Origin of the sequence: Frateuria terrea (assembly GCF_900115705.1) — a bacterium.
Taxonomy (GTDB): Bacteria; Pseudomonadota; Gammaproteobacteria; order Xanthomonadales; family Rhodanobacteraceae; genus Frateuria_A; species Frateuria_A terrea.
The window spans coordinates 438,705-492,441 of the sequence record NZ_FOXL01000005.1; the positions used below are offsets into that span (position 1 = coordinate 438,705).

48 protein-coding genes (1 of these 48 running past the window's edge) are annotated in these 53,737 nt (G+C 67.1%); 25 read left to right on the forward strand and 23 right to left on the reverse strand.

Annotated elements, in window-relative coordinates:
- From BMZ38_RS11100 to BMZ38_RS11115, 5 genes are all read left to right on the forward strand, one after another.
- Positions 1 to 895, forward strand: partial view of an ABC transporter ATP-binding protein gene (locus tag BMZ38_RS11100; RefSeq protein ID WP_091337354.1) — the 3' portion only. The gene continues 833 nt to the left of window position 1, outside the view; the window shows 895 of its 1,728 coding nt (coding positions 834–1,728); its start codon lies beyond the left edge, outside the window; the stop codon is at positions 893 to 895.
- Positions 896 to 941: 46 nt separating this feature from the next.
- Entirely contained in the window at positions 942 to 2,120 is a 1,179-nt protein-coding gene (locus tag BMZ38_RS17595; RefSeq protein WP_139202446.1) for a hypothetical protein, read from the forward strand.
- Between the two features lie 142 nt (positions 2,121 to 2,262).
- Positions 2,263 to 4,329, forward strand: a complete 2,067-nt coding sequence (locus BMZ38_RS11105; RefSeq protein WP_139202445.1) for an HAD family hydrolase — start codon at positions 2,263 to 2,265, stop codon at positions 4,327 to 4,329.
- The gene (gene glf / locus BMZ38_RS11110; protein WP_091337358.1) at positions 4,326 to 5,414 is read left to right on the forward strand and encodes a UDP-galactopyranose mutase; all 1,089 of its coding nucleotides are present in this window, start codon (positions 4,326 to 4,328) and stop codon (positions 5,412 to 5,414) included. The genes BMZ38_RS11105 and glf overlap by 4 nt, the downstream gene beginning before the upstream one ends.
- A 2-nt stretch (positions 5,415 to 5,416) precedes the next feature.
- Positions 5,417 to 6,562 (forward strand): glycosyltransferase family 4 protein, encoded by a 1,146-nt coding sequence (locus tag BMZ38_RS11115; protein WP_091337360.1) that lies wholly within the window; start codon positions 5,417 to 5,419, stop codon positions 6,560 to 6,562.
- 83 nt (positions 6,563 to 6,645) lie between these two features.
- Here BMZ38_RS11115 and BMZ38_RS11120 read toward each other — a convergent pair whose 3' ends face one another.
- Both BMZ38_RS11120 and BMZ38_RS11125 read right to left on the reverse strand, forming a co-directional pair.
- Positions 6,646 to 7,851, reverse strand: a complete 1,206-nt coding sequence (locus BMZ38_RS11120; protein ID WP_091337362.1) for a glycosyltransferase — start codon at positions 7,849 to 7,851, stop codon at positions 6,646 to 6,648.
- Entirely contained in the window at positions 7,844 to 8,698 is an 855-nt protein-coding gene (locus BMZ38_RS11125; protein ID WP_091337364.1) for a glycosyltransferase family 2 protein, read from the reverse strand. Before BMZ38_RS11125 ends, BMZ38_RS11120 begins: the two co-directional genes overlap by 8 nt.
- 307 nt (positions 8,699 to 9,005) lie before the next feature.
- Here BMZ38_RS11125 and pilB point away from each other — a divergent pair, with 307 nt between their 5' ends.
- The 4 genes from pilB to coaE all read left to right on the forward strand — a co-directional run bounded on the left by pilB (position 9,006) and on the right by coaE (position 13,834).
- On the forward strand, positions 9,006 to 10,730 hold the full coding sequence (gene pilB / locus BMZ38_RS11130; protein WP_091337366.1) for a type IV-A pilus assembly ATPase PilB: 1,725 nt from the start codon (positions 9,006 to 9,008) through the stop codon (positions 10,728 to 10,730).
- A gap of 173 nt (positions 10,731 to 10,903) precedes the next feature.
- The gene (locus BMZ38_RS11135; protein ID WP_091337367.1) at positions 10,904 to 12,172 is read left to right on the forward strand and encodes a type II secretion system F family protein; all 1,269 of its coding nucleotides are present in this window, start codon (positions 10,904 to 10,906) and stop codon (positions 12,170 to 12,172) included.
- A gap of 190 nt (positions 12,173 to 12,362) precedes the next feature.
- Positions 12,363 to 13,220 carry a prepilin peptidase gene (locus BMZ38_RS11140; RefSeq protein ID WP_091337370.1) on the forward strand — a complete coding sequence of 286 codons (858 nt, stop codon included), beginning with the start codon at positions 12,363 to 12,365 and terminating at the stop codon, positions 13,218 to 13,220.
- Complete coding sequence (gene coaE / locus BMZ38_RS11145; protein WP_091337373.1) at positions 13,217 to 13,834, forward strand: dephospho-CoA kinase; 618 nt, start codon at positions 13,217 to 13,219, stop codon at positions 13,832 to 13,834. The genes BMZ38_RS11140 and coaE overlap by 4 nt, the downstream gene beginning before the upstream one ends.
- A gap of 62 nt (positions 13,835 to 13,896) precedes the next feature.
- On the opposite strand, the gene BMZ38_RS11150 is transcribed toward coaE, so the two are convergent.
- The 5 genes from BMZ38_RS11150 to BMZ38_RS11170 form a co-directional block, all read right to left on the reverse strand.
- Entirely contained in the window at positions 13,897 to 14,292 is a 396-nt protein-coding gene (locus BMZ38_RS11150) for a (deoxy)nucleoside triphosphate pyrophosphohydrolase (RefSeq protein WP_245747294.1), read from the reverse strand.
- A 25-nt stretch (positions 14,293 to 14,317) separates the two neighbouring features.
- On the reverse strand, positions 14,318 to 14,806 hold the full coding sequence (locus tag BMZ38_RS11155; protein ID WP_091337377.1) for a dihydrofolate reductase: 489 nt from the start codon (positions 14,804 to 14,806) through the stop codon (positions 14,318 to 14,320).
- 254 nt (positions 14,807 to 15,060) lie between these two features.
- Positions 15,061 to 16,062, reverse strand: a complete 1,002-nt coding sequence (locus tag BMZ38_RS11160; protein ID WP_091337504.1) for an isoaspartyl peptidase/L-asparaginase family protein — start codon at positions 16,060 to 16,062, stop codon at positions 15,061 to 15,063.
- Between the two features lie 147 nt (positions 16,063 to 16,209).
- Entirely contained in the window at positions 16,210 to 17,745 is a 1,536-nt protein-coding gene (locus BMZ38_RS11165; protein WP_091337379.1) for a M56 family metallopeptidase, read from the reverse strand.
- Positions 17,735 to 18,103 (reverse strand): BlaI/MecI/CopY family transcriptional regulator, encoded by a 369-nt coding sequence (locus tag BMZ38_RS11170; protein ID WP_091337381.1) that lies wholly within the window; start codon positions 18,101 to 18,103, stop codon positions 17,735 to 17,737. The genes BMZ38_RS11165 and BMZ38_RS11170 overlap by 11 nt, the downstream gene beginning before the upstream one ends.
- Positions 18,104 to 18,372: 269 nt before the next feature.
- On the opposite strand from BMZ38_RS11170, the gene BMZ38_RS18140 reads away from it, so the two are divergent.
- Positions 18,373 to 19,731: a 3-oxoacid CoA-transferase subunit B gene (locus BMZ38_RS18140; protein ID WP_091337383.1), complete on the forward strand. Its 1,359-nt coding sequence runs from the start codon at positions 18,373 to 18,375 to the stop codon at positions 19,729 to 19,731.
- 70 nt (positions 19,732 to 19,801) lie between these two features.
- Here BMZ38_RS18140 and BMZ38_RS11180 read toward each other — a convergent pair whose 3' ends face one another.
- From BMZ38_RS11180 to BMZ38_RS11190, 3 genes are all read right to left on the reverse strand, one after another.
- Positions 19,802 to 20,773: a sensor histidine kinase gene (locus tag BMZ38_RS11180; RefSeq protein ID WP_091337385.1), complete on the reverse strand. Its 972-nt coding sequence runs from the start codon at positions 20,771 to 20,773 to the stop codon at positions 19,802 to 19,804.
- 30 nt (positions 20,774 to 20,803) lie between these two features.
- Positions 20,804 to 21,529, reverse strand: a complete 726-nt coding sequence (locus tag BMZ38_RS11185; RefSeq protein WP_091337387.1) for a response regulator transcription factor — start codon at positions 21,527 to 21,529, stop codon at positions 20,804 to 20,806.
- A gap of 129 nt (positions 21,530 to 21,658) precedes the next feature.
- Positions 21,659 to 22,276, reverse strand: coding sequence for an arylesterase (locus BMZ38_RS11190; RefSeq protein ID WP_091337389.1), 618 nt, complete (start codon positions 22,274 to 22,276; stop codon positions 21,659 to 21,661).
- Here BMZ38_RS11190 and BMZ38_RS11195 point away from each other — a divergent pair.
- From BMZ38_RS11195 to BMZ38_RS11215, 5 genes are read left to right on the forward strand one after another with little or no spacing between them, the layout of a single operon-like run.
- Positions 22,275 to 22,970 carry an ABC transporter ATP-binding protein gene (locus BMZ38_RS11195; RefSeq protein ID WP_091337391.1) on the forward strand — a complete coding sequence of 232 codons (696 nt, stop codon included), beginning with the start codon at positions 22,275 to 22,277 and terminating at the stop codon, positions 22,968 to 22,970. The genes BMZ38_RS11190 and BMZ38_RS11195 overlap by 2 nt on opposite strands.
- A gap of 28 nt (positions 22,971 to 22,998) precedes the next feature.
- Positions 22,999 to 25,479 (forward strand): ABC transporter permease, encoded by a 2,481-nt coding sequence (locus BMZ38_RS11200; RefSeq protein ID WP_091337393.1) that lies wholly within the window; start codon positions 22,999 to 23,001, stop codon positions 25,477 to 25,479.
- A gap of 40 nt (positions 25,480 to 25,519) precedes the next feature.
- Positions 25,520 to 25,750, forward strand: coding sequence for a hypothetical protein (locus BMZ38_RS17600; RefSeq protein WP_217638759.1), 231 nt, complete (start codon positions 25,520 to 25,522; stop codon positions 25,748 to 25,750).
- Positions 25,751 to 25,778: 28 nt separating this feature from the next.
- Positions 25,779 to 26,399, forward strand: coding sequence for a glutathione S-transferase family protein (locus BMZ38_RS11210; protein WP_091337395.1), 621 nt, complete (start codon positions 25,779 to 25,781; stop codon positions 26,397 to 26,399).
- Positions 26,400 to 26,418: 19 nt separating this feature from the next.
- Positions 26,419 to 27,537 carry an SLC13 family permease gene (locus tag BMZ38_RS11215; protein WP_091337397.1) on the forward strand — a complete coding sequence of 373 codons (1,119 nt, stop codon included), beginning with the start codon at positions 26,419 to 26,421 and terminating at the stop codon, positions 27,535 to 27,537.
- A 96-nt stretch (positions 27,538 to 27,633) separates the two neighbouring features.
- Here BMZ38_RS11215 and BMZ38_RS11220 read toward each other — a convergent pair whose 3' ends face one another.
- Positions 27,634 to 28,401 carry a DUF4097 family beta strand repeat-containing protein gene (locus tag BMZ38_RS11220; RefSeq protein ID WP_091337399.1) on the reverse strand — a complete coding sequence of 256 codons (768 nt, stop codon included), beginning with the start codon at positions 28,399 to 28,401 and terminating at the stop codon, positions 27,634 to 27,636.
- Between the two features lie 116 nt (positions 28,402 to 28,517).
- Between BMZ38_RS11220 and BMZ38_RS11225 the strand changes: the two genes are divergently transcribed.
- Positions 28,518 to 28,982, forward strand: a complete 465-nt coding sequence (locus tag BMZ38_RS11225) for a hypothetical protein (protein ID WP_091337401.1) — start codon at positions 28,518 to 28,520, stop codon at positions 28,980 to 28,982.
- A gap of 95 nt (positions 28,983 to 29,077) precedes the next feature.
- On the opposite strand, the gene mazG is transcribed toward BMZ38_RS11225, so the two are convergent.
- The 5 genes from mazG to BMZ38_RS11250 are packed head-to-tail and all read right to left on the reverse strand — an operon-like array spanning position 29,078 to position 32,827.
- Entirely contained in the window at positions 29,078 to 29,881 is an 804-nt protein-coding gene (gene mazG / locus BMZ38_RS11230) for a nucleoside triphosphate pyrophosphohydrolase (protein WP_091337404.1), read from the reverse strand.
- Positions 29,878 to 30,702 (reverse strand): 3'(2'),5'-bisphosphate nucleotidase CysQ, encoded by an 825-nt coding sequence (gene cysQ, locus BMZ38_RS11235; protein WP_091337406.1) that lies wholly within the window; start codon positions 30,700 to 30,702, stop codon positions 29,878 to 29,880. The genes mazG and cysQ overlap by 4 nt, the downstream gene beginning before the upstream one ends.
- Entirely contained in the window at positions 30,699 to 31,253 is a 555-nt protein-coding gene (gene nudE / locus BMZ38_RS11240) for an ADP compounds hydrolase NudE (protein WP_091337409.1), read from the reverse strand. Before nudE ends, cysQ begins: the two co-directional genes overlap by 4 nt.
- Before the next feature lie 9 nt (positions 31,254 to 31,262).
- The gene (locus BMZ38_RS11245) at positions 31,263 to 32,048 is read right to left on the reverse strand and encodes an inositol monophosphatase family protein (RefSeq protein WP_091337411.1); all 786 of its coding nucleotides are present in this window, start codon (positions 32,046 to 32,048) and stop codon (positions 31,263 to 31,265) included.
- Complete coding sequence (locus BMZ38_RS11250) at positions 32,045 to 32,827, reverse strand: type II secretion system protein N (protein ID WP_175483780.1); 783 nt, start codon at positions 32,825 to 32,827, stop codon at positions 32,045 to 32,047. Before BMZ38_RS11250 ends, BMZ38_RS11245 begins: the two co-directional genes overlap by 4 nt.
- A 49-nt stretch (positions 32,828 to 32,876) precedes the next feature.
- On the opposite strand from BMZ38_RS11250, the gene BMZ38_RS11255 reads away from it, so the two are divergent.
- Together BMZ38_RS11255 and BMZ38_RS11260 are read left to right on the forward strand one after the other, a co-directional pair.
- The gene (locus tag BMZ38_RS11255) at positions 32,877 to 34,256 is read left to right on the forward strand and encodes an adenosylmethionine--8-amino-7-oxononanoate transaminase (protein WP_091337416.1); all 1,380 of its coding nucleotides are present in this window, start codon (positions 32,877 to 32,879) and stop codon (positions 34,254 to 34,256) included.
- An 87-nt stretch (positions 34,257 to 34,343) separates the two neighbouring features.
- Positions 34,344 to 35,081 (forward strand): 16S rRNA (uracil(1498)-N(3))-methyltransferase, encoded by a 738-nt coding sequence (locus BMZ38_RS11260; RefSeq protein WP_091337419.1) that lies wholly within the window; start codon positions 34,344 to 34,346, stop codon positions 35,079 to 35,081.
- 255 nt (positions 35,082 to 35,336) lie between these two features.
- Here the strand turns inward: BMZ38_RS11260 and BMZ38_RS11265 are convergent, their stop codons facing one another.
- The 7 genes from BMZ38_RS11265 to pilG all read right to left on the reverse strand — a co-directional run bounded on the left by BMZ38_RS11265 (position 35,337) and on the right by pilG (position 47,177).
- Positions 35,337 to 35,813: a chemotaxis protein CheW gene (locus BMZ38_RS11265; RefSeq protein WP_091337421.1), complete on the reverse strand. Its 477-nt coding sequence runs from the start codon at positions 35,811 to 35,813 to the stop codon at positions 35,337 to 35,339.
- Positions 35,810 to 37,567: a chemotaxis protein CheB gene (locus BMZ38_RS11270; RefSeq protein WP_091337423.1), complete on the reverse strand. Its 1,758-nt coding sequence runs from the start codon at positions 37,565 to 37,567 to the stop codon at positions 35,810 to 35,812. The genes BMZ38_RS11265 and BMZ38_RS11270 overlap by 4 nt, the downstream gene beginning before the upstream one ends.
- Entirely contained in the window at positions 37,560 to 43,643 is a 6,084-nt protein-coding gene (locus BMZ38_RS11275; RefSeq protein ID WP_091337426.1) for an Hpt domain-containing protein, read from the reverse strand. Before BMZ38_RS11275 ends, BMZ38_RS11270 begins: the two co-directional genes overlap by 8 nt.
- A 77-nt stretch (positions 43,644 to 43,720) precedes the next feature.
- Positions 43,721 to 45,751: a methyl-accepting chemotaxis protein gene (locus BMZ38_RS11280; RefSeq protein ID WP_091337429.1), complete on the reverse strand. Its 2,031-nt coding sequence runs from the start codon at positions 45,749 to 45,751 to the stop codon at positions 43,721 to 43,723.
- 119 nt (positions 45,752 to 45,870) lie between these two features.
- Complete coding sequence (locus BMZ38_RS11285; protein ID WP_091337431.1) at positions 45,871 to 46,416, reverse strand: chemotaxis protein CheW; 546 nt, start codon at positions 46,414 to 46,416, stop codon at positions 45,871 to 45,873.
- Positions 46,413 to 46,784: a response regulator gene (locus BMZ38_RS11290; protein WP_091337433.1), complete on the reverse strand. Its 372-nt coding sequence runs from the start codon at positions 46,782 to 46,784 to the stop codon at positions 46,413 to 46,415. Before BMZ38_RS11290 ends, BMZ38_RS11285 begins: the two co-directional genes overlap by 4 nt.
- A 36-nt stretch (positions 46,785 to 46,820) precedes the next feature.
- A complete protein-coding gene (pilG, locus tag BMZ38_RS11295; RefSeq protein WP_091337506.1) occupies positions 46,821 to 47,177 on the reverse strand; it encodes a twitching motility response regulator PilG in 357 nt (118 codons plus the stop codon).
- Positions 47,178 to 47,554: 377 nt separating this feature from the next.
- Here pilG and gshB point away from each other — a divergent pair, with 377 nt between their 5' ends.
- The 7 genes from gshB to BMZ38_RS11330 all read left to right on the forward strand — a co-directional run.
- Positions 47,555 to 48,517, forward strand: a complete 963-nt coding sequence (gene gshB, locus BMZ38_RS11300) for a glutathione synthase (protein WP_091337435.1) — start codon at positions 47,555 to 47,557, stop codon at positions 48,515 to 48,517.
- Positions 48,514 to 49,377, forward strand: a complete 864-nt coding sequence (locus tag BMZ38_RS11305; protein WP_091337437.1) for an energy transducer TonB — start codon at positions 48,514 to 48,516, stop codon at positions 49,375 to 49,377. Before gshB ends, BMZ38_RS11305 begins: the two co-directional genes overlap by 4 nt.
- A gap of 105 nt (positions 49,378 to 49,482) precedes the next feature.
- Positions 49,483 to 50,055 carry a YqgE/AlgH family protein gene (locus tag BMZ38_RS11310; RefSeq protein WP_091337439.1) on the forward strand — a complete coding sequence of 191 codons (573 nt, stop codon included), beginning with the start codon at positions 49,483 to 49,485 and terminating at the stop codon, positions 50,053 to 50,055.
- A 37-nt stretch (positions 50,056 to 50,092) separates the two neighbouring features.
- On the forward strand, positions 50,093 to 50,533 hold the full coding sequence (gene ruvX / locus BMZ38_RS11315; RefSeq protein WP_091337440.1) for a Holliday junction resolvase RuvX: 441 nt from the start codon (positions 50,093 to 50,095) through the stop codon (positions 50,531 to 50,533).
- Positions 50,534 to 50,573: 40 nt separating this feature from the next.
- Positions 50,574 to 51,500 carry an aspartate carbamoyltransferase catalytic subunit gene (locus BMZ38_RS11320; protein WP_091337508.1) on the forward strand — a complete coding sequence of 309 codons (927 nt, stop codon included), beginning with the start codon at positions 50,574 to 50,576 and terminating at the stop codon, positions 51,498 to 51,500.
- 97 nt (positions 51,501 to 51,597) lie between these two features.
- Positions 51,598 to 53,370: a hypothetical protein gene (locus BMZ38_RS11325; RefSeq protein ID WP_091337442.1), complete on the forward strand. Its 1,773-nt coding sequence runs from the start codon at positions 51,598 to 51,600 to the stop codon at positions 53,368 to 53,370.
- A gap of 128 nt (positions 53,371 to 53,498) precedes the next feature.
- Positions 53,499 to 53,737 (forward strand): transposase family protein (locus tag BMZ38_RS11330; RefSeq protein WP_175484750.1); only part of this gene is annotated, 239 nt, incomplete at its 3' end.

The following is a 53,737-nucleotide window of genomic DNA, read 5'->3' on the forward strand; positions in this document are numbered from 1 at the left end:
CATCGCACTCGTGTTGTTGCTCCGCTCGAACGATGTCGCACATGTACTGCCAGCGCTGGGCTTGTATGGCTTCGCCGCCTACCGCATGCTGCCGGCGGCGCAGGTGATGTATCGCGGCCTGGCCAAATTGAAGTTTTCCTCGTCCGCCCTGGACATGGTGCATCGCGATCTGACCCTGCCACAGGAACAACTGCCAATCGCTGCCGCCACTCTGGCACCACACAAGGAGATCCGCCTGCAGGGCATCCGCTATGCCTATCCATCTACACCCGACAAGCCAATATTCGATCGCTTCGATCTGACGATCCCAGCCCATGCCAGCGTTGGCATCGTCGGCAAGAGCGGCGCAGGCAAGAGCACCCTGATGGATCTATTGCTGGGGCTGCTGCAACCACAGATGGGCTCTCTCAGCGTAGATGGCGTTCCAATCACCATTGACAACGTTTCCGCCTGGCAGCGCGCCATCGGCTATGTTCCGCAACATGTTTATTTAGCAGATACCACGGTGGCGGAAAACATTGCTTTTGGTGCCTCGCGGGAAGGCATTGACATGCGGGCAGTAGAACGGGCGGCACGCGCCGCGCAGATCCACGATTTTGTCGTCGGCGAATTGCCCCTCGGTTACGACACCAGGATCGGCGATCGCGGCACCAGGCTGTCCGGCGGCCAGCGCCAGCGTGTCGGCATTGCCAGGGCGCTGTATCGCGACCCGGCAGTCCTATTCATGGACGAAGCGACCAGCGCGCTGGATGCGCAAACCGAGGAAGCGCTAAACGAGGCGATCCGGAGCTTATCGGGCAGCAAAACGATCATAATCATCGCGCACAAGAAAGCCTCCCTCCGCAACTGCCAGCACCTGGTTTCGGTACCGCCTGATGAGACGGTAACGAGCTGAGCCGACATCTTCTGATTGGCCCCTTCTTCGTCTTACTATTCCTCAAATGAAAATTCTCGTATTGAATTCCCCCGAGGACGCAAGAAGGATCTATGGATCAGCCCTCTTCCATGACGACGTCACCTCGACGTACGTGGATGGCGGTAACATCAACCCCAAAATGCTTCTGGACAAGGAAACACCCGACCTGGTGTTACTTAGCCTGGAGTGGCTGCCATTCCAAAGAGTCGTTTCCGCAGAAGCACGCAGGCGGAATATACCCGTGTTGTATGTCATGGATGGCATACTTGAGTGGTCGTACGTATGGAACAACCATAGCTTCGTTTTCCCGGCAGGGACCGTTCTCCAACCGCTTATCGCAAGCCATATTTCGGTGATAGGAAGGCATCCGGCCCGGATACTGGCGGCAATGGGGCTCGGTGAAAAAATCAGCATCATCGGGTTACCTCGGCTGGACAACTTCGATAGGGCCAGGGTCGTTGCTTCCGGCGCGCCTCCAAGGCTGCTCATCTGTTGCGCACGCACCCCAAGCCACAACAATGAGCATCGCATCAGCGTCATCCAGGCGCTGTCCGACATCAAAGCGATAGCAGAGGAGCTCGGGATAGGTTGTGCTTGGAGGATAACGGACGAGTTGGCGCAGATCTTGGACGTAAAAAAAGCTGCAGAGCCTTTAACCGAGCTACTGTCGACATCGTCTGCCTTGATAACGCTTCCTTCAACTGTCGCGCTCGAGGGCATGCTGTGCGGCTTACCTACGGCGATAATGGAATATCGCCCAGTACCTCTCTATCTCGAAACAGCCTGGCAGATCCGGAGCCGGGAACATATACGCCCCACGATAAACGAACTTCTCTATCCGCCTGCCGAAAAGCTAGCATATCAAGACTATTGCCTAAACGAGGAATTAAACATCGCAGACGCGGGCGACAACCTTCATCGCCTGATTGCAGAAATAACGGCACACACCGGAAAAGTGGTCGAATCCGCGCCGAAGGCACCTTACGGCGCGCTCGACTTCAAGCTCGTTCATTCCCAGATAAGCACGTTTTCTTCATCATCACTCGCCAGCCTTCAATACGAGATCGATGCTTACGCCAGTTATGACAAGCTTCTAAGAACGTGGAAAGCCGACCTGTTCGCCACCTGGCCGATAAAGCTTCTCAGAATGCTCCGAGGGGTTCCGTTGTTCAAAAGGATAAACCGGCTTCTGGAGTCAATTTGAGGGCGATACCCGCCCAATGGGGCCTATGTGCAGCCGGCATTCAAGGTGCTTATTTGATGTGTTTTTATTACTCTCCGCTGCCTCCGGCGACTTGCGCAGGTCACCAACCATCCTTCGTTGAAGCCACTGTCCGCGGTGCCCCGTGAAAAGTCAGGAAAAATCCGACGTGCTGGCCGGTTCTGATTCAGCATGTGTGCCAGCACAATCTGCACACGAGATCGTCTATTCGTTCGACGTTTTCGATACGTGTATCTCCCGCAATTGGGCCCACCCTCGGGACCTGTTCTTTGCTTTGGGTCTCAAGCTAGCGCCGCCTCAGTTTACCGATAATCGAGCGAGGGAGTTCGCCCGCAAATTTCAGGCTAGGCGCATCCGCGCCGAAAAGCGGGCTTATCGGGCTGCCCGACCTGATGAATGTGCCGATATCCATGAGATATATCGGAAGTTCGATTTTTTCCCCGGTCTCGATTCCGGAATCGCTGACCTGATCACCACCGAACTCGAGTTCGAGGAAAAGTCCCTTTACACGATTGCACCCGTCGTCTCACATATCGAGGAATTACGCAAGGCCGGTCACCGCATAATTTTCGTTTCAGACATGTACCTGCCAGCTGACCTGCTCGGACCGCTGTTGCAAAGACTTGGCGTCATGCGCGAAGGAGATGGGCTGTACGTTTCCTGCGACGCGCGCCTGACCAAGCACTCGGGCAACCTGTACCGCCACGTGCTTCAAAGGGAGGGTCTACGTCCGGAGCAGCTCATTCATACCGGTGACAACCCCTGGGCTGACGTGCGCAAAGCGCGGGAAGCCGGCGTGACCGCCCGGCACTTTTCTCACGGTCCGCTAACCTCACACGAGACGGCGATTGCAGGCCATCGCCTGCCACGGTCAACGGGCAGTAGTTTCCTTCCGGCATTGAGCCGCCGCACAAGGTTGGCGTTGCGGCAGCATTCCGAAGAGGACCGCGAGCCGCTTGAGGAGCTCGTCTGCAGCACGATCGCTCCTTTCCTGGTTGCCTACGTCGACTGGGTGCTGGAGGACGCGCGACGCCGGGGAATCGGCAGGCTTTATTTCGTTGCACGCGATGGCGAGGTCCTCTATCGCATCGCCAAGGCATTAGGTTCCGATGACCAGGGGCCCGAAATGCGATATCTCTACGGTTCCCGCAGAGCATGGCTTTCGCCGTCCATCCGGCCGGACGCCCATGGTTGGGAGCGCCTGCTCCTGACCCCTGGGCAGTCGAACAGCCGGCGAGACATCCTCGCCCGCGCCGGCCTGGACGAGAACGCCCAATCCGTGATCGCCAGCATGTTCGGCTGCGATCAGGCACTTTGGGGCAGCCCGCTCGACCTGAACGAGGCGACCGCCTTCTTGCAGCAGGTGTTGGCATCCCCGACGGCGGCCGGAATCATCTATCAGGCGGCGGGGGATCAGAGGGAGATAGCGCTGTCCTATCTCTCGCAGGAGGGCCTACTGGACGGAGCTAAATGGGCGCTGGTGGACGCGGGCTGGTCACTCAACTGCCAAGCAGCGCTACACCGTATTCTGGCGGCCAGGGATCCGTCGCTGGTGCCGCGTGGCTACTACTTGGCGCTCACTCGAGACCATCTGTCTGAGGAGGAGGCGGGACCCGCCCTGGCTTTCATCCCCGAGCCTGGTTCGTTCTTTTCCCGTCGCCGGGTCATCATCGAGCACTGCTTTACTCCTGCATCCCATGCCACCACGCGTGGTTACGCCATGGACGGCACAGCTGCGGTCCCTGTCTTTGGTTCGGAACTTCGGCAGAACAATGAACTTGCCTATGCGCAGCGGCTGCAGAAGGCAGCTAGCGAAATGGCCCGGCTGATCACGAGGGATTCGGCGATGCTCGCCAAGTTCAGGCTACACCGCAGCGACATCCTGGCGAACGCCCAACGATTCCTTCGCGACCCGCGCCGACGCGACGCGCTCGAGATGGCATCGTTCGGGACTGTTGCCGATCTCAGGCACGAGAGTGCCTTTGTGCAGCCCTTGTGCCGCCCACTAGGTCTACGCGACGTTGCGGCCATCGTAGGCATGACGGTTTCCCGCCGCCGCAATTTTCAGACGCCTTCCTACATGTGGCTGGAGGGGTCCTGCGCGCTTTCGCCACCCTATGTCCGTGCCCCGATAAGAGCGATGCTGGCTATCGATTCGCTGCGATCCCGGCTTGGAAACCTTCGACAGTGAAAAACGTACTGGTCGTGGGCGCCGGTTACGCCGGAAGCGTGGTGGCCCGTGAAATGGCCGATGCGGGGCGCCGAGTATTCGTGGTCGATCGACGCCACCACATCGCCGGCAACGCATACGACGAACACGACGCGCATGGCGTGTTGGTGCATCGTTATGGTCCGCACATCTTCCACACCAACGCTGCGCGCATCTTCGAGTACCTCTCTCGCTTTACGGACTGGCGACCTTACGAGCATCGCGTGCGGGGCATCGTCAATGGTCGTGCCTATCCCTTCCCGATCAATCGGGACACGCTGAACCAGCTCTACGACCTGGATCTGGACGAGGAAGGAGCTGCCGGGTTCCTCGAGCAGGCCCGGGAACCGAGGGATCCGGTTCGCACCAGCGAGGACGTGGTGCTCAACAGCGTGGGTCGCGACCTCTACGAAAAGTTCTTCCTTAACTACACGCGCAAGCAGTGGGGGCTGGATCCTTCCGAGCTCAAGGCGGGCGTGGCCGCGCGCATTCCGGTGCGGACCAATACCGATGACCGGTATTTCACCGACACCTTCCAGGCCATGCCTCTGCATGGCTATACACGCATGTTCGAGGCCATGCTCGCCCACCCAAACATCACCGTCGAGCTCGGCGTGCACTTCGAAGACGTACGCGGCGACTTCAAGCGCGATCACACTATCTATACCGGTCCGATCGACGCCTATTTCGGTTATCGGTTCGGCCGCCTGCCCTACCGATCGCTACGCTTCGAACACGAACACCTGCCTGGCGTCCATCGCTATCAGGAGACCGGCACGGTCAACTACCCCAACGACCACGATTACACGCGCATCACCGAGTTCAAGCACCTGACCGGCCAGCAGCATCGGGGAACCTCGATCGTGCGCGAGTATCCACAAGCCGAGGGCGATCCTTACTATCCGGTGCCGCGCGAGGAAAACGAGGCATTGTTCAAGCGCTACGAGGAGCTGGCCAAGGCCGAGCGCGACGTCACCTTCGTCGGTCGGCTCGCCCAGTATCGCTACTACAACATGGACCAAGTGGTCGGCGCGGCGCTCGCCGCGGCCCGCCGCCTGCTGTACTGATCATGCGCATCGCCTTCGTTTGCAAGCGGCGCTATATGGGGAAGGACGTGATCCTCGACCAGTATGCGCGCCTGTATGAAATACCGCGCCAACTGGCTTTGCTCGGGCATACCGTCCTTGCGGTTTGCCTGGACTATCGGCAGGACACCGAAGCCGGGTGTTGGGAGCACGAGGCGGCGCCCGGCCACTTGGTATGGGAAGCCCACTCGCCCGGGTGGCTAGGGCATGCTCTGCCCGCCTACCCGTGGCGCGTGCTCAAGCGGCTGCAGGGGTTCCTACCGGACATCGTCATCGGCGCATCTGATATTCCGCAGCTGGTGCTTGGCGCGTGGTTGGCAAGGCACTTGCGGGTGCCATTCGTTGCCGATCTGTACGACAACTTCGAGGGGTTCGGGCAGGCCCGCATTCCGGGCATGGTGAGCCTGCTGCGGCACGCGGTACGCCGGGCCTCATTGGTGCTGACGACCAGCGAGCCATTGCGATGTTTCGTGGAGGATGTCTACCGGCCGGCGGGCGACGTGATAGCCATGCCCAGTTCCGTGGACAAGCATGTGTTCCATCCACGCGACCGGCTCGCCTGTCGTGAGGCGCTCGGGCTGCCGCTGCATGCAAAGCTCTTCGGCACCGCCGGCGGCTTACACGCAGACAAGGGCGTGACCACCCTCTATGCGGCATGGGAGCGGCTGCGCAACAAGATCCCTGATGCGCACTTGGTGCTCGCCGGGCCGCACGCGGCATCGCTGCCACCGCCGGATGGCCCGCGTGTCCATTATCTCGGCGCGCTCTCCCACGACCGGGTGGCCCATTTGTTCGGCGCACTGGACGTCGGTGCCATCTGCATACTGGACACGGTCTTCGGCCGTTACTGTTTTCCACAGAAAGCGTACGAGATGCTCGCCTGCGGCCTGCCGGTGGTTGCCGCCGACGTCGGCGCCATGGGCGAGTTGCTTGCCCATACACCGGAATGCCTGTATCGGGCAGAAGATGCGGACGATCTAGCAAGGCGGGTCGAGCAGCAGATGGCTTCGCCCGTGGTGCCTAACCTGCCCATCAAGGATTGGCGTGAGCTGATCGGCGACGTGGAACCTCGGCTGCGCTCGCTCGTGCCGGGAGAGGCGACCCACGCCGGGGACACCACGCGCGTTTAAGTGTGGGTGCCATCCGGGTTGGCCGCGGACATAGGCGCTCCCGCGGAGGGTAGCGCGCAGGGAAGCGCAGGAGGTGCGGGAAGTCAGGCCTTGCGTGCCGATGACAAGCAGTGCATAAGCAGATCGCCGTACCGCGCAGCGACGGCTTCCCAGTCGATTGATGCGATTGCACTCGCCCTGATGACGCCGGCACGGGCCTGCGCCTGCTCCGGGTGTTCGAGGTTTGCAAGCACGGCCCCGGCCAGCGCGGCGGGATCGGTGGGATCCACGCACACTTCCGGGGTCAGTTCGCCGAGTAGGTCGGCCAGGCCCTGGACCTCGCCAGCCACCACTGGACAACCACAGCCCACGGCCTCCATCAGCGCCACGGGAAGGCCCTCCTGGTCACCCGAGCTGTCGCGTACGAACGGCGCAACGAACAGCGACGCGCGGCGGTAGAGCGCCGGCAGGCGGTTCTGGGGAGCGGCCCCCTCGAACACCACATGGTCCGCCAGCCCCAGTTCGTCTGCCTGTTTGCGCAAGGCGGGCTCCTCCGGGCCAAAGCCGACGATCGTCAACCGCACTGACGGTCTTCGGGCGGCGATCAGCGGCATCGCCTGCAACAGGAAGCGCAGTCCCTTCTTGGCCACCAGCCGACCAACGAACAGCAGCTCATCGCGTGACCGCGGTGCCGACCCTGGTGTAAATCGATCCCGCAGGTCGACGCCCATCGGCACCACCGAAACAGTGGGCGCCAGGATGCCCTGGGCCGTCGCCTCGTCGCGCATCGCCCGGCTGACCACGGTCATGGCGGCGGCCGAGCCGGCAACCTTGCGCTTCAGCGCCGCGAACAGCCGATGGCGTAAACCGAACAAATCACCACCGTGCGAAGTGACCAGGTAAGGACGATGCAACCAGCTTGCGATCAGGCCTTGCGGGACCAGCCAGTGGGCGTGCACCACATCGATGCGCTGGCGGCGCAGGATCCGCCGGGCGGCCAGCCACTGGCCCAGCACAAAGCCAGGCAGCAGCAGCCACTTCCAGCGATGGCGTTGGACGTTCGCGACGATGCCGCCGTTGTTCACGAGTGTCTGCAACCGCCGCGGCGCATACCGGTAGCGCACCACGTGCACACCGTCGAGCAGGCCGCTCGGATCAGCGCCGGGCGCATCGGGCACCAGCGCGATCACCGTGAACCGGTCAGTGAGCCGGCTGCACAGCTGGTGCACGAAACCCGGCTCGGGGTCGCTCTCCCAGCGCGGATAGGTGGACGCCAGTACCAGTACCGAGGGCTTCTTCTGCTCAGTCATCGCGCCGATAGGTGAGCGCCGTGATCTGCTCGGAAATCAGCCCGATCAGGAATACGATCACCGCTGCGCTCCACAGCATTGTGCTGCCGTTGGTCAGGCGACCGTAGTGGTTGAAGGTCCAAAGGTAGTTCAGGCATCCCAGCAGAAAAAACACCACGCTCGCCGGCGCAAACAGCTTCAACGGCGAATACAGCGTGGCGATCTTGAAGATGATCAGCAGAAATCGCAGGCCGTCGCGCAGCGGGCGGATGTGGCTCTTGCCCACGCGCTGGGCGGCCTTGATCGGCACGTAGGCGACCGGATAGGCGCTGCGGAAGAAGGCCATGGTGCTGGTGGTGGGATAGGAAAACCCGTTGGGCAGCAGGTACAGGAACTCGCGGAATTTTTCCGCGCGCACGGCGCGGAAGCCAGAGGTGAGGTCGAGCACCGGGTGGCCGGTCATGCGCGTGGCGAGCCAGTTGTACAGCGTATTGGCCAGCCCGCGGCCGACTCCGGCCTGGCTGCCCCAGTCGCGGGCGCCAATGGCCATGTCGTAGCCCTCGTGCAGGCAGGCGAGCAGGCGATCGACATCGGCCGGGTCGTGCTGGCCGTCGCCGTCCATGAAGACCAGCCATTCGCCCTGCGCCGCCCTCGCGCCGCGCTTGATCGCCGCTCCGTTGCCCATCGAGTAGGGGGAGGACAGGCAGCTGACGGCATGGGCCTCGCAAATCGCTCGAGTGTCGTCGGTCGAGCCGTCATCGACCACGATGATTTCCGCGTCCGGCTGGGCGGTGCGCAGCGCCGGCAGCAGACGGGCCAATGCCGCCGCTTCGTTTTTCGCGGGCAGGATGATGCTTAGGCGTTTCAAAGAGGCTCCCCCGTTTGTCGGGCGATCATAACGCGGGCGGTTCGATGCGGGCGCCGTAGTAATGCCGTCGGCTTCTCCCTACCGAAGGAAGGCAACCCGTCCCTGACCGAGCCCTGGCGCCAAGGACCTCATGGACAACGCAAGTGTCGCGCGCGTCCCCCCGATGTGGAGTCAATCGCGATGACTCTTTCGTGATCGCCTTGGCGACTTTCCGGGTGGGGCGACCACCACCCTCCCCGGCAGATGACCGCGCAGCCTTTCTGGGGTAAATTCCTTGTCAATAAGGGGGCTTAAGGCCGGAATCTACATGTCATCCCAATTGCAACCGTCCCTGGCGGGTCTCACCGGCATGGCGCGTCGCCTGGTCTCCGAAGGCGTGCTGCCGGAGGCCGACGTCCGCAAGGCGGTCGCCGATTCAACCGCACAGAAGGCCTCGCTGGCCACCTGGCTGCTTGACCACAACCTGGTGGAGAGTTCCAGGCTCACGCAGATCGCCTCGGCCGAGTTCGGCATGCCGATGATGGACGTCAGCGCCATGGCGCCGGCGTCGATGCCGGTGAACCTCATCAGCGAGGCGCTGATGACCAAGCACCAGGCGCTGCCGCTGTTCAAGCGCGGCAAGCGCCTGTTCGTGGGCATCGCCGATCCGATGCAGTCGCACGCGCTGGACGAGATCAAGTTCCACTCCAACTGCATGGTGGAACCGATCCTGGTCGAGCGCGGCCAGCTGTCCCGTGCGATCGACGGCGCGCTGGCCAGCGCGAACGCCACCATGCCCGACATGGGCCACGACGAGTTCGACGATCTTTCGCTTGAGGCCGCCGACGAGGATGCCGCCGAAAGCACCGGTATCGACGCAACCGGCGGCGATGACGCGCCGGTAGTCAAGTTCGTCAACAAGATCCTGGTCGACGCGATCCGCCGGGGCGCCTCGGACATCCATTTCGAGCCTTTCGAGACCAACTTCCGGGTGCGCCTGCGCATGGACGGCATGCTTCGGCCGGTGGCCAATCCGCCGATGAAGATGGCCAGCCGCATCTCCTCGCGCCTGAAGGTGATGGCCGGGCTGGACATCGCCGAACGCCGTGTGCCGCAGGACGGCCGCATCAAGCTGAACCTCTCCAAGAGCCGCTCGATGGACTTCCGCGTGAGCACGCTGCCCACGCTGTTCGGCGAGAAGATCGTGCTGCGTATCCTGGACAGCTCCTCGGCCAAGCTGGGCATCGACAAGCTCGGCTACGAGGAGGAGCAGAAGAAGCTCTACCTCGACGCCATTCACAAGCCCTACGGCATGGTGCTGGTAACCGGTCCGACCGGCTCGGGCAAGACGGTTTCGCTCTACACGGCGCTGAACATCCTCAACACCCCCGAACGCAACATCTCCACGGTCGAGGATCCGGTGGAAATCCGCGTCGAGGGCATCAACCAGGTCCAGCAGAACGTCAAGCGCGGCATGACCTTCGCCGCGGCACTGCGCTCGTTCCTGCGCCAGGACCCCGATGTGATCATGGTGGGCGAGATCCGCGACCTGGAAACCGCCGAGATCGGCATCAAGGCCGCGCAGACCGGCCACATGGTTTTGTCCACCCTGCACACCAACGATGCGCCGCAGACCATCGCGCGGCTGATGAACATGGGCATCCCGCCCTACTCCATCACCTCTTCGGTGACGCTGGTGATCGCCCAGCGCCTGGCCCGTCGCCTGCATGACTGCAAGAAGCCCCAGCACCTGCCGCCACACGTGCTGCTCGCTGCCGGATTCAGTCAGGGAGACATCGACGCCGGCCTGACTCTCTACGAGGCAGTCGGCTGCGAACACTGCAACGAGGGCTACAAGGGCCGCGTGGGCATTTATCAGGTCATGCCGATGACCGAGGAGATCCAGCAGATCGTGCTCCAGGGGGGCAATGCGCTGCAGATCGGCGAGGTCGCGCGCAAGATCGGCGTCAACGACCTGCGTGCTTCGGCGCTGCTTAAAGTCAAGGCGGGGGTCACCAGCCTGGCCGAGATCGACCGTGTCACCAAGGACTAGCGTAGGTTGTACCGCGCCGCACGGCCGTACCAGCCGCGCCCTGCGGGGCAATTGCCGGATACTGTGTGAAGTTGCGCGGAACGCCACGAAATAATCCGCCACATCTGGCATAAGCTGCACTGACGACCGGCCATGCAAGGCGGTCGCGGATCGAACCACCGGGGGAATCGGGCATGGCTACGGCTAACGCAATCGCCAAGAACGCGCGTGAACTGGGCGCCCAGCGCGCCGAGGTCAGCAGGCTGACCCTGTACGACTGGGTCGCGCTGGACAAGCGCGGCAAGGTCATGAAGGGCGAAATGCCGGCGAAGAACGCCTCGCTGGTCAAGGCCGAACTGCGCCGCCAGGGCATGAACCCGCAGACCGTGCGCGAGAAGGCCAAGCCGCTGTTCGGCGCGACCGGAAAGACGGTCAAGCCGGGGGATGTGGCGGTCTTCAGCCGTCAGATCGCCACCATGATGGCGTCCGGCGTACCGATGGTGCAGTCCTTCGAGATCATCGCCGGCGGACAGAGGAACGTCCGCTTCAAGAACATGCTGCTCGACGTCAAGCAGGGCATCGAAGGCGGTGCTTCGCTGCACGAGGCTCTCGGCAAGTACCCTGTGCAGTTCGACGAGCTGTACCGCAACCTGGTGCGCGCCGGCGAATCGGCGGGCGTGCTCGACACGGTGCTGGACACGGTGGCGACCTACAAGGAACGCACCGAGAGCATCAAGAAGAAGATCAAGAAGGCGCTGTTCTATCCCGCGATGGTGCTGGCCGTGGTGTTCCTGGTCACCATGATCATGCTGCTGTTCGTCGTGCCGGTGTTCGCGCAGACGTTCAAGGACGCCGGCGCCGAGCTGCCGGCACCGACCCAGTTCGTGCTCAGCGCTTCGAATTTCATGGTGCACTATTGGTGGATAGTGATCGGCATCGTGTTCGGTTCGATCAGCGGCATCATTGCGGGCAAGAAACGTTCGCTCAAGTTTGCCCACTTCCTGGACCGTGTCTCGTTGCGGATGCCGGTCATGGGCAACATCCTGCGCCAGTCGGCGATCGCCCGCTTCGCGCGCACCCTCGGCGTGACTTTCCGCGCCGGCGTGCCACTGGTGGAGGCGCTCGACGCGGTGGCCGGGGCGACCGGCAGCGTGACCTATGGCGACGCGGTCAAACGCATGCGCGATGACATCGCGGTAGGCCACCAGCTCCAGCTGGCCATGAAGCAGACCGGCCTGTTCCCGAACATGGTCGTGCAGATGACCGCCATCGGCGAGGAATCCGGCGCGCTCGACAACATGCTGTTCAAGGTGGCCGAGTTCTACGAGGAAGAAGTGAACACTGCCGTGGACACGCTCTCTACCCTGCTCGAACCGTTGATCATGGTGGTTCTGGGCGTGCTGGTGGGTGGCATGGTGGTCTCGCTGTACCTGCCGATCTTCAAGCTGGCCGGGACGGTATAAGTGCGTCATCCCTGATCGCCTCAGTAGGTTTGCCTGCTGCAGAGTGGTAGAACACGCTACTGATTGGCATCGAAAGCGGCCATCCATGACCGCACTATTCAACAAGTGCGGTCGCATCCTGAACCCTGGAGTGCGCTTTCGCGGAGCCGGAAGCGATCATCCCGCGACCGTGCTCTTCACTGGACAAGGCATGCTCGAACTACCGGTTTGGCTGTGGATCACCTTCGCCGGCATGCTCGGCCTGCTGGTAGGCAGCTTCCTCAACGTGGTGATTCTGCGCCTGCCCGCGCGGCTCGAGGCGCAGTGGAGGCGCGAGGCGCAGGAGGAACTGGCGCTGCAGGCGTCCGACGCGCCACTGCCGCCAGGTATCGTGCGCGAGCCTTCGCATTGCCCGCACTGCAAGCACCCGCTGTCGGCAGCCGACAACATTCCGCTGTTCGGCTGGCTTCTGCTTCGGGGCCGATGCCGTTATTGCCACGCGCCTATCTCGCTCCAGTATCCGCTCGTCGAACTGCTCTGCGGCGTGCTGAGCGTGGCGGTGGTATGGAAGTTCGGGCCGGGCTGGACGGCGCTGGCGGGCCTGGTGTTCACCTGGATGCTGATCGCGCTGGCGGGCATCGACTTGCGCACCCAGCTACTGCCCGACCAGCTCACCCTCCCGCTGCTGTGGCTTGGCCTGCTGCTGTCATTGCTGCCGATGTACGTACTGCCGGCGCCGGCGATCCTGGGCGCGGCGCTGGGTTATCTCAGCCTGTGGAGCGTGTACTGGCTGTTCAAGCTGCTCACCGGCAAGGAAGGCATGGGCTATGGCGACTTCAAGTTGCTGGCAGCCCTGGGCGCGTGGATGGGACCGGGCGCGCTGCTGCCGGTGGTGCTTCTGTCTTCGCTGGTGGGCGCGATCATCGGCGGGCTGCTGATCGTGATGCGCAAGCACGGCCGCGAGGTACCGATGCCGTTTGGCCCGTTCATCGCCATGGCCGGCTGGATCTGGTTCATCGCCGGTGAGCCGTTGCTGCAGGGCTATCTGCACCTGACCGGGCTGCGATGAAGCAGCACGTCGCCCGTGCCATCGGCCTGACCGGCGGCATCGCGGCCGGCAAGACCGCGGTGGCGCGCCGCTTCGAGGCGCTGGGCGTGCCGGTGCATGATGCCGACGTAGCCGCCCGGGTCGTGGTCGAACCAGGCAGCGAAGGCCTCGCGGCGATCGTCGACACCTTCGGGCAGGGGGTGCTCGATGCGCATGGCCGGCTGGACCGCGCGGCCATGCGCCGTCGCGTGTTTGCCGATGGCGAGGCCAAGCGCCAGCTTGAAGCCATCATCCATCCGCGTGTGCGCGAATGGCTCCGCCAGCATGCGCTGGCCGAAACCGCGCCCTATTGTCTGCTGGCCATTCCGCTACTGGTGGAGAACATCGACCATTACCGATGGCTTGACCGCATCCTCCTGGTAGACGTGCCCGAGGCGGTACAGCTCGAACGCCTGATCGCCCGCGACGGTATCGACCGCGCACTGGCCGAACGCATGTTGGCGCAGCAGGCCAGTCGCGCCGAGCGGCTGGCACTGGCCGACGACGTCATCGACAACAGCAGCAGCGAAGCGGCGCTGGACGCCCACGTGCAGGCGCTGCATCGGCGCTATCTGGCACTGGCAGCGGAGCGGTAAAGCTACGAGCTTCCCGTAGCTTGCCGAAGAAATCCGCAAGGCCCGAGGGTCGTGGGTAGGTGCTACGAAACCTGCCCGGCAACGGCCGCGAGCAAGGCGCGCAGTATTTCCCGATCCGCCGGAGCCAGCAACGACTCCGGAACATCCTGCAGCCGCAGCCATTGCAAGGCCTGCCCTTCCATCGACCGCGGCGATCCGCGCCATCGCCCGACGCGCCACGCGTCCAGCAGCAGGGCGTGCTCGCCGTAGCTCCAGGGCACCTGGATCAGCGGCGCGGCATGAGCCGGTTCGACCTGGATATCCAGTTCCTCGTGCAGTTCGCGGGCCAGGCCGGCAGCTGGAGTTTCATGGGGTTCCAACTTGCCGCCGGGGAACTCCCACATTCCTGCCAGGTGCTTGCCGGGCGGCCGTTGCGCGAGCAGCACGCGGCCGACCGGATCGAGCAGCACGCCGGCCATCACATGCATCGTGGCAGCCAACGGCTCAGGCTTCGCGGACGTACTCGACCATGTCGAAGCTGTACGCGTGCTCGGCATCGACCTTGTGATGGGTCCGTGCGACCTCGGTCCAGTCGCGCAGGTGGATGCCCGGGAAGAACGTGTCCGCGCCCTCGACGGCCGCGCTGACCCAGGTCAGGTACATGCGCCGGGCGAACGGCAGCGCTGCGGCATAGACCTGGCCGCCGCCGATCACCATCAGGCCGGTCCCACCTGCGCGCGCCTGCGCTTCCTCCAGCGAACGCACGGCCACCTGCCCGGGAAACGGTGCCTCGTGGCGGCGCGAGAGCACCAGGTTGTGCCGGTCCGGCAGGGCTCGTCCGATCGCCACCGCGGTGTTGTAGCCCATCAGCACGTACTTGCCGAGCGTCAACTGCTTGAACCAGCGCAGGTCGTCCGGCAGGTGCCAGGGCAGCTGCCCCTTGCGGCCGATGGCGAAGTTCTCATCCAGCGCGGCGATCAACGAAATGGACATCGGGGCTCCAGGGATGGGTGGATGGTGCTGCCGCCTGGGCCCGTGAGGGTCCGCCGGCCATGCTCACATCCATTGTAGCCATTCGGGCGGCGGCGGAGGCGACGGTGACGGCTCCGCGGAGGATTCCGCGCTCGGTTCGTTCCTACCGGTGCCTGCGCGTGAGTGCGATGGCTGCAAATGGACGCGGCGAAGCCCGACGCCTGACCTGCGGGCACGCATGACGGGCGCGCTTGAGGTTCGAACCGTTGGACCGCTCAAGGGGAGGGCTGGAACGGCGCCGTATCGGACTCGTCCGCGCCTGTAGGCGCACCACGCTCGTCGTCGTAGATCGCCACGTGGGCCACGCCGTCGCCACCGATCCAGCCGCGATACATGCCGTCGGTATTGAACGGCATGGCAATGTTGCCCCTGGCATCCAGCGCGATGGCACCGCCATTGCCGCCCATCGAGGGGATTTCCTGGTTGATCACCTCCGCCGCGGCCCGCTCCAGCGGCACATGCATCAGCGATACGCGCATGCAGATCGCGTGCGCCGCCACCGTGCGGAGGTAGAACTCTCCCCAGCCGGTACCTGACACCGCGCAATCGGCATTGGCGTAAGTGCCCGCGCCGATGATCGGCGAGTCCCCTACCCTGCCCCAGCGTTTGTCGGTCATGCCGCCGGTGGAGGTGCCGGCGGCCAGGTGACCCCGCGCATCCAGCGCCACCGCGCCGACGGTGCCGAAGTGCTTGGCCGTTTCGATGTCTGAATGCGGCTTGCCCTCACGGTCTTCCTTCAGCGCCTTCTGCAGTTGCTGCCAGCGCTGTTCGGTGCGGAAGTAGGAAGGATCGACCAGCGAGATGCCCGCCTCCTTCGCAAATGCCTCGGCTCCCTGGCCGATCAACATCACGTGCTGGGATTTCTCCATCACCGCGCGCGCCAGCAGGATCGGGTTCTTCACCCGCTCCACCCCCGCCACCGCGCCGGCGCGCAACGTACTGCCGTCCATGATGGCCGCATCCAGCTCGTTGCGCCCGTCGTGGGTGAATACCGCACCCCTGCCCGCGTTGAAGTTGGGATCGTCCTCCAGCACCGTGAGCGCCGCGGTAATGCCATCCAATGCCGGCTTGCCCGCCTTGAGTTGGGCATAGCCGCTCTGCAGGGCGCGCGCCAGCGCGGCGCGCACCTGGTTTTCCCGGGCGTGGTCCAAGTTGCGCTTGATGACGCCCGACCCGCCGTGGATGACCAGCACGGGCGTGGTGGAGGCATGGCTCATGGTGGCGACCCCCATCTCCAGGATGGCCAGGGCGGCCAAGGCGGCGAACACGCGCAGCGGCTTCACTTGGATGTCTCCCGGCAATAGCTTGGGAGTATAGCCAGCCGCCCCATCCCCCAGCAGGCGCGACCGCTGCCGCAGGCCCGCTTACGACCTGGGTTCGAAACGAACGCGCCGGCTGTCGAAAACCGCGCGCAAGCCGTCCACGTTGGCCACCATCTGCATCGCCGACGTCGCCGGCACCTGCTGGAAGTCGAGCGTCACCTGGCGCTGGTCGATCGCTTGCGGATTGACCAGCACGAAACCGGCCGTCGTGGCGATCCAGCCGGCCACCTGGCGCGCAGCCGTGCCCTGGACCTTCATGGTGATCGGCGCATCCACGGCGCCCTTGGCAGCCGTGGCGCTCGCCGGGCAGCCTGGCCGCGGCGTGATTTCCAGAGCGTATTGCCGGCCGGCGCCTGGCAGCTTGCCAGACACCCGCAGCGGCTGCCCGAGCATTCCTTCCAGATGATCCTGGGTTGGCGTGGCGCCGTCCTCCCCGCGCACCGCCAGCTCGATGCGCACGCGCCGGCTTGCCGTGGCTCGCGTAACAGCATCCAGCGTGATGCCCTGGGTCTCCAGCGTGGCCGCCTGGCCCGGCCGCATGCAAAGCGCAACCTTGAGCTGTTGAGCATGGGTCGCCTGGGCATCGTCGCGGGCCAGCGTGAGCCCGATGTCGAGCTGATACTGCTCGGCCGCGGCAACTGGCCGTTGCGCCTGCGGTGGCATCGGCGCGCTGGCCGCATAGACCGTGCCGGCAAGCGCAACGGCGATGGACAGGCTGGCGAGGCCGCCGAGGCGACGACGGGTAGAACCGTGCGAGGGCAACTTCAGCATGGCGATACGCTCCGTAAGTGGGTGGCGGGACGACCAACTGCAGCCGACCGGCAACGCCTGCCTGGCGGTCGGGGTTTTCAACATCGCCTGGGCGTAGCTGCGACGGCAGCCGTTGCGCTCGCGCAACACCGCGGCGTCGCAGGCCAGCTCCTGGTCGTGGCGCAGCGCCGCGAGTGCCCACCAGGCCAGCGGGTGGAACCACAGCAGCGAGACCAGCAGCTGCGCCAGCAAGCTCCACCAGCCGTCGCGGCGGCGCGCATGCATGGCCTCGTGGGCGAGGATCAGTGCCTGCTCCTCATCTGTGTAGCGGAGCGCGAAATCAGCCGGCACCACGATGCGCGGAAACCACGCTCCGACCAGCGCCGGCCCGGTCGCTACGCCGGTGGCACGCAGCACCGGCCACGGCAGCGCCAGGCCTTTGAGCCGGGTGGCGCCACGCAGACCCCGGCGATAGCCCGCCTGCGCTACGGCCGCCCGTACCAGGCTGGTGGCTGCGCCCAGTAGCCAGATCCAGCGCAGCACATCGGCCGGGTCCATGCCCGGGCTGTACGCGGGCGACCAGTGGTCGGTGGCCGCTATCGCGATCCACGCCACGCCCGAGAGGCCGCCTCCGCCGGTGATCGGCGTGTGGGGCAGCTGGCTGGCGAGCATCGCCAGCGGCGGCAACACCCACAGCAGGAAAGCGTTGCCGGCGCCGAACCAGCGCCGGCACGGCCGCCGCAGCACCGCGACGCAGGCGAGCGCACCGGTGCAGACCAGGAGCAGCAGCACCACGGCGCCGGACCCGGCCAGCGCCTCAGTGCTCATCGTCCAGCTCCTCCAGCAGCCGGCGCAGCTCGGCGATGTCTTTCTTCGACAGCTTGCGTTGCTCGGAGAAGTGCGCCACCAGCGGCGCCACGCGGCCACCGAACAGGCGGTCGAGCAGCCCCTTGCTCTCCTGGGATACGTATTTCTCGCGGCTGAGCAGGGGCGTGTAGAGGTAGCGGCGGCCGTCGCGTTCGGCCTTGATCGCCTTCTTCTTCAGCAGGCGGTTGAGCAGGGACTTGACGGTACCTTCCTGCCAGCCCTGGCGCGGGGCGACCTCGGCCAGGATGTCCTCGGCGGTGCGTGGGGCCCCCTGCCAGAGGCATTCCATGATTGCGGACTCGGCTTCGCTGATCGTCATCGCTCGTCCATTTACAACTGTAAACGATAAAAAAGGTTTACACACGTAAACAATATGGTCAAGTACCAAGGCGGGCAGGCAACGATGCTGGCCATGGCCAGGTTACGGAAACACGGGAGGTCGGTCCTGCGCATTCCCTCCCTGCCGTTCACGCCCGCCGCGACTGCCAGCAGGGCGACCGGGCGAACGGGCTTGCGACCTTGGTACGACGCGGGCGGCGGGCGTCCGTCGTATCCTTGGCAGCTGACTCTCCACCGGAAGGCACTGCGATGGACAAGGTGTATGCAAGCGCGAAGGCGGCTCTCGACGGCCTGCTGTTCGACGACATGACGATCGCCGCCGGCGGTTTCGGCCTGTGCGGCATCCCTGAGAACCTGATCGGCGCGCTGCTGGAAGCCGGCACCAAAGGCTTGACCATCGTCGGCAACAACGCCGGCGTGGACGACTTCGGCATGGGCCCACTGCTCAAGACCCATCAGGTCAAGCGCGTGTACGCCTCGTACGTGGGCGAGAACAAGGAGTTCGAGCGGCAGGTGCTGTCGGGCGAGCTGGAACTGCACCTGACGCCGCAGGGCACGCTGGCCGAGAAGCTGCGTGCCGGCGGCGCCGGCATTCCTGGCTTCTACACGCGTACCGCGTTCGGCACCAAGCTCGCCGAGGGCAAGGAAACCAGGGCCTTCGACGGCAAGGAATACGTGCTGGAGGAAGCCATCCACGCCGACGTCTCGATCGTCAAGGCGTGGAAAGGCGACCGCCTGGGCAATCTGGTGTTCCGCGAGACGGCGCGCAACTTCAACCCGATGATTGCCACCTGCGGCAAGGTCTGTGTGGCCGAGGTCGAGCACCTGGTCGAGGTGGGCGAGCTCGATCCGAACAATGTCCACGTGCCGGGCATCTACGTCGACCGTATCGTGCAGGGCGAGAAGTATGAGAAACGCATCGAGTTCCGCACCATCGCCGGCGCCAACACCGGGAAGGAAAATCCCACCCGCACGGCCATGGCCCGGCGCGCGGCGAAGGAACTGCGCGACGGCTTCTACGTGAACCTGGGCATCGGCATCCCGACCCTGGTCGCCAACTACATTCCCGGGGGCATGGACGTGATCCTGCAGTCGGAGAACGGCCTGCTCGGCATCGGCCCGTTCCCGACCGAGGAGCAGATCGACCCGGACCTGATCAACGCGGGCAAGCAGACCATCACCACCCTGCCCGGCTCGGCCTTCTTCTCCAGCGCCGATTCGTTCGCGATGATCCGCGGCGGGCACATCGACCTGTCGATCCTGGGCGGCCTGGAGGTTTCCTGTACCGGCGACTTGGCCAACTGGATGGTGCCGGGCAAGATGGTCAAGGGGCCGGGCGGTGCGATGGACCTGGTCAGTGGCGTCAAGCGCGTGGTGGTGCTGATGGAACACACCGCGAAGGACGGCTCGCCGAAGATCAAGTCGCAGTGCGACCTGCCGTTGACCGGCAAGGAAGTGGTCGACCTGATCATCACCGACCTGTGCGTGTTCGAGGTCGAGAAGGGCAAGGGACTGACGCTGGTCGAGATCAACGAAGGCGTGACGCTGGACGAGGTCAGGGCCAAGACTGGTTGCGGGTTCGCCGTGTCACCCTCGCTGAAGGGCTGAGCACGCCTCGATCAGGCCGCGCGGGAGCCCTGGGCGCTCCCGCCGGGGGCCTGGCGCCGGAGACTTCCGCTCAGGCCGGCAACGTCTCGGGAAAGCGGATGCTGGCGATGTGCTCGCTGCCATCGCGGGTCTGCAGCTCCAGCGGCCAGCGGAAGCGTTCGCTGATGCGCTGGGCGATGGCCAGTTCGAAACCGTGTCGGTCGATCGCCGGCGTGGTATCCACCCGGTTGGATACGGCCACCGCACCGGGCAGCACGGTGATCACGATGGAGCCATGGTCGGCCTGCTGGCTGGCGTTGCGGATCAGCTGCCAGCACAACACCATGAATACGCGCGGCGAGGCATGCAGCGCGAAGCGTGCCGGCTCCTCCAGCTTGAGGTCGACCGAACGTCCCTCGAGCATCTGACGCAGGTCGTCCATGCCCCGGTGCAACACGTCGTTGACGACGAATTCCTCCTCGCCCGCGCCGACGTCCGACTCGCGCGCCAGGATAAGCAGCGCCTCGATCAGCGCCTCCATCTCGCGGGTCGCGCGCTGGATCCGCTTGACCGAACGCACGCCGAACTTGCTGAGCTCGGACTCGTCCGAAAGCATGTCGGCGGACATCTTGATCACCGTGAGCGGACTACGCAGCTCGTGGCTCGCGTCACGGGTGAAGTTGCGCTCGCGCAGGTTGTAACCGGCAATGCGGCTGGCGAAACCGTGCAGCCCGCGCGCGAGCGAGACCACGTCCGCATCGGCTTGCCCGGGCAACCGTGTGGGCGCAAGCGCGTCGAGGTCAGGCTGCTCGTCCCAGGCATCGACCACCCGCGCAAGCCGGCCGACCGGCCGCCACGCTCGCCGGGCCGCCAGCCAGGCCAGTGCACTGAGCACGACGATCAGCACCAGGACCGCTGCCGGTGGCGCCACGTCGTACATCCCCAGCGTGACGCAGAGGACCACGCCGAGCAGCTGCAGGCCAAAGATGAGCGCGAGCCGGCGGTGGAATCCGCCAGCCCGTCTCTGTACTTTGCCCTGCTCCCTTGGCAATCCCCTGTCCATGCCTGTCGTTGCGATGCTCACCCCGCTCGATCAGGCGGTGGCCGTCGCCACTTCCGTTTCAAGATCGGCAAGGCGGTAGCCCGCCGAATGAATCGTGTGCAGCAACGGGCGGTCGAACGGCTTGTCGATCACGCGACGCAGGTTGTACAGATGCGAGCGCAGGGTGTCCGAGTCCGGGAGGGTGTCACCCCAGATCTCGCGCTCGATGTCGCGCCGGCTGACTACGCGGGGCGATTCGCGCATCAGGATGGCCAGCAGCTTCAGGCCGATCGGCGACACGGTGAGTTCCTGCCCGCTGCGGGTCAGCCGCAACGTGGCGGTGTCCAGCGTCATGTCGCCGACGGTCAGCACCTCGGAGGACACCTGGCGGCGATCCCGACGAATCAGCGCGCGCAGGCGTGCCTCGAGTTCGCGGACCTCGAACGGCTTGACCAGGTAGTCGTCAGCGCCGGCCTCAAGGCCGATGAGCTTGTCCTCGAGCGTGTCGCGCGCGGTCAGCATCAGCACCGGGGTGGATTTCTTGGCGTCCTTGCGCAGCTTGCGGCAGACGTCCAGGCCATCCATGCCCGGCAGCATCAGGTCCAGCACGATGACGTCGTAACTGTTGGAGACCGCCAAGTGCAGGCCGCTGACACCGTCGGCGGCATAGTCCACCGAGTAACCCCGGCGCTCCAGGAATTCCCCAACCATTTCAGCAATTTGCCGATTGCCCTCGACCAGCAGGATCAAGCCGGACTGTTCATCTCGCAGGCTCATGGTCCCTCCATTGCGGGTGTTCACAAATGTGAAGAGCTAACGATGGGCCGGGTGAGAGCAACGTGAATTTTCGAAGGCGCGATTCAAAATGTGTTCTGGCGCCCACTCGGCCGCTGCGGTGAAACCCCTCTACTGCAGCAATGGAACCAGCTTCGACCATACCGTCGAAAACACCACCGGTTCGCCCGCAGCCGTGGGATGCAGGCCGTCATCCTGCATGCGCGAGGGATCCAGCGCGACGCCCTCCAACAGGAAGGGCACCAGCGCGGTCTGCTTGCGCCGTGCAAGGTCGGCATAGACCGCGCGAAGGGCGTCCCGGTAGCGCGGGCCATAGTTCACCGGCAACTCGATGCCGAGCAACAGCACCTTGGCATGCGCCTGCCGGGCCATGTCGATCATCGCTGCGAGGTTGTCTTTCATCGCATCCAGCGGAAGTCCGCGCAGGCCGTCGTTGGCGCCCAGTTCCAGCACCAGCACCGCCGGCCGGTAGGTCTTGAGCAGTCCGGGCAGATGACGGCGGCCGCTCAGCGTCGTTTCGCCGCTGATGCTGGCATTGACCACGCGCCAGGGCGGCTCCATCTTGCCCAGACGCAATTCCAGCAGATGTACCCAGCCCGCGTCCGCGGCAATGTTGTGCGCGGCCGAGAGTGAATCACCCAGTACCAGCACCGTCTTCGGCGTGGCCGCCTGCGAGGCGCCACTCCAGCCGATCAACAGCACCGTCAGCAGCCCAAGGAATCGACGCATGAGCGAACCTTCCCAACCTCTTCTGGAGGCCCGCGATGTTAGCAAGACCGTCCGCGGCCCCGAGGGGAGGCTGGACATCCTCGCCGGCGTGAGCCTTGCGGTGCACGCGGGCGAGAGTTTCGCCATCGTCGGCGCCTCGGGTTCGGGCAAGACGACCCTGCTTGGCCTGCTGGCCGGGCTGGACGTGCCCAGCGCGGGCTCCATCCACCTGGGCGGGCATGCGCTGGAGGCGATGGACGAGGAAGCCCGTGCGGACCTGCGCCGGCGGATGGTGGGCTTCGTCTTCCAGTCCTTCCACCTGCTGCCCGCGCTCACCGCCGAGGAAAACGTGATGCTGCCGCTGGAGCTGGAAGGCCGCGACGACGCGCGCGCCCGCGCGCATGAAGCCCTCGAGGCGGTCGGCCTGGGTGCGCGCCGGCGCCACCATCCCGCGCAGCTTTCCGGCGGCGAGCAGCAGCGCGTGGCAATCGCACGCGCCTATGTACACGGCCCGCACGTGCTGTTCGCCGACGAACCCACCGGCAACCTCGACCAGCGCACCGGCCGGCACGTCGCCGACCTGCTGTTCGCGCTCAACCGCGACCACCGCACCACGCTGGTTCTGGTCACCCATGACGCCACGCTCGCCGCCCGTTGCTCACGTGGCGTCGAGCTGATCGAAGGGCGGCTCGCCGCGCCGGCGGTCGCCCCATGATCGGCCAGCCGCGCGCAGGGAACGCCGCATGAAGCTGCTCCGCCTCGCCCTGCGTACCCTGCGCCGCGAGTGGCACCTGGCCGAACTGCGCACGCTCGCCGCCTCGCTGCTGCTGGCCGTGGTCGCCCTCGGCGTGGTGGCGACGCTTGCCAGCCGAGTCGAGCGCGGCCTGCTCGCCAGCGCCGCGGAACTGATCGGTGGCGACGCCGGGCTGTCCGCGCCACAGGCGCTGCCCCAGGCCTATGCAGACGAGGCCCGCCGGCGGGAACTGGCGGTAACCCGCAGTGCCCGCTTTCCCAGCGTGGCCTTCGCCGGAGAACGCGGCCAGCTACTCGACGTCGATGCCGTCGATCGCGCCTGGCCGCTGCGCGGCGTGCTGGAGCTGGCAGCCCACGGCAGTTCCACGATCGGTCACGGCCCGGCTCCCGGCACCGTCTATCTGGACCACCGTGCACTGGTCGCCCTTGGCCTAGCGGTAGGCCAACGCGTGCAGGTTGGAGGCCAGCAACTCACCATCGCCGCGGAACTGGTACGCGAACCCGACGGTGGCGAACTGGTGGCGATGGCGCCGCGCGCGGTGATGAACCTGGCCGATGCGCAGCGCGCAGGCCTGCTCGGCGTGGGTAGTCGCGCGGGGCACCAGCTGCTGGTCGCCGGTGCACCCGCCGCGGTCGATGGCTGGCTCGCCTGGGCCAAGGCCCACCCGCTGCCGCAGGGCGCCAGGCTCGTCACCACGGAACAGACCCAGGAGCGCATGCGTAGTGCGTTCGACCGTGCCGGCGCCTTCCTGCGCCTGACCGCGCTGCTGTCGGCGCTGCTCGCGGGCGTGGCGATCGCGCTGGCCGCGCAACGGTATGCGCGGCGCAAGACGCCGGAAATCGCCCTGCTGCGCGCGTTGGGCACCGCACGCGGACGCGTGATCGGGCTGCTGGTGGCGACACTGGCCGCCCTTGCAGTCCCGATGGCATTGCTCGGCGTACTGCTTGCCTTGGGTGTGGCTGAGGGCGCATGGCGCCTTGCCGGCACGCAGCTCGTCCACGTACCCACCACCCTGCCTCTGCTTCCAGCCCTGGGGGCGGCGGCCATGGGGCTTGCGGTGCTTGCCGGCTTCGCGTTGCCGCCCTTGGCGCGGCTGGCCGAGGTACCGCCGGTTGCGGTGTTCCGGGCGAGCATGGTGCGCCGCATGCGCCGGGTGGACACGCTCTACCTGGTGCCCGCGCTCGTCGCGCTGGCGTTGATCTGGAGCCAGAGCGGCTCGGCGAAGCTCGCCGGCATCCTTGCCGCCAGCCTGCTCGGCGTGGCGGTGGTCGCCGCGTTGCTCGCGCTGTTGCTGCTATGGCTGGCCCGGCGCATCGCACCCGGCGCGCATCCGGCCCTGCGGCTGGGCCTGGCCGCGTTGGCGCGGCGGCGGGCCTTGAGCACGGTGCAGGCCACCGCACTGAGCCTGGGCCTGGTCGCGCTGCTGCTGCTCGCGGTGGTTGCACCGGCGCTACTGGATGGCTGGCGTCGCGAGTTACCGGCGGACACACCCAACTGGTTTGCGCTCAACCTGCAGGACGATCAGCGCGCGGACTTCACCCAACGACTCCAGCAGCTGGGGGCACGCGAGCTCAACATGCTGCCGCTGGCGATGGGCAAGCTCACCTCAATCAACGGCACGCCGGTCGACCGCCTGCATTTCGCCGACCCGCGCGCGAAGGATTGGGTCGATCGTCAGCTGCGCCTGTCCTGGACCGGGACGCTGCCGCCCTCCAACCGCGTGATCGCCGGCCAGTGGGTGGGGGCGCAGCCACCGCGTGCGGAGGTCTCGATCGATACCATGTGGCGCGACATGTTCGGGCTGAAGCTCGGCGACCGCATGCGCTTCGACGTGGGCGAGGGCACGCTGGACGCCACCGTGGCAAGCGTGCGCCAGGTCGACTGGAGTTCATTCCGGGTCAACTTCTTCCTGCTGCTGGACCCGGCCCATGCGAGCGGATTGCCGCATACCTGGCTGGCCAGTTTCTACCTGCCGCGCGGGCACGCCGAAGCGCTGGCCCAGCTGTCGCGCGACTACGGTAACCTGAGCCTGGTCGACGTCGATGCACTGCTCGACCGGGTGCGCGAGATCGTCGGGCAGGTTGGCGGCGCCGTGCGCTGGGTGCTCGCCTTCAGCCTGCTCGCCGGTGCGCTGGTGCTGGCCGCGGCGCTGGCCACCAGCGCGGCCGAACGCCGGCATGAGGCCGCGCTGCTGCGCACGCTGGGCGCACGCCGCGGACAGCTGCGGCTGGCGGCGGCCTGCGAGTTCGCCCTGCTGGGCCTGATTGCCGGCCTCACCTCCGCGCTGGGCGCCGCCGGCGCAGGCTGGTGGCTGGGCCGCGCCGTGTTCCGTCTGGACGGGTTCATGCCGCCCCTGGCGCCGCTGGCAGGCGCCGCGTTGCTTTCCGCCGTCGTGATCATGCTGCTGGGCCTGGCCGGTACCCGGCGGGTCACACGCACCTCGCCGATGCGGCTGTTGCGGGAGCAGTGAATCGATCCCAGACTGGCGCCTTCTCACGGAGGGCACCTGCATGGGCAACGACCAGAAACCCGCATCCGACCCGAACCGCCGCGACATGGCTTCCGGCCTGAGCGTGGGCATGGGCTCTGGCATCGCCATTGGCGTCGGCATAGGCCTGGCACTGCACAATCTCGCGCTCGGCATCGCCATCGGCATCGTCATGGGCGCAGGCCTGGGCAATTGCATCGGTGCAGCACGCATCCGCGCACGCAAGCGCAAGGATCCGCCGCAGCAAGGCTGACCGCTTTGGCGGATGTCTGGAGGAAACCGTGTACACGCTTTACTACTCACCCGGCAGCGCCAGCATGGTGGTGCACCTGGCGCTGCTGGAAGCCGGCGCGCCGCATGAACTGGAGCTGGTCGACCTCGACGCCGGCGCGCAGCGGGCGGCGGCTTACCTCAAGCTCAACCCGCGCGGCGTGGTGCCGACCCTGGTGGTCGATGGCCAGCCATGGGCCGAGTCGGCCGCGCTGCTGATGCTGCTGGCCGAGCGACATCCGGACTCGCCGCTGGCCCCGCCGCCAGGCACGCCCGAGCGGGCGGCCTGGTACCAGTGGATCGTCTATCTCAGCAACACGCTGATGTCCGCCTTCCGTCTATGGTTCTACCCCCAGGACCTGGACGACACGCCGGCCGTGCGCGCGGCGCTGCAGCGGCGGATCGAGGGCGTGTGGGATTTCCTCGATGCAAACCTGGCCGCGCAAGGGCCCTACCTCCTGGGCGAGCGCTTTTCCGGCGCCGACCTGCTGCTGACCATGCTAATGCGCTGGTCGCGCAACATGCCGCGTCCGGCTACCGGGTGGCCCGCGCTCAAGCGGCTGGCGGACCTGGTGCGCGCGCGCCGGAGCTGGCAGCGCCTGTACGAGGTCGAAGGCCTGCGCGAGTGGTAGCGCTGCCGAAGTACGGCCGATGACCGCACGCCGCTGGAAGGAACGGCTCAAGGCAGAATGGCTGCTGCTGGCCTTCACCCTGCTCACGCTGGTGCTGGGATGGGTCGACCCGCAACCCGCGGCATCCTGGCAGCGTTGGCTGCAGGCGCCGACGCTGGCCGGCCTGGCCGGCCTGATGATCGCAATCCAGGGCATCCGCGACAGTGCGCTGGTACAGCACGCCGCCGCCGCGCTGGCCGCGCGCACCCACTCTTTGCGGACGCTGGGACTGCTTCTGGTCGCTTCCGCCGCGCTGTTGTCCATGATCCTGACCAACGACGTCAGCCTGTTCGTGCTGGTGCCGCTGACGGTGGCCATCGGCGGCCTTTCCAACCTGCCGGTACTGCGCATGGTGGTGCTGGAGGCGCTCGCGGTGAACGCCGGCTCGACACTCAGCCCGATCGGCAACCCGCAGAACCTCTTGCTGTGGCAGCACGGGCAGTTGCCGTTCCTGAGCTTCGCCTGGGCCCTGCTCCCGGCGGCCGCGGTGATGTTCGTACTGGTGGCGATGCTGGCCTGGGCCTGGATTCCACGCGAACGGGTGACGCTGGCGCCCGATACGCTGGACCACCAACCCGTGGCCGCCGGCCTGGCGATCCTGTCGGTCGCGATGCTGGTAGCGATGGTGATGTCGATGGAATATGGCCACGCGGCTTACGGCGCGGGCCTGTTGCTGCTGGTGTTCGCGCTGGGATCGCCGCGCAGCCTGGCGCGGGTGGATTGGCTGCTGTTGCTCACCTTCGTCGCGATCTTCCTCGGGCTGGGCCACCTGGCCGAGCTGCCGCAGGTGCAGGCGGGGCTGGATCGGCTGGATCTGGGCAGTCCGCTCAGGCTCTACCTGGCCGGTATCCTGGCCTCGCAGGTGATCAGCAACGTGCCGGCGACGGTGCTGCTGCTGGAGCGGGCGCACGACCCCATCGCACTGGCCGTAGCGGTGAACGTGGGCGGCTTCGGCGTGGCGATCGGCTCACTGGCCAATCTCATCGCGCTGCGGCTGGCACGCCAGCCGCACGGCTTGCGTGAGCTGCACCGGGTGTCGATCCCGTTCCTGCTGGTGTGCGCGCCGCTGGTGTACCTGGCGTGGCGTTGGCTGGGCTAAGGAGCGGCCCCTTCCGCAAAGCGGAGCTCCTGCGGGAACGCGGCTGTGCGCGACGAGGTGTCACGATGGTCGCGCACAGCGGCGCTTCTACCGGATTCAATCGTCGTCGCGCGGCACGTCCACCTTGCCCTTGACGCCGCTGTGGCTCACATCGCCGCTGCCCTTGGCGCCGACGCTGAGGTCACCGCCCACCCCGTCGACGTCGAGGTCGCCCGAGCCCAGCGATTCGGCACGCACGCTGCCGCGCACGTCGCGCAGGCGCACGTCGCCCGAGCCGATGCTGCCCACCCGGGCATCGCCGTTCACGCCGGTGACGTTGAGATCCCCCGAACCGACCGAGCCGGCCTCCAGGCTGCCCACGTCGTTCGCCTCGATGTCGCCGGATCCGACGCTGGTGGCGAAACGGCCCGACACGTTGCGCACGTGCAGGTCGCCCGAGCCGACGTGGCTGTCCAGCGCGCGCACGCCGCTGACCTCGGCATCGCCCGAGCCGACGTCCACCGACAGTGGCAGGCTGGCTGGCATCTGCACGGTCACCTCCAGCTCGGTATCGCCGCCGCCGAACAGCTGGAAGCCGCGCCCGTCGCCGAGCCCGAGAATCAGCTGGTCGCCCTCGCGGCGCTGGGTGACCACCAGACGGTCGAGCAGGTCGCGGTCGGAAGCGCAGGCGCGGCCGGTCACGTCGAGCTTGCGCGCGTCGGTGCGACCGGTCACGTGCAGGTCGTAGCTGTTGACCTCGATCTGCACGGCGCGCACGCCGGCCAGGTCCAGGCTCATGTTGCGCGGCGCCTCAAAGGCACAGCGGTCGGCGGCATGCCCGGCGAGCGGCACGAGCAACAGCAGGGAAGCAAGGATGGGACGCATGAGAACTCCGCTTGGCTGAATGGACTCCCCTAGGATGCATCCGGCGCACGCAGGGTTGAAGTCAACCCGGCGAACGGGGTCGCGTTTTCCGGAACACCCGTCCGACGGAGTCCGTCATGGCACCACGCATCCTGCTCGCCCCCGCCCTCGCCCTGCTGCTAGCCTGTCCCCTGGCCATGGCGCAAGACGCTCCATCCACGTCGCCGGGGCGCACCCTGCCCGCGCCCGACCACGCCTCCATGCGCCATCGCATGCACCGCATGCACATGGAGCGCGGCCCTGGCTCGGGCGCGATGTCCGACCTGCATGCGCTGGAGCGCCTGTATCGCAAGGCCGGGCGCGAGAAGGACCTGGCCGGTATCTACAACGAGGTTTTGTCCAAGTCGCAGGATCCGCACCTGCGCACCTACGCCTACCACCGCCTCGCCCGCCTGCAGGCGCAGCCGGCCAATGTCGACCAGGCCATCGCCACACTGCGCAAGAGCCTGTCGGAGAATCTCGCCAACGAGGCGAAGATGCGTGCCGACCGCGAGCGCATGCGGGCGCAATGGCAGCAGTCGGAGAGGCCGGCGGCACGCTGAGTCGCTGGAGGTCCGCAAGGTGACCTTGGCCCACCTTGCGGAAATACCGGTGCGCCCTTTCGCGCGAGGACGTCGGTGGCCGAGGCCGACCTAGGTCATTCTTCGCGCTTGGCCTGCCGCCAGAGCGCTTCCTGCTCTTCCAGGCTTCGTTCGATCAGCGGACGGCCTTCGGCGGCGGCCAGCGCTTCCATCGCGCGGAAGCGGCGCTCGAACTTGGCGTTGGCACGGCGCAATGCGCGCGAAAAATCGACGCCCGCATGGCGGGCCAGGTTGGCGGTGACGAACAGCACGTCGCCCAACTCGTCCTCCAGCCGCTCGGCGGCCGCGCCGCGCTCGAACTCGACGCGGACCTCCTCCACTTCCTCGGCCAGCTTGTCCAGCATCGGCCCGGCTTCACGCCACTCGAAGCCGACGCTCGCGGCGCGCTGCTGCAGCTTGGCAGCACGCTTCCATTCGGGCAGGCCGCGGGAGACGCCGGCCAGGGCGCTGGCATCGTGTGCCTCGCCGCGGCGGACGCGTTCGGCTGCCTTGATCGCTTCCCAGGCGCGCGTCTGCGCTGCCACGTCCTCGTAGCGTTCTTCGCCGAAGACGTGCGGGTGGCGCCGGCGCATCTTGTCGGCGATCGCGTGGGCGACGTCGGCGAAGTCGAACAGACCCTGCTCGCTGGCCATCTGTGCGTGGAACACCACTTGCAGCAACAGGTCGCCCAGCTCGTCGCGCAGGTCGTCGAAGTCACCACGATCGATCGCATCGGCGACTTCGTAGGCTTCCTCGATGGTGTAGGGCGCGATCGAGGCGAAATCCTGCTGCACGTCCCACGGGCAGCCGCGCTCGGGATCACGCAGGCGCGCCATGATCGCAAGCAGGTCCTCCAGCGTGTGGCGCGCCGCCACGCTCAAGCCGGCCGTGCCCTGCCCAGTCGCGCCTTCCAGTCCACCCCGCGATCGCCCACGGCGAGGAACTCGGGATTGAGCACCGACTCCTCCGTGTTGTAGCGCAGCGGCTCGCCGGCCAGGTCCAGTACCGCGCCGCCGGCCTGTTCCAACACGCATTGCGCGGCCGCCGTGTCCCATTCGCTGGTCGGCCCCAGCCGCAGGTAGAGGTCGGCCACGGCGCGGGCGATCAGGCAGAACTTCAGCGAGGAGCCCATCGGGAACGGCTGGTAGGGCGTGCCCAACAGCGTGCCCAGGAATTCGTGCGTGTCGTTGCCGTGCGAGCGGCTGCCGGCGACCACCGCGGGTGCGGCCAGCGTGCGTACGCCGATCGGCTGCCACTGGCCGCCGGCGTGCTGCTGCAGCCACGCGCCCTGGCCATCGGCCGCCGCGTAAAGCTCGCCGGTGACCGGCGCCAGCACCACGCCAAGCACCGGGCGATGGCCCTCGATGAGCGCGATGTTGACGGTGAACTCGCCGTTGCGCTTGACGAACTCGCGCGTGCCGTCGAGCGGGTCGACCAGCCAGTAGCGCGACCACGTGCGGCGCTGCTCCCACGGAGCGGCGCGCGCCTCCTCCGACAGCACCGGCACGTCCGGCGCAATGCGCGCCAGGCCCGCGGCGATCACGCGCTGCGCCGCCAGGTCGGCAGCGGTGAGCGGCGAGGCATCCTCCTTGTGCTCCACCGCGAACTCGTCGCGATAGATGGCGAGGATGGCGGTGCCGGCCTCGCGCGCGATCGCGCCCACCTCGCCCAGCAGGCCGGTTTCCGGTGCCACCGCGCTCATGGCTGGAACCGCCCGGCCAGGTATTCGCGCGCCATGAAGAGCGCAGCGATCGAGCGCCCTTCGGTCACGTCGTCACGGCCGATCAAGGCATGCAGTTCGGAAAGCTTCCATGGCACCACGTCCAACTCCTCCGGTTCGTCGCCGGGCAGGCGTTCGGGGTATAGGTCCTGCGCCAGCACCACATGCGCCATGTGCGTCATGTAGCCGGGCGAGAGCGACAGGTTGTGCAGGATTTTCAGGCGGTTCGCGCCGTAGCCGATTTCTTCCTTCAGCTCGCGGTCGGCTCCCTGCTCGGCGGTCTCGTCCTGGTCGAGCCGGCCCTTGGGCAGCGAGAGCTCGTAACGACCCACGCCCGCGCCGTATTCGCGCACCAGCAGTACGGTGTCGTCATCGAGCATCGGCACGATGATTACCGCACCCAGGCCACTGGCGCGCAGCCGCTCGTAGGTGCGCTTCTCGCCGTTGGAGAACTCCAGGTCCAGTTGCTCGACGCGCAGGAAACGGCTGTCGACGCACTCGCGGGTGGCATGGATGATCGGTGGCTTGCGCATCGGGCAATTCTAGCCCGCCCGCGCATGATGCATGCGTGCAAGCGCCTGCGTGTGGATCGCCGGCACGCCGGCCAGCACGCTGCCCGTTTCCAGGGTCGGCGGCCGGCCATCCAGGTCGGTAAATACGCCGCCGGCCTCGCGCACGATCACCGCCAGCGCGGCGACATCGAGGATGTTCACGTCCGACTCGACGACCAGATCCAGCCCACCGCGCGCGAGCAGGTGGTAGTGGCAGAAATCGCCATAGCCTCGGATGCGGCTGCTGTCGCGGATCAGCGCGCCGAGCGCATCCCAGCGCGCATCGGCGGTGAGCGTCTTGACGTTGCCGATGGAAACCGATGCCTGGGACATCGCCTCGGTCCCAGCCACCCGCACGCGCTCGCCATCGAGCCAGGCACCCGCGCCGGCGCGTGCCCACATCGTCTCGCCGTAGACCGGCGCGCTGGAGACGCCCAGCACCAGTTGGCCGCGATCCATCAGTGCGATCTGCGTGGAGAAGAACGGCGTGCGCCGCACGAAGCTCTTGGTGCCGTCGAGTGGATCGACCAGCCACAACAGGCCGTCGCACGCCCCTTCCAGGCCATATTCCTCGCCGAAGATCGCCGCCTGCGGCAGCGCCGTGGCCAGCACGGCGCGGATCGCCTGTTCGGCTTCGCGGTCGGCGGCGGTGACGGGCGTAGCGTCGGCCTTCCATTCGACCGCCACGCCACGGTTCCAGTAGTGGCGGATGATCTCGGCCGCCGCCGCGGCAGCCTCGCGGGCGGCGGACAGGGCGTGTTCGGCGTCGTAACTCATCGGGTGGTTTCCGGTGTGGCGGCGGCAAGCCCGTTGCGGCGGTGCAGATGGACCGAACCGTCCGCGTCCGGCCGCCCCAGGCGGGCCAGCCAGCGGCGCAGCGCCGGGTCGGCGGTGCGCGGTTGCAGCAGCAGGTCCAGGCGCCAGCCGAGCGGGCTGGCCTGCCATTGGCCTTCGACGTGCAGCGGTCCCTTGCCTTGGTCGTGGAGTTCCCCGTGCAGCACACCATTGGCGCCATCCAGGGTCATCACCCAATCTCCCAGCCCGACGGCTTGCGCAGGCGTCTGCATCGCCGCGTCGCCCCACTGCGCCCGGCCATCCAGTTCGACCGGCCAGTTCGCCTGCAGCACGACACGCTGCAGCGTGGCCGTCAGCGTGCCCTGCGGCGAGCCCAGCGAGGTGTCGAGCCGGGGCGCCCAGGTCGCCAGGTCACTGCGCAGCGCCACGTCGCTCCAGACCGGCCGTCCCTGCGCGTCGCGTTGCAGGCGGCCGCGCGCGGCAAGCATCGGTCCGTCGAAGGCAAGCTGCAGGTCCAGCCGTCCCCACAGCGCGCGGCGCGAGAGCCGCCAGTGCACGGCGCCCAGGGAACGGCCATCCGGGCCACGCAGCTGCTCCGCCGCACCGTCCCAGACGAGCCCATGCACGCGCTCGAGCCTCACCCCATGCAATCGCGATTGCACGAACGGCGCCGCCCAGCGCGCCGGCAGGAACAGCACCAGCAGCACGACGAGCAGCAACACGATGGCAACCGAGAGCCAGGCGGCGCGCGAGCGTTTCACCCCGATCCTTGAACTTGAGCGGCCATGCCGCAACGCCGATCATAGCCGGATGAGCCTTCCCTCCTCCGATGCGCCGGCCCTCGCCGGCAACGCCGCGCTGGCCGCGCGCGACCTCAGGCACGTGTGGCACCCCTGCACGCAGATGCACGACCACGAGAGCATCCCGATGGTGCCGATCGTGCGCGGCGAAGGGGCCTGGCTCATCGACGCGGACGGACGACGCTACCTGGACGGCGTGAGCTCGTGGTGGACCAACCTGTTCGGACACGCCAACCCGCGCCTGGCCGCGGCGCTGGCCGATCAGGCGCAACGACTGGAGCACGTGATCTTCGCCGGCTTCACCCACGAACCGGCGATCGAGCTGGCCGAGGAGCTGGTGCGGATCACGCCGCCGGGGCTCGATCGCGTGTTCTTTGCCGACAACGGCTCAGCGGCGGTCGAAGTGGCGCTGAAGATGAGCTTCCACTATTGGCTCAACCGCGGCCACGGCGAGAAGACGCGCTTCATCGCGCTCACCGGCAGCTACCACGGCGAGACGCTGGGCGCGCTGTCGGTCAGCGACGTGGCGCTGTACCGCAAGACCTACGCGCCCTTGCTGCTGACGCCGATCCTGGCGCCCTCGCCGGACGCCTACGAGGGCGAGCCGGGCGAGACGCCGGCGCAGGTCGCCGCGCGCCGGCTGGTCGCGTTGCGCGCCCTGCTCGAACGGCATGCGCACGAGACCTGCGCGGTGATCGTCGAGCCGCTGGTGCAGTGCGCCGGCGGCATGCGCATGTACCACCCCGACTACCTTGCCGGCCTGCGCCGCCTGTGCGACGAATTCGAGGTCCACTTCATCGCGGACGAAATCGCGGTGGGCTTCGGCCGAACCGGCACGTTGTTCGCCTGCGAGCAGGCAGCGGTCGCACCGGACTTCATGTGCCTGTCCAAGGGACTGACCGGCGGCACGCTGCCCTTGTCCGCCGTGCTCACCACCGAGGCCGTGTACGCGGCGTTCTACGCCGAATACAGCGCCGGCAAGGCGTTCCTGCACTCGCACAGCTATACCGGCAACCCGCTGGCCTGCCGGGTGGCGCTGGAGACGCTGGCGATCTTCCGCGACGAGCCCGTGCTGGAGCGCAACCGCGCCCTGGCTGGGCACTTGGCGCAGCGACTGGTTCCGCTGCGCGACCACCGGCACGTGGCCGACGTGCGCCAGACCGGCATGATCGCCGCCGTCGAACTGGTCGCCGACAAGTGCAGCCGTACGCCCTGGCCCGCGGCCGAGCGGCGCGGCATGCGGGTGTACCTGCACGGGCTGCAGCACGGGGCGCTGCTGCGGCCATTGGGCAACGTGGTGTATTTCATGCCGCCGTACGTGGTCACGACCGGCGAGATCGACCATCTGGTCGACGTGGCCGTCGCTGGCATCGAGCGGGCGGTGGCCTGATGACGGCGATGCCAGGCGCCAGTGTCCATGCGGTAGATCCGCAATCGACGCGGTAAGCTTCCGTTTTTTGCCGCCCTGTTTCCGACCTTGCGCACCATCCGCATCCATGTCGATCAACCGCTCTCGCCCGAGAGCGAGGTGAGCCTGCCGCCCCAGGCCGGCGAGCACGTGGCGCGCGTACTGCGCCTGGGCGACGGTGATCCGCTCGTGCTCTTCAACGGCGACGGCCACGACTATGCCGCCACCATCGTCCAAGCGGGCAAGCGGGAAGTACGGGTACGCATCGGGGACGTGCAGGTGGTCGCCAGGGAATCGCCGTTGCGGCTCACCCTGGCCCAGGGCGTGGCGCGCGGCGAGAAGATGGACCTGATCGTGCAGAAAGCGACCGAACTTGGCGTTGCCTGCATCGTGCCGTTGCTGACCGAACGCTCGGAGGTCCGGCTCGACCCGACCCGAGCGGAAAAGCGGTTGGCGCATTGGCGTGCGGTCGCTGCCAGCGCCTGTGAGCAAAGCGGACGCGCTCGTCTACCGAGCGTGTTGCCTGCCCGGTCGCTGGAGGCCTGGCTGGGCAGCCTGCCCCCGGACGGCGCGCTTCGCCTGGCACTGTTGCCCGAAGGCCACCAGTCATTGCGATCGCTTGCCGTCGGAGCCGCCGGCGGCCTGCTGGTGGTCGGGCCGGAAGGCGGCCTGGGGCAACGCGACGTGGCGCTCCTCCGCTCCGCCGGCTTCGACGGCCTGGCCTTGGGGCCGCGCATTCTGCGGACGGAAACCGCCGGCCTGGCGGCGTTGGCAGCGCTGCAGGCGGTGCATGGGGACATGGGTTAGGCGCAGAACGAGCCTGGTGGCCTGCGCGTTCAGCCCTGTCGCCCGCCCGGAGGTGCCGGAGCGGCGATCACGGCATGCTGCTCGAGCCCTTCGACCAAGCCGCGGGAAAAATCGCCCGTCGTTGCTGAAGGGAACGGCACGCTGGCTGCAACAGCCGCAGTGGCGGTTGTTTCGAGGATAGCCGCTTACCAGCAGGCCACGCCGATCGCAGACAAGCCGAGCTCGATGCCGCCCGCGCCCAGCCGACCCACTCGATCAGCTGGCGAGATCGAGCATCTGGGTAAGCTCGCCCTCGATGCCTTCCAGGTCGGGAATCACCGCGATGTCGTCGCGCACCAGCACCTGCGCCTTCACGCCAGGCGGCAACGGCGCACCATCGTGCGTCGGGATGATCAACTCGGCATTGAGCGTGGTCAGGCGTGGGAAACCCTGGGTCACGACCGCGATGAAAGGCAGCCTGGCGTTGTTGCCCAAGGCCTTCAACACGGCCACGCGCACGGCCAGTTCGGCGTCCCCCTCAGGCGCGCCGGCGAGCTTGGTGAAAGACACCAGTGGCACGCGCCATCCGCGCCAGGCAATGCGGCCGAGCAGCCACTCGGGGGCGCCTTCGACCGGCTCGGGTGTCGGCAGGGTGATGACTTCGGCCACGGTGGCATTGGGCAGCAGCAGGCGCAGCTGGCCTACCGGCACCAGGACGCAGCGGATTTCGCGCGGCAGGAGTTGTTCGCTCATGGCTGACCTTCCGAAAAGAGCTCGGCCAGGCGCGCCGCCAGTTCGGCAGGCGTACCGGCAAGATGGGACAGGTTTTCGGCCAGCACCCCGCTGACCATGTCGGCCGCATGCGTGCCGCCACTCGCCTCGACCCAGACCTGGCCACCGCGATCGTGCACCGCCTGGCAACCCGCGACTGCGTCGGTGGAGCGGCCGGCAAACACGATGGCCACCACGTCACGGCCGAATGTGTCCGCAGCCTGCGAGAAGCTGGCGTCGATCGACGGCACGTGGGTAGAGCCCGCCTCGATCGGCTGCAACTGGACCGAACCGTCACGACGCAGGCTGACCTGCCGATCGGACGGCACCACCAGGATTTCGCCGACACGGGCGCGCAGGCCCGGCTCGGCCAGTCGGACCGGCAGCGAGCACTGCGAGGAGAAATACTCCACCAACCCGTCGGCAGGACGGCCCGCCAGGTGCTGGGTATGCAGCACAACGGCACGCAGGCCCGCGGGCAGCGCAGCCAGGAACTCGCCCACCGAAGCGGTGCTCTCGGTCGTGGCGCCGAGTACGACCACGCGGGGCAGCACGCTCACCGGCACCTCGAGCACCATTTCGTGCGCAGGCTCGAAATTCTGCGGTGCAATGGCTTCCTCCAGCGAAACCAGCTCGAGGCTCAGCCCCGGCAGGATCGGCGATTCGTCTTCACTGGCATCCGGCGCCAGATAGTCCGAGGCGCTGACTTTCTCGATGCCGAAGTCGGCCGGATCCATGCGCTCGGCCGTGGCCGCCGGCGTCGCAGCCGGCTCGCCGTCGTCGAGCAGGGCCCAGCTGTCGGACAGTCGCGAAGCCACAGACGGAGGCTCCGCCGTGCGTATCACAGTCGAGACAGTCTCTTCGCCGACCGGCGCCAGTGACAGATGGTCGATCTTGAAAGAGGCGTGCGCCGGCGACGTCGCGCCAGGCTCGGCCACCACTCCCATGGCAGCTTCGAGAGCGGAGGGCTCTTGTCGCTCGGCGACCGCCCAATCTGCTTCCATGGGTTGCACCACGTCCGCAAGGACGGCCGATTCGTCCTCCAGGAAGGCTTCGACGCTGTCGTGCGCTTCAACAGTCGCCGCGGGGGCAGCTATTTCGGGGAAGGCGGGCTCGCCGATGGCCCCGTCGTGCAAGGCAGCGCCCTCACCGGCCGAATAGTTGAGTCCCGAACCGAATTCGCTGGCGTCCTCGACCGGCGTGTCGGAAGCCAGCAAGGCCTCCAGCTCGGCCGCAAGGGTTTCGGAGACAGCGGCCTGGCGCGCTTCCTCCTCGACAGCCGGCATGTCGTCCTCGGCGGCAACCGCGGTGTCAGCCAGCACAGGCTCGGCCGTCGTCGACGCAGCCGGCACCGGTTCGACCGCAGCTTCGGCGGGCGCCGGCGGGCGCGGCGGGTCGGCATCGCCCATCGCCAGCACCTTCATGGCCAGGTGACGGGCCCAGCGGGCACGGTCCCAACCGTCCAGCCGACGGCTGGCCTGGGCATCGTTGAAAACCACTCGCGGACGCTCGCCATCGAGGGTTTCGTCCAGGCGGTCCAGCGCGCTGTCGTCCTCGTCGTCGAGGTTGACCACCAGCACGTCGGCATCCACCGAGGACAGCAACTCGCGGCTGAGCCCCTTGAGCGGGCCCTCGTGCACGATCCGCGCGCCGCGTTCCTGCAACGCACTGCGCAGCTGTTCACCCAGACCCGCGTCGTCGAACAGCAGCGCGACCGCCGGCACCGCCTCAGCCATGGATCGCCTCCATCGCCATCGCACGCTGCTCGAGCACCTCGGCGATCTGTGCCAGGAGCTCCACTTCCTGGTACGGCTTGCCGAGGTAGCGGTCGACGCCGATGTCGAAGGCACGCTGGCGATGTTTGTCGCCGGTGCGCGAGGTGATCATGATGATCGGCACGTCGCGCAGGCGCGGATCCCCCTTCATGTGGGTGGCCAGCTCGTAGCCGTCCATGCGCGGCATCTCGATGTCCAGCAGCATCAGGTCGGGCACGCGGTCGTGGAGCTTCTCGATCGCGTCGACACCGTCCTTCGCGGTGGCCACTTCGTAGTCGTGGCGTTCCAGCACGCGACCGGTGACCTTGCGCATGGTGATCGAGTCGTCGACCACCATGACCAGCGGCTTGGTGCGCTGCTCCTCGATCAACGGCGAGGCGACCGCGCTGAGGCCGTCGGCCAGGCGCTGCTCGCGGCGGGCGATGCCGTGGCGGACCAGCGGCGGCAAGTCGAGAATGATCAGCACCGAACCGTCGCCCATGATGGTGGCGCCGAGCACGCCGGGCACCGAGCTCACCTGTGGCCCGACCGACTTGACCACGATCTCGCGCGAGCCGATCACCGCGTCGATGCGGATCGCCGCGCGCAGGTCGCCGGCGCGGGTGAGCAGCAGCGGCAGCTGTTCCTCCTCGATCACCGGGTTGGGCTGCAGGCCGAGCAGGTCGGCCAGGTCGTGGATGCCGTACGCCTCGCCGTTGTAGTCGAAGGTCGGGCGCTCCTCGCCCAGGCGTGCGGCGAGGTCGTCCGGGCTGATCCGGGCCACGCCCTGCACCGAGGTCATCGGGATGGCGAAGGTCGCCTCGCCGATGCGCACCACGATGGCCTGGGTCACCGCGAGGGTGAACGGCAGACGCAGGATGAAGGTGGTGCCCTGGCCCGGCAGCGACTCGATCGCCAGCGAGCCACCCAGCTGTTTGATCTCGTTGGACACCACGTCCATGCCCACGCCGCGACCGGCGAGCTGGGTGACGTGGCTGGCGGTGGAGAAGCCGGTCTGGGTGATCAGGCTGAGCAACTGGTCGTCGCTGGGACGCGAGTCAGCGCGCAGCAAGCCACGCTCGATGGCGCGCTTGCGGATCGCCTCGCGATCCAGGCCACCGCCGTCGTCGCTGACCCGCACTACCACTTCGGTGGCTTCCCGGGCGACGCGGATACGAACCGCGCCTTCGGTCGGCTTGCCCGCCTTGCGGCGGTCGGCCGGCGACTCGATGCCGTGCGCGATGGCATTGCGCAGCATGTGCTCGAACGGCGCCTTGATGCGGTCGAGCAGGTTGCGGTCCATTTCGCCGTGGGCGCCCTCGACGTATAGCTGGGCGCTCTTGCCCTCCTCCTGCGCGGCCTGCCGCAACGTGCGGCGCAGGTTCGGCACCATCGTGTCGAACGGCAGCATGCGCGTGCGCAGCAAGCCATCCTGCAACTCGGCGCTGACGCGCGACTGCTGGATCAGCAGGGTCTCGGACTGGCGGGTCAACTCGTCCAGCATGTTCTGGATGGAGACAAGGTCGGACACCGACTCGGCCAGCGCACGCGAGTACTGCTGCAGCTGCGAGAAGCGGTCGAGCTCGAGCGGGTCGAACACCGCCATGCCGGCTTCGCGATGCTCGCGCTGAAAGCGCGCGATGATCTGCGCCTCGGTCTCGATTTCGAGCATACGCAGCTGGCTGCGCAGGCGCTGCACGGTCTGGTCCAGCTCGACCAGGTTGAAGCGGTAGCCGGCGACCTGCTGCTCCAGGCGCGAGCGGTAGATCGCAACCTCGCCAGCGTGGTTCACCAGGTTGTCGAGCAATTCTGCACGGACGCGGATCTGTTCCTGAGTGGAACGGATTTCTTCTTCCTCGCGTTCGGGCAGCAGCTCCGGCAGCAGCTCTGGCAGCGGTGCGGCAGGCAGTCTGGCCGAGGGCATCGCCGAGGACGCCTCGTTGCCTTCGTCGGCGAGGGTTTCCTGGCCGGCCATCGCCAGCAGGCTGTCGATAAGCGCCTGCGGATATTCGATCGGCTGCCCCTGCGAGACACGCTGCACCAGCGAGTGCAGGGTGTCGAAGCCTGCCTCGAGCGCGCTGATGAGTTGCGCGGTGTCACGCTCGCCGACCGGCTTTTCCAACAGCGTCTCGATGGCGTGGGTCAGGTCGCCCACGGGTACCAGGCCGGCGATGCGTGCGCCGCCCTTGAGGGTGTGCAGGTCACGCTGCACGCCGGCGGCGTGCGTCGTTTCGCTCGGGTCGGCACGCCATTGGGCCAGCAGGTCGTCGGCGTGATCGAGCAGTTCGTGCGCCTCCTCGGTAAAGATTTCCAGCAGATCCGGATCGATTTGGCCGACCCAGAGCTGTGCAGGCGTGCGATCGTCCATCGGTGGCGCATCCGCTGCCGCCACCGGTTCGGTTTCTGCTGTGGCCTCGACGCTGACGACCGGTACTTCCGGCATCCCGGCCGCGACCGGCTCCTGCGTGTCCCCGGCGGACTCGACGAACGGTTCGGCGGAAACGGCGTCCGGTTCGGCCGCCCACGGCTCTGCAACTTCGGTCGAAAGCGCCTCGAACTCGGCGGTTTGCGCGTCGGTATCCTCGTTCGGCGCGTCCAGGGCCTCCGGCGGCAGGGCCACCGCGGCCAGTTCGGCCTCCGAATCGCCAGGGAGCTGCTGCTCCGGCGTACCAGCTTCTTCGGCGGCCAGCTCGGGCATGCCGCCCAGGCCGCCCTCCGACACCGAAATAGTTCCGTCGAGGTTGGCCACGGCAAGTGGCGGACCGTCGACCGGTTCGTTCAACAGACTGTCGAGCAATGCAGCCAGGCCCTGATCGTCGTCGGCCAGTCCGGCATGAGCCACGGGTGCGACATCCGTGGAGGCAGCTTCGGCGGCCTCCAGGTCGAATGCATCGAGTGCCGCCAGCAACTCGCCGGCATAGGCGTCGTGCTCGTCTGCTTCATGCGTGGTGACTGGCTCGCTCTCGCCGAGCGCGTCGTCCAGACCGGCATCGAGCGCGGCGGCGGCGCCGTCGTCGGGCAACTCGGTGGACAGTTCTTCCGCGTGCGGGTCGAACAGTACGTGGGCGACCTTCGGTTCCGGCTGGCTGTCTCGCAATTCGATCAGGCGCGCGGTGAGCGCATCGACCGACGGCAGCTGCGGATCGACGGCATCGAACTGCGCCATCACATGATCGACCACGTCGGCCGACTGTGCGAGCAGGGCGGTGCCCTCTTCCGACAAGGGCTGGCCGACGGCACGCAGGCGCTTGAGCAGGCTTTCCAGCGGCGACAGCAGCTGGGTCAGCAACGGGATGTCGACCATCGCGATGGCGCCGTGCAGCGTATGCACGGCACGCAGCAGCGCATCGTCGATGCGCAACTCGCCGTCGGCACGCGCCAGCGCTCCGCGGATCGCCTGCAGGTACTGCGCCACTTCGCTGCGCAGGATTTCCAGCAGCACCGGATCCACCGGCGGCATGACCGGGAGCGCGATCGACTCGAGCGGCTCCGACGGCAGGTCGACCGCCGCGGTGTGGTCGGTATGGGCTGCAACCGGGACGGCATCGATCGCCGCATCCAGGCGCGGAACGCGGCGACGCACCACTCGGCGCACGGTTTCGGTGGCGGCCGGAGCGTGGTCGCTGACCTGCGCCATCTCGCCAGCGGCGAGCCGTTCGGCAGTGGCCATGATGGCGGCCAGCGGCGCAGTCGGCATGCCTTCGCCCTTCAGCGCGGCCAGCAACTGCGGCAGCGCGTCGATGGCAGTATGGACCAGCGCTTGCACACCCTCATGCGGCTGGATAGTGGCATCCAGCACGCGGTTGAGCATGTTCTCGACCTTCCAGGCGAATTCGCCCAGCACGCTGGCACCGACCAGGCGGCCGGAACCCTTGAGCGTGTGGAAGGAGCGACGGATCGGGGTGAGCGCCGCCAGCTGCGCCGGATCGACCAGCCAGGCTTGTTCGGCCGCGCGCAGGTTGTCGATCTCTTCCTGCATCTCTTCCAGGAAGATCTCGCGGATGTCGTCGTCGATGCCCTCGGTGCCGAGCTGGAATCCGGCGCTGCCGGCCAGCGCATCGGCCGCCGGCACTTCCTCGAGGACCTCTTCCTCGATCTCGATCCAGTCGCCCTCCCCGTCCGTACCGGACGAGGCGGTGAGCGGCTCGGTCTGCGCCAGGCGCAGGCCGGCCAGGTCGTGCGCGGCCGGTTGCAGCGGTTCGCTGCTGCCCACCAGCAAATCGTCCAGGCCGTGCCCGTCGGCCAGGCTGACCGGTTCGGACAACGACGGCTCGGCCGGTTCTGCCACTGCAGTCGGCACCGGCGCCTCGTAGGCGACGGCGGCACGCGCCGCAGGCAACGGCCAGTAGCCGAGCGAGCCCAGGCTGTGCTCGGCGACGTCCAGGATGTGCTCCAAACCGCCGCGGTGCTCGCGCGCGGCTTCCAGGTAGTACTCCAGCGCGGCCAGCGCATCGGCCAGGTGATCCATCTGCGCACTGCCCGGCACGCGCCGGTCGGCGAGCATTTCGTTGCCGATGAAGCGGCCGATACCCTCGGCCAGCTCCGAGGGACGCGGCGCGGAGAGCATGCGCATGGCACCCGCCACTTCATCCATCAGCGCCGGGGTGCCCTGCAGCTGGGCATGGTCCCAGCCGGCCTCGACGAAAGCGACGATGGCGTCCTTCACCTTGGCGGCGTTGGCGATCGCTTCCTGCATCAGCGTGGCCAGGATGCTGCGCGCCTCGCTGCGCGGCAGCGCCGGCACGGCCTCGCCCTCGACCGGCAGCGTTTCGCTTGCCAGGTTGTCCTCGGCGCCCAGACTTTCGATGTGATCGTCCAGCGACGACTCGACGTACAGCAGCGCGCCGGCGACGTCGAGCAGCACACCTTCTTCCGGCGCACGCACCTTGTGCGCGATCTCCTCCAGCACGCGGCGCTGCTCGTTCACCACGCGGCGCGGCACGGCCAGTGCCAGCATGCCCAGGGTGTCGCCCACGCGCTCGAGCACTTCACCCTGCGCTGCCAGCTGCGCGGGGTCGCCGTCGCTCTGGCGCAGGAACAGGTCGAGCGCTTCCTTCACGCGCAGCAGGTCTTCCTTCAGCGCCTTGGACACCGAATCGAGCAGGGCACGGTTGTGGCCCGCCATCGAGCCGCGAGCATGCTCTAGCTCGGCAGCGTCCGGCAGCAGGCTGTCGAGCCGGTAGGTCTGCTTCAGCAGCGCCATCTGCGGGCTGGCCTGGCGGGCCTGCGCCAGGATGTAGAGCAGCTTGCTGGCGAGCTCGTCGGCGTCGCCGCCGCGCAGGCTGGCTTCGCCCTGTTCGACCAGCTGGCGGATGTTGCGGTCGACCTTGCCGATCAGCTGGCGGATCTCGGCCGCATGGCTCTTGAGCATGCCCTGCTCGAGGCCTTCCAGCACGCCGGCGGCGATCCACCACAGGCGACGGCCCGGCACGGTCCAGCAGCGGCCGGCAATGGACAGCAGCGTCTCGCGCATGGCGACCAGCTGCTGTGCCGCGTTCTGGCCGCGGAACCAGGCCAGCAGCTGTTGCTGGAACTGCAGCCGCAGGGTGGTGATGGCACCCCGCTGGGCGGCGACGTCGACCTCGCCCTGCGCACCAGGTGCCTGCACCGGCAATGCCTGTTCCAGGTTCGGGCTGAACAGCGCCGCCTCGGACAGCGCCTGCTGGTCGCGGCTGGCACGCAGGTCGTTGAGCAGCGGCAGCAGCACCACCGGCACGTCGCGGTGGCCGCCGGAAAGGCGTTCGAGGTAGTCGGGCAACTGCATGAGGCCGCGCATCAGCGCGCCGAAGGCGTCCTCGCGCTGGCGGACGTGGTCTTCCAGCAGGCAGATGGCGAGCGTCTCCATCTCCTCGGCGACCATGGCCGCGCCGTAGAGCTCGACCATGCGCAGGGTGCCCTGCACCTGGTGCAGATGATCCACGCAGGCGCGCATGACTTCGCGCTTGCCGGGATTCTCTACGTAGGACTCCAGCGCCTCGCGGGCCTGCGCCAGGGTCTCGTCGAGCTCCGGCTTGACCCACTGCAGGGTGGTGAAATCGATGTGGTCTTGAAGTCTCATGCGCCCCTCTTGAGCGGCTGCGCGCTACACGCGCATTGCGCGACCGTTCGAGGTTGCCCCCTGTCGGTAAACGTTGATCAACCCGGCAACTTGAAGTGCGCCACCGAGCGCCGCAGATCGCTCGCCAGCTGCGCCAGGTAACCGATCGAGTCGGCCGTCTGGCTGGCGCCCTGTGAGGTCTGCGAAGTGATTTCCTGGATCGCGTTCATCGACTGCGAAATGTCGGTGGCCGCCGCGGATTGCTGGCGCGCCGCGGTGGAGATGTTCTGAATCAGTGCCGACAGGTCGTGCGACACGCGTTCGATATCGCCCAGCGCGCTGCCGGCGTCCTCGGCCAGGCGCGCACCGGCAACCACCTCGGCGGTGGTCTGCTCCATCGAGTTCACCGCTTCGTTGGTGTCGGACTGAATGGTCTGCACCAGCGTTTCGATTCGCTTGGTCGCGCTGGCGGAGCGTTCCGCCAGGCGCTGCACTTCGTCCGCCACCACCGCGAAGCCGCGTCCGGCCTCGCCGGCCGAGGCCGCCTGGATGGCCGCGTTCAACGCCAGGATGTTGGTCTGCTCGGCGATGTCGTTGATCAGTTCCACGATCGAGCCGATCTCCTGCGAGGACTCGCCCAGGCGCTTGATGCGCTTGGAGGTCTCCTGGATCTGGTCGCGGATCGAGTCCATGCCGGAGATGGTCTCGCGCACCACTTCAGCGCCGCGCGAGGCGATCTGCACCGAACGTTCGGCCACGTCGGCGGATTCGGCCGAGTCCTTGGAGACGTTGTCCATCAGGCTGGCGATCTGGTTGATCGCCGAGGTCGCGGTGGAGATTCGCGCGGCCTGGCTCTGCGCCGCGTCGGCCAGGTGGCGCGCGGTGGTCTGGGTTTCCTGCGCCGACGAGGACACCTGCTCGGAGGTCTCGTTGATCGTGGTCACCAGGGTGCGCAGCTCGTCGATGGCGTAGTTCACCGAGTCGGCGATGGCGCCGGTGATGTCCTCCGACACCGTCGTCTTGACGGTCAGGTCGCCTTCGGCGAGCGAACCCATTTCGTCCAGCAGGCGCATGATCGCCTCCTGGTTTCGCTGGTTGAGCTCGGTCGAGTCCTGGAAGCGGCGGCGCTGGTCGCGCACCAGGGTCACCACCAGCAGCAGCGCGAAGGCCACGGCGCCGGCGGCGCCCAGTACGCCCCACCACACGTTCGGGAACAATCGGCGGAACGGCAGCTTGCCGATCTGGTCGGACAATTCGTTGGCACGCAACAGCACGTTCTGCGAATCCAGCGAGGCCTGGTTGCCTGCGTTCTTCACGTCGGCGATGGGTGCAGCAGCGGACACCAGCCTGGCGATCGGGTCGGCCAGCGCTTCCCAGTTGCCCTGCATGTCGGTGAGGATCTTGCGCGCATTGGCATCGCCCATCGCCTTGACGCCGGCCTCGGGGTTGCCGTCGGTCAGGCCCTTGAGCACGGTGCCGTAGAGCTGCGCGTCGCGGGCCAGGCCGTCGGCCGCGGCCTGAGCCGAGTCACCGCCCTGCAGCACCTCCTGCACGCGGCGGACCATGCGGTCGGCCAACAGCATCTGGCGCGAGGAACCGAGCATCTGCTCGGCGCTGCCGTTGCGCTGCTGCAGGATATTGGTCACCTGGTCCATGCTCGAGTTGAGCAGCGGCATCTCCTTGGAGAGCTTGTCGGCGCGCTGCGCCGAATCGAGCACCACCGCCTTGTTGGACAGGATCTTGCGGATGTCGTTGTCGAGCTGGCCCCAGGCGCTGACCAGCGCGGTCACCGAGCGGCCGGCTGGCGTCGCGTTGTTGTCACCATAGGCCTGCATGCCGCCCTTGAGATCGCCCTTGGCCAGCCTCTGCACGGCCGAGTCGATCGCGTTGCGGGTGCTCTCCAGCTCCTTGAAGGAGTCGACGTTGCCGTCGGCGGCCTCGAGGGCGTACTTGGCCGTCTGCTGCGACAGCACCTGGATCTGCGTGGTCAGTGCGCTGGCCTGGCGGTCCTCGCCGTTCTTCTGGTTCAGCAGGAAAAAGTCCAGTGCCGCGAAACCGATCGCGATCAGCAGCAGGACGATCAGGCCGGTATAGCCCCGTTCCTTGCCGATGCCCCCTGTAGTGCTCATCGTTACACCTCGTCCGTCTTCCATCCCACCGGCTGCGCTTCAACCGCGCCGCACTGGCGGGACCTCTCGCCCCTGGTTTCCGGCCACGTCCGGCACCGGCCCTACGTATTGCTCCGCCTTCAGGCCGCGGCCTGACGGAAGTCCGGCGCGCGCACGAGCCGGTTCATGCTGAATACGCCCAACCGCTGCTCGCCCACGACCACGCGGTCGCCGACGAAGCGGGTCAGCCGCGGATCGTCCTCGGCGATCGACTCACGGCGCTGCTCCTCGTCCACCGTGCGCTGGCCGAACACCTCGTCGACCATCAGCGCCACGCTGCCGCCGCCCTGGCGCACGATCAGCAGGCGCGTGCGCTCGGTCGGCTGGGTACGCTCGCCGAACAGAAATCGGTTGAAATCGATCACCGGCACCAGGTTGCCGCGCACGTTGGCCACACCCAGCAGCCACGGCTGGGTCAGCGGCACGGGCGTGAGTACCGGCACCGCCAGCAGCTCGTTGATCTCGTCGATCGCACTGACGAACAGCCGCGAACCGACGCGGTAGCCGATGCCGCGCCACAGGCCCGGCGCCTCCATCCGGTCCTGCACGTCCTGCGCGTGCGCCAGCGACAGGCGCTCGTAGCGCGCCAGCAGCTCGAACGGGGTGAGGTTGGCGGTGTCGCTCATGCCGCGCTCGGCAGCAGATCGTTGATGCAGGTCAGCAATTCCTTCTCGTTGACCGGCTTGGTGATGAACGCGCGCGCGCCCTGGCGCAGGCCCCAGACGCGATCGGTTTCCATCGACTTGGTGGTGATCATCACGATCGGCACGTTCGAGGTGACCGGGTCGCGGGTGAGCGTACGCGTGGCCTGGAAGCCGTTCATGCCCGGCATGATGACGTCCATGATGACCAGGTCCGGCAGCTCGGCGCGGACGCGCTCGATGCCTTCCTCGGCGGTGCTGACGGCGGCGACCGCGTAGCCAGCCTTCTCGAGCAGCGTGGTGAACACGCGCACGTCGGTCGGCGAGTCGTCGATGATGAGAATCTTTGCCACAGGTCTCCCCTATAAGACGCTGCAGTCAGCGGCTTTTCAGACCGTGCTGACGTGACGATGGATGGCCCCAAGCAGTTCGTCGCGGGTGAACGGCTTGGTCAGGTATTGCTCGGCGCCGACGATGCGGCCGCGCGCCTTGTCGAAGAGGCCGTCCTTGGAACTCAGCATGATCACCGGCGTGGCGCGGAACTGCGGGTTGTTCTTGATCAGCGCGCAGGTCTGGTAGCCGTCCAGGCGCGGCATCATGATGTCGACGAAGATGATGGCCGGCTTCTGGTCGGAGATCTTCGCCAGCGCCTCGAAGCCGTCGACCGCCGTGAGCACATCGCAGCCTTCCTTCTTGAGCAAGGTTTCGGCCGTGCGCCGGATGGTCTTGGAGTCATCGATCACCATGACCTTCAGACCGGCCAAGCCGTTGTCGCTCGTATTCAAGTTCACTCAACCCCCCTGCTGCCCGCCCGAGGCTCAGGTAAGGCACACGGGCCGGGCGGATGCCGACCCGTATGCAGAAAAAACCGCAACTTGTTCAATGGTTGCGTCCCGATTGCCGGCAACGCACACAATGCGTTGCTGTTTACCGCCTGGCCGCAGCGACGTCAAGCAAAATGAAGGCATTGCAACGGCTTCCTGTGACTATCGGCAAACACGTCAGTTCTTGAGCGAGCGCGTCAGAACTTGCCGCTGCGCGCGCCCTCGGCGACCATCCTGGTCCGCGTACGCCGCCCCAAGACCACACCGGCTCGCGCCCCTCCCGCCACGGAGCATTTTTCATGCCGCTTTCGGTTGCCGTGCTGATGGATCCCATCCGCACCATCAAGATTGCCAAGGACACCACCTTCGCCATGCTGCTCGAGGCCCAGCGCCGCGGGCATGCGCTTTTCTACATGGAGCAGGGCGACCTTTCGCTGCGCGATGGCGTGGCGCACGCGCGGCTGGCGCCCCTGGCCGTCCGCGACGACCCGGCCAACTGGTACGAGCTGGGCCCGGCGCAGTGGCGCGATCTGCGCGAGATGGACCTGGTCCTGATGCGTAAGGACCCGCCGGTCGATGCCCAGTTCATCTACGACACCATGGTTGTGGAGGCCGCCCAGCGCGATGGCGTGCAGGTCGTCAACGACCCGCGCGCCCTGCGTGACTGCAACGAGAAGGTATTCACGCTGCATTTCCCGCAGTGCATGGCGCCGACGCTGGTGGCGCGTGACCCTGCGGAACTGCGCCGGTTCGTGGCGGAACACGGAGAGGTGGTGCTCAAGCCGCTGGACGGCATGGGCGGGCGCGGCATCTTCCGTGTCAAGGCCGGCGACCCCAACCTCAATTCCATGCTCGAAACGCTGGTCGGCGGAAGCTCCAGCGGCCAGGGGCGCCAGTTCACCGTGGCGCAGAAGTTCATTCCCCAGATCAGCGCGGGGGACAAGCGCGTCCTGCTGATCGATGGCGAGCCCGTGCCCTATGCGCTGGCCCGCATTCCCCAGGGCGACGAATTCCGCGGCAACCTGGCGGCCGGCGGGCGGGGCGAAGGCGTGCCGCTCAGCGAACGCGACCGCTGGATCGCGGCCCAGGTGGGGCCCGAATTGCGCCGTCGCGGGCTGCGTTTCGTCGGGCTGGATGTGATCGGCGACTACCTCACCGAGATCAACGTCACATCCCCGACCTGTGTGCGCGAGCTGGACGCGCAGTTCGGGCTTAATATCGCCGGAATGCTGTTCGATGCGATCGAGAACGTTCCTGCGTGAGTGCAACCGTCCGCCGCCCGGAGGCCCCTGATGCAATCGGGGCGACCCTGCTGTTCTCTCTGTTGCTGCACGGTGTGTTGCTGCTCGGGCTGACCTTTCATTTCGTCAGACCGAAGCCGGGCTTGCCGACGCTGGACGTCACCCTGGTCGACGTGGCCAACCGAGAGGCACCGGACAAGGCAAACTTCCTCGCCCAGGCGAACAACCAGGGTGGCGGCCAGAGCGAGCATGCCGCGCGGCCCTCGCAGCCGTTCTCCGGCGCGCTGCCCCGGCCCACGCCGGGCACCGCATCGCAGCCGGTCGAGGCCACAGTGCCGCGCCCGCAGCAAGCCACGCCGGCCCGCCGCATCACCACCAGCGGACACAGCGACTTCAGCGTGACCAGTGACGATGCGCGCCCGACGCGCGAGACGCAGGAAACGCCGACCGCCGACGAAATGCGCCGGCGCCAGGAAATGGCCCAGCTCGCCGCCGAGGTACGCCACCGCACCGAGGCCTACGCCAAGCGCCCGAAGAAGAAGTTCATCTCGGCCAATACCAAGGAATACGTCTATGCCGCCTACATGCGCGGCTGGGTGGACCGCATCGAGCGCATCGGCAACCTCAACTATCCGGAAGAGGCCCGTCGCCACAACCTGCATGGCGAGCTCGAGCTGACGGTCACCCTGCGCCGGGACGGCAGCGTCAAGGCGATCGACGTGATCCGCAGTTCCGGCGAACCGGTGCTGGACAAAGCCGCCGTGCGCATCGTGCGGCTGTCCGCGCCGTTCCCGCCGATCCCGGACGAGAACCACGTCGACGAGCTCTACATCACCCGGACCTGGCAGTTCCTGCCGGGCAACGTGCTGCGCAACAAGTAAGATCGCGGCACGCTCGCGGCAGGCGCAATCAAGGCCAAGCCCACGCGGCCGCTTCACATCGCCCGCGCTACAACGGACGCCCTCCCGCCGCATTACAATGGCCGCATGAGCGCCGTCCTCAACCCGCAGACCCTCGCCGGACATTTCCTGATCGCCATGCCGAGCCTGGCCGAGCCGCCGTTCTCGCGCAGCGTAGCCTTCCTCTGCCAGCACGACGAGGACGGCGCGGTCGGGCTGCTGGTCAACCGGCTTTCCGAATACCGCCTCGGCGATGTGCTGGCGCAGCTGAAGCTCGACTGCTCCGACCAGGAACTGGCCGACCGGCCAGTGCTGATCGGCGGCCCGGTACAGCAGGAGCGTGGCTTCGTGCTGCATCGCGAGCATGGGCACTGGGAGTCGAGCTACCGCATCAACGCCGAGTGGTCAGTGACCACCTCGCGCGACATTCTGGTCGCCATGGCTGCCGGCGAAGGCCCACAGGATGCACTGATGGCTCTTGGCTATGCCGGCTGGAGCGCCGGCCAACTGGAGCAGGAACTGAAGGACAACAGCTGGCTCACCGCCGAGGCCAACGAGCGGGTGATGTTCCACACGCCGCTGGAGGAACGCTGGAGCGCCGCCGCGGGCCTGGTCGGCGTCGATCCGCTGCAGCTTCCCGGCTACGCCGGCCACGCATGAGCGGAACGCGCTCCATTGCCCGCGCCGGCCGACGCGCATGAGTTGCGTGCTTGGCTTCGATGTCGGCAGCAAGCTGATAGGCGTGGCCGTCGGCAACCGGATCACCGCAAGCGCCCGAGCGCTGGCCGTGGTGCCGGTCCACGAGAACGGACCGGACTGGACACAGCTCGACGCCCTGCAGAAGCAATGGTTGCCCGAGACGCTGGTGGTGGGTCTGCCGCTGGCACCCGACGGCACCATCCAGCCAGCCACCCGGCTCGCCCGCCGTTTCGCCGAGCACCTGCGCGAGCGCTATCACGCGCCGGTGGCGCTGGTCGACGAACAGCACAGCTCCCAGGAAGCCGCGCAGCGCTTCGCCCAGGCGCGCGCCGCCGGCACACGACGCCGCAGTGACGCGGCTTCGATCGACGCCGAGGCTGCCGCCGTGATCCTGGAACGCTGGCTTGCCGCCGCCCCCGACCCGACCCTGCCTGGCTGACCGCATGTTCATCTCATCCCGCTCGTTCGAACCGCCCGCCATGCACTCGCGCCTGCGCCACCTGACCACGCTGGAAAACCTCCCGCGCAGCTGCATCGAGCGCTTGCTCGACCGCGCCCTGTCCATGCGCGACGCCTGCGCCCACGGCACCCGCAAGCTGGACCTGCTCGCCGGGCGTACCGTACTCAACCTGTTCTTCGAGCCGTCCACGCGCACGCGCACCTCGTTCGAGCTGGCTGCGCGCCGGTTGGGCGCCGACGTGATCAACTTCGACATCGGCTTCTCTTCCACCTCCAAGGGTGAAGAGCTGTTCGACACGCTCCATACGCTCGAGGCCATGCACCTGGACGCGATCGTGGTGCGCCACAAGGTCTCCGGCACGCCGGAAGAGCTGGTGCGCCACGCCATGAGCGGCGTTTCGGTCATCAATGCGGGCGACGGCAATCGTGCCCATCCCACCCAGGGGCTGCTCGACGTGATGACGATCCGTGAGCACCGACCGGATTTCGAGAACCTGGCGGTGGTGATCTGCGGCGACATCAAGCATTCGCGCGTGGCGCGCTCCGACGTGCAGGCACTCACCGCGATGGGCGTGCGGGAGATCCGCCTGTGCGGCCCGGCGCCGCTGATGCCCACGCAGGAAGAGTTCCCCCGCTGCACCTTCGTCGAAGACTTCGACGAGGCGATCGGGGGCGCCGACGCGGCCATCATGCTGCGCCTGCAGAAGGAACGCATGAGCGCAACCGAACTTCCCGACGAGGCCGCCTACTTCGCCCGCTACGGCCTGGATACCCGCCGCCTGGCGCGCGCCGCCAAGGGCTGCCTGGTGATGCATCCGGGGCCGATCAACCGCGGCGTGGAAATCGCTTCGGAGGTTGCCGACGGTGCCCAGTCGAAGATCCTCGAACAGGTCGGCAACGGCGTATTCGTGCGCATGGCGGTGCTGGGCGAACTGCTCGGCCGCTGAGCACGCCACCGCCAGCGGCCTCGACGGCACATTCAGCGCATCCTGCGGGCGCGGCATAATGGCCGCGCCTTTCTTCTTTTTCAGGGAATCGAAACCCATGCGATCGACGACGCGCACCCTCGCGCTGGCCTTTGCCGGCCTGCTGCTGGCGGCCTGCGGACACAAGGACAAGAACGCTCCGCTGGCCTTTGTCCCCGCGGACACGCCCTACGTGGTGGCCAACCTGGACGTGCTGGACGACGACACCCGCGCCGCTTTGCTCGCCCAAGCCGATGCTCAATTGCCGGCGGAACTGGCCCAGTTGCATGCCGCCGCCGACGAGATGGCCGCCAAGGATCCGGACAGCGCCAACCTGCTGCGCGCCTTCGCCAAGGAACTCGACGGCAAGAACATCGAAAGCTTCGCGCAGAACGCTGGCCTGGACCTCAAGGGCTACTCGGCGCTCTACGGCCTGGGGCTGGCGCCAGTACTGCGCTTCCAGCTGAGCGACGCCAACGCGTTCGATGCCTTCGTAGGGCGCCTGGAGGCCGCCTACGGCAAGAAGCTCGACGTCGCCAGCGTCGGCAAGCAGAGCTACCGCCGCCACGTCTCCGCGGCGACCGGCACCGAGCTGATCCTGGCCGTGGTGGGCAAGCAGGCGGTCGCCGCGATCCTGCCGGCCGACGCCAGCCAGCCGCTGCTGCGCCAGGCATTGGGCCTGGACCGCCCGGCCAAGAACCTGCAGGACGACGGTCGGCTGGAGAAGCTCGCCAAGGCCAAGGGCTACCAGAAATGGGCGGTGGGCGAGCTCGACTTGGCCCGCGCCCTGCCGCTGGCAGCCAGCGGCAAGGACCCGTTGTTCGGCGCCCTGTTCAAGGCCCGCGCGCAGGCCGAGTCGGCCAAGACCGGCGAGCCGGTGGCCAACCAGTTGCAGATCCCGGCCAGCTGCCAGGCCGATGCCACGCGCATCGCCAGCCGCGTGCCGGAGCTGAGCTTCGGCTACACCCGGCTGGAAGCCAAGCACCAGGACATGCGCTGGGACGTGGCGCTGGCCAGTGACATCACCCAGGCCTTCAACGGCCTGACGGTCGAACTGCCGGGACTCGGTGCAACGCAGCCCAGCTCGCCGTTCGAGTTCTTCCTGGGCTTGCCGGTGGCGCAGTTGCGCACCTTCTGGAGCGCCCAGGCCGATGCCGTGGTGGCCAATCCGTTCACCTGCCCTGCGCTGGCTGACCTCAACGACGGCTTCGCCAAGCTCGGGCCAAGCATGCAGAAGGCGGCGATCCCGCCGTTCGGCGACCTGCTTGGTGTAGGCCTGTCGCTGGACAGCTTCACCCCCGGCAACGGCAGCGCCATGCCCCAGTTCACCGGCCGCCTGGTGCTGGGCACGAGCAACCCGGCCGGCCTGCTGGCGATGGGACAGATGATGACCCCGGCGCTGGCGCAGCTGAAGCTCGCCAGCGACGGCAAGCCGGTGGCCCTGCCGCCCACCCTGGCCAACATGTTCGGCCAGCCTGCCTGGCTGGCGATGGGGCCGAAAAGCCTGGGCTTGGGCATCGGCGCGGGCGAGGACGCCCGGCTCGCCGACGCGCTCAAGGCACCGGCCGGCAATGCGGGCCAGATGCTCCGCATGCACCTGAGCGGTCAGATGTACCTCGACTGGATCAACCTGATGCAGCAGAAAGCCGACACTCTTACTGCTGCTGCGGCAGCGCTGGCCAAGGATGAGTCCGGCGCGCAGGACCAGGCCGACAAGGCCGCTGGCGACGCGCGCAGCAAGGCCCAGTTCGATGCGATGCGGGCGCAGGCCGCGCGCATCCAGGACATGGACGCGGAGGCCCGCGTGGACAGCCAGGGGTTGGTCATCACCAGCGAGACGACGCTGAAGTAAGCCGCATCCATCGTGACATCAAGGGCGCCCCCGGGCGCCCTTTTTTTGGGTTCTTCGCAGGTTTCCGTGGAGCGTTTTCCCTAGCATCGATAACTTAGACCTTTCGAGAGAGGTCTAAGGGACGTTCCATGCTGGATCGGAAGACGATCGAGGCGCTGGGTGGCTGGAAGGGATACCGGGTGGAGCGGGTCGTGTGGCCGGAGGGCGAGAGCCGCACGGTGATGATCCACCTGAAGCCGTCCGCCAAAACGATGCATTGCGCGCATTGCGGCAACCGATGCCGGCAGGTCCATGAGACGACCGTTCGCCGGGTGCGTGACCTTCCGCTGTTTGCGCTTCGGGTCGTGCTCGTGGTGCCGCGCCGACG

Coding starts and splice junctions, on each gene's coding strand:
- BMZ38_RS11265 (WP_091337421.1), bottom strand. CDS start 35,813: ATGAGCGAACAACTCCTGCCGCGCGAAATCCGCTGCGTCCTGGTGCCG.
- BMZ38_RS11310 (WP_091337439.1), top strand. CDS start 49,483: ATGAGCGCCGTCCTCAACCCGCAGACCCTCGCCGGACATTTCCTGATC.
- BMZ38_RS11195 (WP_091337391.1), top strand. CDS start 22,275: ATGAGCGAACCTTCCCAACCTCTTCTGGAGGCCCGCGATGTTAGCAAG.
- BMZ38_RS11225 (WP_091337401.1), top strand. CDS start 28,518: ATGGCACCACGCATCCTGCTCGCCCCCGCCCTCGCCCTGCTGCTAGCC.
- BMZ38_RS11120 (WP_091337362.1), bottom strand. CDS start 7,851: ATGACTGAGCAGAAGAAGCCCTCGGTACTGGTACTGGCGTCCACCTAT.
- BMZ38_RS11160 (WP_091337504.1), bottom strand. CDS start 16,062: ATGAGCCATGCCTCCACCACGCCCGTGCTGGTCATCCACGGCGGGTCG.
- BMZ38_RS11135 (WP_091337367.1), top strand. CDS start 10,904: ATGGCTACGGCTAACGCAATCGCCAAGAACGCGCGTGAACTGGGCGCC.
- BMZ38_RS11220 (WP_091337399.1), bottom strand. CDS start 28,401: ATGCGTCCCATCCTTGCTTCCCTGCTGTTGCTCGTGCCGCTCGCCGGG.
- BMZ38_RS17600 (WP_217638759.1), top strand. CDS start 25,520: ATGGGCAACGACCAGAAACCCGCATCCGACCCGAACCGCCGCGACATG.
- nudE (WP_091337409.1), bottom strand. CDS start 31,253: ATGCGCAAGCCACCGATCATCCATGCCACCCGCGAGTGCGTCGACAGC.
- coaE (WP_091337373.1), top strand. CDS start 13,217: ATGAAGCAGCACGTCGCCCGTGCCATCGGCCTGACCGGCGGCATCGCG.
- BMZ38_RS11180 (WP_091337385.1), bottom strand. CDS start 20,773: ATGGACAGGGGATTGCCAAGGGAGCAGGGCAAAGTACAGAGACGGGCT.
- BMZ38_RS11150 (WP_245747294.1), bottom strand. CDS start 14,292: ATGGCCGGCGTGCTGCTCGATCCGGTCGGCCGCGTGCTGCTCGCGCAA.
- BMZ38_RS17595 (WP_139202446.1), top strand. CDS start 942: ATGAAAATTCTCGTATTGAATTCCCCCGAGGACGCAAGAAGGATCTAT.
- BMZ38_RS11165 (WP_091337379.1), bottom strand. CDS start 17,745: ATGAGCACTGAGGCGCTGGCCGGGTCCGGCGCCGTGGTGCTGCTGCTC.
- BMZ38_RS11140 (WP_091337370.1), top strand. CDS start 12,363: ATGCTCGAACTACCGGTTTGGCTGTGGATCACCTTCGCCGGCATGCTC.
- ruvX (WP_091337440.1), top strand. CDS start 50,093: ATGAGTTGCGTGCTTGGCTTCGATGTCGGCAGCAAGCTGATAGGCGTG.
- BMZ38_RS11190 (WP_091337389.1), bottom strand. CDS start 22,276: ATGCGTCGATTCCTTGGGCTGCTGACGGTGCTGTTGATCGGCTGGAGT.
- BMZ38_RS11155 (WP_091337377.1), bottom strand. CDS start 14,806: ATGTCCATTTCGTTGATCGCCGCGCTGGATGAGAACTTCGCCATCGGC.
- BMZ38_RS11245 (WP_091337411.1), bottom strand. CDS start 32,048: ATGAGTTACGACGCCGAACACGCCCTGTCCGCCGCCCGCGAGGCTGCC.
- BMZ38_RS11115 (WP_091337360.1), top strand. CDS start 5,417: ATGCGCATCGCCTTCGTTTGCAAGCGGCGCTATATGGGGAAGGACGTG.
- gshB (WP_091337435.1), top strand. CDS start 47,555: ATGCCGCTTTCGGTTGCCGTGCTGATGGATCCCATCCGCACCATCAAG.
- BMZ38_RS11255 (WP_091337416.1), top strand. CDS start 32,877: ATGAGCCTTCCCTCCTCCGATGCGCCGGCCCTCGCCGGCAACGCCGCG.
- pilB (WP_091337366.1), top strand. CDS start 9,006: ATGTCATCCCAATTGCAACCGTCCCTGGCGGGTCTCACCGGCATGGCG.
- BMZ38_RS11185 (WP_091337387.1), bottom strand. CDS start 21,529: ATGAGCCTGCGAGATGAACAGTCCGGCTTGATCCTGCTGGTCGAGGGC.
- BMZ38_RS11270 (WP_091337423.1), bottom strand. CDS start 37,567: ATGGCTGAGGCGGTGCCGGCGGTCGCGCTGCTGTTCGACGACGCGGGT.
- BMZ38_RS18140 (WP_091337383.1), top strand. CDS start 18,373: ATGGACAAGGTGTATGCAAGCGCGAAGGCGGCTCTCGACGGCCTGCTG.
- BMZ38_RS11280 (WP_091337429.1), bottom strand. CDS start 45,751: ATGAGCACTACAGGGGGCATCGGCAAGGAACGGGGCTATACCGGCCTG.
- BMZ38_RS11325 (WP_091337442.1), top strand. CDS start 51,598: ATGCGATCGACGACGCGCACCCTCGCGCTGGCCTTTGCCGGCCTGCTG.
- BMZ38_RS11275 (WP_091337426.1), bottom strand. CDS start 43,643: ATGAGACTTCAAGACCACATCGATTTCACCACCCTGCAGTGGGTCAAG.
- BMZ38_RS11170 (WP_091337381.1), bottom strand. CDS start 18,103: ATGACGATCAGCGAAGCCGAGTCCGCAATCATGGAATGCCTCTGGCAG.
- cysQ (WP_091337406.1), bottom strand. CDS start 30,702: ATGAGCGCGGTGGCACCGGAAACCGGCCTGCTGGGCGAGGTGGGCGCG.
- BMZ38_RS11285 (WP_091337431.1), bottom strand. CDS start 46,416: ATGAGCGACACCGCCAACCTCACCCCGTTCGAGCTGCTGGCGCGCTAC.
- BMZ38_RS11215 (WP_091337397.1), top strand. CDS start 26,419: ATGACCGCACGCCGCTGGAAGGAACGGCTCAAGGCAGAATGGCTGCTG.
- pilG (WP_091337506.1), bottom strand. CDS start 47,177: ATGGTGATCGATGACTCCAAGACCATCCGGCGCACGGCCGAAACCTTG.
- BMZ38_RS11320 (WP_091337508.1), top strand. CDS start 50,574: ATGCACTCGCGCCTGCGCCACCTGACCACGCTGGAAAACCTCCCGCGC.
- BMZ38_RS11200 (WP_091337393.1), top strand. CDS start 22,999: ATGAAGCTGCTCCGCCTCGCCCTGCGTACCCTGCGCCGCGAGTGGCAC.